Annotated in this window: 40 protein-coding genes and 5 tRNA genes; 13 read left to right on the forward strand and 32 right to left on the reverse strand. The window is 70.1% G+C overall.

Features of this window, described 5'->3' with window-relative positions:
• Positions 1-130 precede the first annotated feature (130 nt).
• The 3 genes from FGD71_RS07200 to nsdA all read right to left on the reverse strand — a co-directional run bounded on the left by FGD71_RS07200 (position 131) and on the right by nsdA (position 3534).
• A complete protein-coding gene (locus FGD71_RS07200; protein WP_119099559.1) occupies positions 131-469 on the reverse strand; it encodes a P-II family nitrogen regulator in 339 nt (112 codons plus the stop codon).
• Positions 466-1752 carry an ammonium transporter gene (locus FGD71_RS07205; protein WP_119099560.1) on the reverse strand — a complete coding sequence of 429 codons (1287 nt, stop codon included), beginning with the start codon at positions 1750-1752 and terminating at the stop codon, positions 466-468. Before FGD71_RS07205 ends, FGD71_RS07200 begins: the two co-directional genes overlap by 4 nt.
• Before the next feature lie 306 nt (positions 1753-2058).
• Positions 2059-3534, reverse strand: a complete 1476-nt coding sequence (gene nsdA, locus FGD71_RS07210; protein WP_119099561.1) for a transcriptional repressor NsdA — start codon at positions 3532-3534, stop codon at positions 2059-2061.
• A gap of 438 nt (positions 3535-3972) precedes the next feature.
• On the opposite strand from nsdA, the gene FGD71_RS07215 reads away from it, so the two are divergent.
• A complete protein-coding gene (locus tag FGD71_RS07215) occupies positions 3973-4635 on the forward strand; it encodes a bifunctional DNA primase/polymerase (RefSeq protein WP_119099562.1) in 663 nt (220 codons plus the stop codon).
• Positions 4636-4789: 154 nt separating this feature from the next.
• Here FGD71_RS07215 and ftsY read toward each other — a convergent pair whose 3' ends face one another.
• Positions 4790-5989: a signal recognition particle-docking protein FtsY gene (gene ftsY, locus FGD71_RS07220; protein ID WP_119099563.1), complete on the reverse strand. Its 1200-nt coding sequence runs from the start codon at positions 5987-5989 to the stop codon at positions 4790-4792.
• Positions 5990-6219: 230 nt separating this feature from the next.
• On the opposite strand from ftsY, the gene FGD71_RS07225 reads away from it, so the two are divergent.
• On the forward strand, positions 6220-7200 hold the full coding sequence (locus FGD71_RS07225; protein WP_119099564.1) for an LLM class flavin-dependent oxidoreductase: 981 nt from the start codon (positions 6220-6222) through the stop codon (positions 7198-7200).
• A gap of 138 nt (positions 7201-7338) precedes the next feature.
• Here the strand turns inward: FGD71_RS07225 and FGD71_RS07230 are convergent, their stop codons facing one another.
• The 4 genes from FGD71_RS07230 to FGD71_RS07245 form a co-directional block, all read right to left on the reverse strand.
• A complete protein-coding gene (locus FGD71_RS07230) occupies positions 7339-8757 on the reverse strand; it encodes a sugar porter family MFS transporter (RefSeq protein ID WP_119099565.1) in 1419 nt (472 codons plus the stop codon).
• Positions 8758-9010: 253 nt separating this feature from the next.
• Positions 9011-12652 carry an AAA family ATPase gene (locus FGD71_RS07235; protein WP_119099566.1) on the reverse strand — a complete coding sequence of 1214 codons (3642 nt, stop codon included), beginning with the start codon at positions 12650-12652 and terminating at the stop codon, positions 9011-9013.
• 219 nt (positions 12653-12871) lie between these two features.
• Entirely contained in the window at positions 12872-13075 is a 204-nt protein-coding gene (locus FGD71_RS07240; protein ID WP_119099567.1) for a hypothetical protein, read from the reverse strand.
• Positions 13076-13467: 392 nt separating this feature from the next.
• The gene (locus tag FGD71_RS07245) at positions 13468-13749 is read right to left on the reverse strand and encodes an acylphosphatase (protein WP_119099568.1); all 282 of its coding nucleotides are present in this window, start codon (positions 13747-13749) and stop codon (positions 13468-13470) included.
• A 110-nt stretch (positions 13750-13859) separates the two neighbouring features.
• Between FGD71_RS07245 and FGD71_RS07250 the strand changes: the two genes are divergently transcribed.
• Positions 13860-14996 carry a CAP domain-containing protein gene (locus tag FGD71_RS07250; protein WP_240436443.1) on the forward strand — a complete coding sequence of 379 codons (1137 nt, stop codon included), beginning with the start codon at positions 13860-13862 and terminating at the stop codon, positions 14994-14996.
• Between the two features lie 73 nt (positions 14997-15069).
• The gene (locus tag FGD71_RS07255) at positions 15070-15480 is read left to right on the forward strand and encodes a winged helix-turn-helix transcriptional regulator (protein WP_119099569.1); all 411 of its coding nucleotides are present in this window, start codon (positions 15070-15072) and stop codon (positions 15478-15480) included.
• Here the strand turns inward: FGD71_RS07255 and mutM are convergent.
• The 8 genes from mutM to FGD71_RS07295 all read right to left on the reverse strand — a co-directional run bounded on the left by mutM (position 15451) and on the right by FGD71_RS07295 (position 24094).
• On the reverse strand, positions 15451-16344 hold the full coding sequence (gene mutM / locus FGD71_RS07260) for a bifunctional DNA-formamidopyrimidine glycosylase/DNA-(apurinic or apyrimidinic site) lyase (protein WP_119099570.1): 894 nt from the start codon (positions 16342-16344) through the stop codon (positions 15451-15453). The genes FGD71_RS07255 and mutM overlap by 30 nt on opposite strands.
• Positions 16345-16486: 142 nt before the next feature.
• The gene (rnc, locus tag FGD71_RS07265; protein WP_119099571.1) at positions 16487-17389 is read right to left on the reverse strand and encodes a ribonuclease III; all 903 of its coding nucleotides are present in this window, start codon (positions 17387-17389) and stop codon (positions 16487-16489) included.
• Between the two features lie 19 nt (positions 17390-17408).
• The gene (gene rpmF, locus FGD71_RS07270) at positions 17409-17582 is read right to left on the reverse strand and encodes a 50S ribosomal protein L32 (RefSeq protein ID WP_028802425.1); all 174 of its coding nucleotides are present in this window, start codon (positions 17580-17582) and stop codon (positions 17409-17411) included.
• Between the two features lie 2 nt (positions 17583-17584).
• Positions 17585-18229 (reverse strand): YceD family protein, encoded by a 645-nt coding sequence (locus FGD71_RS07275; RefSeq protein ID WP_119099572.1) that lies wholly within the window; start codon positions 18227-18229, stop codon positions 17585-17587.
• A gap of 185 nt (positions 18230-18414) precedes the next feature.
• Complete coding sequence (locus FGD71_RS07280; RefSeq protein ID WP_119099573.1) at positions 18415-19515, reverse strand: DivIVA domain-containing protein; 1101 nt, start codon at positions 19513-19515, stop codon at positions 18415-18417.
• 122 nt (positions 19516-19637) lie between these two features.
• Positions 19638-20117 (reverse strand): pantetheine-phosphate adenylyltransferase, encoded by a 480-nt coding sequence (gene coaD, locus FGD71_RS07285; protein ID WP_181359138.1) that lies wholly within the window; start codon positions 20115-20117, stop codon positions 19638-19640.
• Positions 20118-20143: 26 nt separating this feature from the next.
• Positions 20144-20731 carry a 16S rRNA (guanine(966)-N(2))-methyltransferase RsmD gene (rsmD, locus tag FGD71_RS07290; RefSeq protein WP_119099575.1) on the reverse strand — a complete coding sequence of 196 codons (588 nt, stop codon included), beginning with the start codon at positions 20729-20731 and terminating at the stop codon, positions 20144-20146.
• Positions 20732-20866: 135 nt separating this feature from the next.
• Positions 20867-24094: a helicase-related protein gene (locus tag FGD71_RS07295; protein WP_119099576.1), complete on the reverse strand. Its 3228-nt coding sequence runs from the start codon at positions 24092-24094 to the stop codon at positions 20867-20869.
• A gap of 163 nt (positions 24095-24257) precedes the next feature.
• Between FGD71_RS07295 and FGD71_RS07300 the strand changes: the two genes are divergently transcribed.
• On the forward strand, positions 24258-26087 hold the full coding sequence (locus FGD71_RS07300) for an HSP90 family protein (protein ID WP_119099577.1): 1830 nt from the start codon (positions 24258-24260) through the stop codon (positions 26085-26087).
• Positions 26084-29125 carry a tetratricopeptide repeat protein gene (locus tag FGD71_RS07305; protein WP_181359137.1) on the forward strand — a complete coding sequence of 1014 codons (3042 nt, stop codon included), beginning with the start codon at positions 26084-26086 and terminating at the stop codon, positions 29123-29125. The genes FGD71_RS07300 and FGD71_RS07305 overlap by 4 nt, the downstream gene beginning before the upstream one ends.
• 58 nt (positions 29126-29183) lie before the next feature.
• Here FGD71_RS07305 and FGD71_RS07310 read toward each other — a convergent pair whose 3' ends face one another.
• A complete protein-coding gene (locus FGD71_RS07310) occupies positions 29184-30893 on the reverse strand; it encodes a DAK2 domain-containing protein (protein WP_119099578.1) in 1710 nt (569 codons plus the stop codon).
• Between the two features lie 246 nt (positions 30894-31139).
• On the opposite strand from FGD71_RS07310, the gene rpmB reads away from it, so the two are divergent.
• The gene (gene rpmB, locus FGD71_RS07315) at positions 31140-31325 is read left to right on the forward strand and encodes a 50S ribosomal protein L28 (protein ID WP_004924906.1); all 186 of its coding nucleotides are present in this window, start codon (positions 31140-31142) and stop codon (positions 31323-31325) included.
• A 144-nt stretch (positions 31326-31469) separates the two neighbouring features.
• Here rpmB and thiD read toward each other — a convergent pair whose 3' ends face one another.
• Both thiD and FGD71_RS07325 read right to left on the reverse strand, forming a co-directional pair.
• Positions 31470-32273, reverse strand: coding sequence for a bifunctional hydroxymethylpyrimidine kinase/phosphomethylpyrimidine kinase (gene thiD / locus FGD71_RS07320; protein WP_119099579.1), 804 nt, complete (start codon positions 32271-32273; stop codon positions 31470-31472).
• Positions 32270-33235, reverse strand: coding sequence for a thiamine-phosphate kinase (locus FGD71_RS07325; protein ID WP_119099580.1), 966 nt, complete (start codon positions 33233-33235; stop codon positions 32270-32272). Before FGD71_RS07325 ends, thiD begins: the two co-directional genes overlap by 4 nt.
• Before the next feature lie 206 nt (positions 33236-33441).
• Here FGD71_RS07325 and FGD71_RS07330 point away from each other — a divergent pair, with 206 nt between their 5' ends.
• Together FGD71_RS07330 and FGD71_RS07335 are read left to right on the forward strand one after the other, a co-directional pair.
• Complete coding sequence (locus tag FGD71_RS07330; protein WP_119099581.1) at positions 33442-33675, forward strand: Lrp/AsnC family transcriptional regulator; 234 nt, start codon at positions 33442-33444, stop codon at positions 33673-33675.
• A 20-nt stretch (positions 33676-33695) separates the two neighbouring features.
• Positions 33696-34196, forward strand: a complete 501-nt coding sequence (locus FGD71_RS07335) for a DUF3515 domain-containing protein (protein WP_119099582.1) — start codon at positions 33696-33698, stop codon at positions 34194-34196.
• 45 nt (positions 34197-34241) lie between these two features.
• Here FGD71_RS07335 and FGD71_RS07340 read toward each other — a convergent pair whose 3' ends face one another.
• The 3 genes from FGD71_RS07340 to FGD71_RS07350 all read right to left on the reverse strand — a co-directional run bounded on the left by FGD71_RS07340 (position 34242) and on the right by FGD71_RS07350 (position 37382).
• The gene (locus FGD71_RS07340; protein WP_119099583.1) at positions 34242-35399 is read right to left on the reverse strand and encodes a D-alanine--D-alanine ligase family protein; all 1158 of its coding nucleotides are present in this window, start codon (positions 35397-35399) and stop codon (positions 34242-34244) included.
• 112 nt (positions 35400-35511) lie between these two features.
• Positions 35512-36531: an NAD(P)H-dependent glycerol-3-phosphate dehydrogenase gene (locus tag FGD71_RS07345; RefSeq protein ID WP_119099584.1), complete on the reverse strand. Its 1020-nt coding sequence runs from the start codon at positions 36529-36531 to the stop codon at positions 35512-35514.
• Complete coding sequence (locus tag FGD71_RS07350) at positions 36528-37382, reverse strand: lysophospholipid acyltransferase family protein (protein WP_119099585.1); 855 nt, start codon at positions 37380-37382, stop codon at positions 36528-36530. The genes FGD71_RS07345 and FGD71_RS07350 overlap by 4 nt, the downstream gene beginning before the upstream one ends.
• Before the next feature lie 189 nt (positions 37383-37571).
• Between FGD71_RS07350 and cofC the strand changes: the two genes are divergently transcribed.
• The gene (gene cofC, locus FGD71_RS07355; RefSeq protein WP_119099586.1) at positions 37572-38204 is read left to right on the forward strand and encodes a 2-phospho-L-lactate guanylyltransferase; all 633 of its coding nucleotides are present in this window, start codon (positions 37572-37574) and stop codon (positions 38202-38204) included.
• A gap of 78 nt (positions 38205-38282) precedes the next feature.
• Positions 38283-38486, forward strand: a complete 204-nt coding sequence (locus FGD71_RS07360; protein WP_119099587.1) for a hypothetical protein — start codon at positions 38283-38285, stop codon at positions 38484-38486.
• A 95-nt stretch (positions 38487-38581) separates the two neighbouring features.
• On the opposite strand, the gene FGD71_RS07365 is transcribed toward FGD71_RS07360, so the two are convergent.
• The 4 genes from FGD71_RS07365 to leuC form a co-directional block, all read right to left on the reverse strand.
• Complete coding sequence (locus tag FGD71_RS07365; protein ID WP_119099588.1) at positions 38582-39205, reverse strand: HU family DNA-binding protein; 624 nt, start codon at positions 39203-39205, stop codon at positions 38582-38584.
• A gap of 137 nt (positions 39206-39342) precedes the next feature.
• The gene (locus FGD71_RS07370; RefSeq protein ID WP_119099589.1) at positions 39343-39573 is read right to left on the reverse strand and encodes an SCO5555 family protein; all 231 of its coding nucleotides are present in this window, start codon (positions 39571-39573) and stop codon (positions 39343-39345) included.
• A gap of 267 nt (positions 39574-39840) precedes the next feature.
• A complete protein-coding gene (leuD, locus tag FGD71_RS07375; protein WP_119099596.1) occupies positions 39841-40434 on the reverse strand; it encodes a 3-isopropylmalate dehydratase small subunit in 594 nt (197 codons plus the stop codon).
• An 11-nt stretch (positions 40435-40445) separates the two neighbouring features.
• The gene (leuC, locus tag FGD71_RS07380) at positions 40446-41879 is read right to left on the reverse strand and encodes a 3-isopropylmalate dehydratase large subunit (RefSeq protein WP_119099590.1); all 1434 of its coding nucleotides are present in this window, start codon (positions 41877-41879) and stop codon (positions 40446-40448) included.
• A 189-nt stretch (positions 41880-42068) separates the two neighbouring features.
• Between leuC and ndgR the strand changes: the two genes are divergently transcribed.
• Positions 42069-42785, forward strand: a complete 717-nt coding sequence (ndgR, locus tag FGD71_RS07385) for an IclR family transcriptional regulator NdgR (RefSeq protein ID WP_119099591.1) — start codon at positions 42069-42071, stop codon at positions 42783-42785.
• Between the two features lie 143 nt (positions 42786-42928).
• Complete coding sequence (locus FGD71_RS07390; RefSeq protein ID WP_119099592.1) at positions 42929-43177, forward strand: SCO4226 family nickel-binding protein; 249 nt, start codon at positions 42929-42931, stop codon at positions 43175-43177.
• An 84-nt stretch (positions 43178-43261) separates the two neighbouring features.
• Here FGD71_RS07390 and FGD71_RS07395 read toward each other — a convergent pair.
• The 6 genes from FGD71_RS07395 to FGD71_RS07420 form a co-directional block, all read right to left on the reverse strand.
• Positions 43262-43334, reverse strand: a tRNA-Glu gene (locus tag FGD71_RS07395).
• 28 nt (positions 43335-43362) lie between these two features.
• Positions 43363-43434, reverse strand: a tRNA-Gln gene (locus tag FGD71_RS07400).
• Between the two features lie 20 nt (positions 43435-43454).
• Positions 43455-43527: transfer RNA gene (locus FGD71_RS07405), tRNA-Glu, on the reverse strand.
• A 117-nt stretch (positions 43528-43644) separates the two neighbouring features.
• Positions 43645-43717: transfer RNA gene (locus FGD71_RS07410), tRNA-Glu, on the reverse strand.
• A gap of 21 nt (positions 43718-43738) precedes the next feature.
• Positions 43739-43810 (reverse strand) — tRNA-Gln (locus FGD71_RS07415).
• A gap of 89 nt (positions 43811-43899) precedes the next feature.
• Positions 43900-44667 (reverse strand): HAD family hydrolase, encoded by a 768-nt coding sequence (locus FGD71_RS07420; protein WP_119099593.1) that lies wholly within the window; start codon positions 44665-44667, stop codon positions 43900-43902.
• Positions 44668-44810: the final 143 nt, after the last annotated feature.

The following is a 44810-nucleotide window of genomic DNA, read 5'->3' on the forward strand; positions in this document are numbered from 1 at the left end:
GGCCCGGACCGCGCCTCCTCCTGGAGGAGGCGCAGCCGGGCCGCCGCATAGCCGCTGGGTCCCGAGTCTTCTGCTTCCTTGCGTACGTCCGTACTCGTCACCCAGCGACTCCTGTTCTTCTTCCCTGCCCTTAGAGCGCGTCGGGTCCGCGCTCGCCGGTCCGGACCCGGACGGCCGTCTCGACCGGGACGGACCAGACCTTGCCGTCTCCGATCTTGCCGGTACGGGCCGCCTTGACGATGACGTCGACGATCTGCTCGGCGTCGTCGTCCTCGGCCAGCACCTCGATGCGGATCTTGGGTACCAGGTCGACCGTGTACTCGGCGCCCCGGTACACCTCAGTGTGTCCCCGCTGCCGACCGTAGCCGCTGGCCTCGGTGACCGTCAGGCCGTGTACCCCGAAGGCCTGGAGAGCTTCCTTGATCTCGTCGAGCCGGTGGGGCTTCACGACGGCTGTGATGAGCTTCATGCCTCAACCTTCTTGGCAGCGTCGCTGCTCTTCGCGGGAGTGGTGGACGCGGTGGAACCGGACATGTGCGAACCCGCCGCGCCGCTGAAGTCGTATGCAGTCTCAGCGTGGAGCGCCTGGTCGATACCGCTGACCTCGTCGTCCTCGGTGGCCCGGAAGCCGATCGTCTTCTTGATGACGAGGGCGAGGATGTAGGTCACGACGAACGTGTAGCCCATGACCGAGAAGGCACCGATGGCCTGGGACAGGAACTGGCTGCCGCCGCCGACTCCGCCGATGGCCAGGAAGCCGACCATCAGGGTGCCGATGACACCGCCGACGAGGTGGACGCCCACGACGTCCAGCGAGTCGTCGTAGCCCAGCTTGTACTTGAGGCTGACGGCCCAGGAGCAGAGCGCACCGGCGACGACACCGATCAGCAGGGCGCCGAAGGCGTTGACGCTGCCGCCGGAGGGGGTGATCGCGACGAGACCGGCGACGGCACCGGAGCAGGCGCCCAGCGTGGTGAACGCACCGTGACGGATGCGCTCGTAGACCAGCCAGCCGATCATGGCGGCAGCGGTCGCGATCTGCGTGTTGAACGCCATCAGACCGGTGGTGCCGTCGACGCCGAGCTCGGAGCCGGCGTTGAATCCGAACCAGCCGAACCACAGCAGGCCGGTGCCGAGCAGGACCAGCGGAAGGTTGTGCGGCCGCATCGGGTCCTTCTTGAAGCCGACCCGCTTGCCCACGACGAGGACCGCCGCGAGAGCACCGATACCGGCGTTGATGTGCACCGCGGTACCACCGGCGAAGTCGATCACGGCCGGGTCGAGCTGGGAGAGCCAGCCACCGCCCCAGACCCAGTGGGCGACCGGGAAGTACACCACGGTGACCCAGGCGCCGATGAACACCATCCAGGAGCTGAACTTGACGCGGTCGGCGAGCGCACCGCTCATCAGCGCGGCGGTGATCACCGCGAAGAGCATCTGGAAGAGGGAGAAGGCGAAGAGTGAGATCTTCTCGCCCGCGAAGTTCTCCATCGTGCTGTCGGCGTTGACGCCCTTCAGCCCGATCATGTCCAGGTTCCCGATGAAGCCACCCGCGTCGCCGCTGAAGGCGAGGGAGTGGCCGTACAGGACCCACAGGACGCTGACGATGCCCAGCGAGATGAAGGACATCATCAGCATGTTCAGCACGCTCTTGGAGCGCACCATGCCGCCGTAAAAGAGGGCAAGGCCGGGCGTCATCAACATGACGAGCGCCGCGCTGATCAATACGAATCCGGTATCTGTGCCGTTCAAGGCCGGTATCTCCTCGTCGTCGGAACGGCCCGTGCGGATGCTCAAGCTGTGGGGAGGGCCGACTGTAGTGAGGAGACTGGCGCAAATCCGTTTCACGGGGCTCGCCGACATGTTGCACGGAGATGACGAAGACGCCAGTCGTGTTACGACTGGGTGAAGTGCCGTGTGGGGTGAGGACCGATCGTTATCCTGGCGCAACCTTCCCCCGAGGACAGCGAACCGGCCACGGCCGGCCATCCGGTGACCTGGCGTGAGGGAGCCGAGTCGGGCGGTTCGAGATGGCGGGCCGCGGCCGGAGTCCCGGGGTCAGACCGCGTCCGCGGTCTCGGGCAGATCCACGGCCAGTTGCTCGGTCAGATCCAGCACCTCGGCAGTGTCTCCGAAGTCGCGTACGGCCGTGTCGACGGTCTTTCGGATACGAGTGTTGACCCGCTCGGAGCGCACCTTCTTGGCGACCGCGAGGGCCTTTCTGGCCAGCACCGCGCTCTGCTCGGGCTCCCGCTGCAGCAGATGCACCGTGGCCATCCCGATGAGGTTGAGTGCGTACGAACGCTGATGCTCGGCGTCCTTCTCGAAGAGGTCGACGGCCTTCGCCATCGCGGGCTCGGCGAGTGAGGCGTATGTGGGGCTGCGGCCCGCCACATAGGCCAGGTCGCGGTAGGAGTGGGAGTTCTCCCCGTGCAGTTCCGCCTCGGAGAAGAAGCGGATCCAGTCGGGCTCGGGCTCGGTGGACTCCTCGGCGTCCTGGAAGCCGTCCTCGGCCATCCGGACGGCGCGCTTGCACTTGCCGGGCTGGCCCATATTGGCGTAGGCCCGGGCCTCCATCGCATACAGCATGGACTGCGTACGCGGGCTCGCGCAGTCGCGGCTCCCGTACTGCGCGAGGTGGATCAGCTCCAGGGCGTCGTCGGGCCGTCCGAGGTGGATCATCTGGCGGCTCATGCTGGAGAGAATGTACGAGCCCAGCGGCTTGTCGCCGGCTTCCTTCGCGGCGTGCAGCGCGAGGACGAAGTACTTCTGGGCGGTGGGCTGCAGCCCGACGTCGTAGCTCATCCAGCCGGCCAGCTCGGCGAGCTCGGCGGCGACCTTGAACAGGCGCTTGGAAGTGGCCCCGGGCTGCGGCTCCTGCAGGAGGTCCGTCACCTCGTGCAACTGGCCGACGACCGCCTTGCGGCGCAGGCCGCCACCGCACTGGGCGTCCCACTGCCGGAACATGGCCGTGGTGGACTCGAGGAGATCGAGCTCGGGCCTGGACAGCCGGCCGGCGCGGCGTGCGGCGGCGGGGGGCTCGGGCTCGTCGCGGTGCGCGGTGGGGCCGGGCACCAGCCAGCGCTGCATGGGCTCGATCAGCGCCGATCCGGCGGACAGCGCCAGCGACGTACCGAGGAAGCCGCGGCGGGCGAGCATCAGGTCGCTGCGCGAGAACTCGCTGATCAGCGCGACGGTCTGCGGGCCTGTCCAGGGAAGGTCGACGCCGGACACGGACGGTGACTGATGTGCGGCGTGCAGACCGAGGTCCTCGACGGCGACGACACAGCCGAAGCGCTCGGAGAACAGCTCGGACAGGATCCGCGGGATCGGCTCGCGCGGGTTCTCCCCGTCGAGCCAGCGGCGCACACGCGAGGTGTCCGTGGAGATGTGGTTGGCCCCCAGCTGGCGGGCCCGTCGGTTCACCTGGCGCGCCAGCTCGCCCTTGGACCAGCCGCTGCGCACGAACCACGAACCCAGCAGATCGTTGGGGCGCTTTTCAGCGTTGGTACCGCTTCCGCCGTTGCCGCCCACTGGAACGCCCCCATCCCTGAAACCACTTGCGCGTTGTGTGCGCCAAGCCCTACCAGATTGCCGGTAACCGCGGTCGCCCGTCCGGTGGTTCTCACCTCTCGAACGAGGAACCGACTTGCCTCCGGCATACCCACGAGTGCATGCGCCCCCAGGACCGTGCACCGACAGTAATCCTACGATCACCCGTCCAGCCACGGGGAACCCCGAAACGCCACCATTCGCCACCCCTTTGAATGAACTCCTGATCACCTCCACGCGATTCACTTGACACAAGACGGCAAGGGGTGGGCGGAGCGATGCACGATGGGGCGCGCGAAGCCGAACGCGCCACCCGGGACGCACCCGGGCGCCGCTTGGCTCCAGACACCGGTGGGAACGCAGAGTCACGTTCCGATTCCGTCGCGTAACCACCGGCGAGCTGAACCCGTTGGAGGGGGCATGGGCTTCACGATCGGCGGCAGCCGGGGGATTCGCGAAATCCGACCCGGCTCACGGCGCCGCGGCCGCTCGTCAGAGTGCACCGCCGTGGCCGAGTTCACCGGACTGTGGGGCTGGGACGTCGTGCCCGGCGCCCGAGCGGCCGCGGGGGCCTGCTCGTGCGGCAGCACCGACTGCCCGGCCCCGGGGTCCCATCCGCTGGGCTTCGCGCCGGTCATCCCGGCCGGTGCCACGCTCGACGAGGCGACCGAGGCCTGGAGCGAGTTCCCCGGCGCCGCGGTGATGCTGCCCGTGGGGCGCGCCTTCGACGTGATCGAGGTCGCCGAGGCGGCCGGGCGTCGCGCGCTGATCCGGCTCGAACGGATGGGCCTCCCACTGGGCCCCGTGACGGCGACCCCGGACGGCCGCGCTCACTTCTTCGTCGCCCCCGGCGCGGCGGCCGATCTGCCCGAGCTGCTCTACCGCATGGGCTGGGACGACGCGTCGCTCGACCTGCACGGCCTGGGCGTCGGCACGTACATCACGGCCCCTCCCTCCGACCGCGCCGGCCTCGGCCCGGTCCGCTGGCTGCGCTCCCCCGCCCTCGACACGGCGACGAAGCCGCCGGCCGCGAGGCTGTTGCTGGGAACTTTGGCCTACGTAACGCATCGCTCGCGCGTGTAGCCCGGACGGGCGGCGCTGACGACGGCGAGCGACCACATGCGCGAGAGCGGCGCCGGTTCAGGCGCAAAGAACGCAGGGCCCCACACCATCCGCACCATGGCGTGGGGCCCTGCCTCGGGTGTGTACCTGGTTCCGGGTACTCGCGTGCGCGCACTCAGTCGCCGATAAGAGCATCCACGAAGGCTTCCGGCTCGAACGGGGCCAGGTCGTCCGCGCCCTCGCCGAGACCGACGAGCTTGACGGGGACGCCCAGCTCGCGCTGGACGGCGACGACGATGCCGCCCTTGGCCGTGCCGTCGAGCTTGGTCAGGACGATGCCGGTGATGTCGACGACCTCGGCGAAGACACGGGCCTGCACCAGGCCGTTCTGACCGGTGGTGGCGTCCAGGACGAGCAGCACCTCGTCGAGCGGCGCGTGCTTCTCGACGACACGCTTGACCTTGCCGAGCTCGTCCATGAGGCCGGTCTTGGTGTGCAGCCGCCCGGCGGTGTCGATGAGGACGACGTCGGCGCCGATCTCCTTGCCTTCCTTGACCGCGTCGAAGGCTACGGAGGCGGGGTCGCCGGCCTCGGGGCCGCGCACGGTGTGTGCGCCGACCCGCTCGCCCCAGGTCTGCAGCTGATCGGCGGCTGCGGCACGGAAGGTGTCGGCGGCGCCGAGGACGACACTCCGGCCGTCGGCCACGAGGACACGGGCGAGCTTGCCGGTGGTGGTCGTCTTCCCGGTGCCGTTGACGCCGACGACCATCACGATGCCGGGCTTGCTCGCCTCCGGCTCGGTCCGGACGGTGCGGTCCAGGTCGGCGCCGACCAGCGTGAGCAGCTCCTCGCGCAGCAGGCCGCGCAGTTCGTCGGGCGTGCGGGTGCCGAGCACCTTCACACGCTCACGCAGCCGCTCGACCAGCTCCTGGGTGGGCTGCACCCCGACATCGGCGGTGAGCAGCGTGTCCTCGATCTCCTCCCAGGTGTCGTCGTCGAGGTGCTCGCGCGAGAGCAGCGTGAGCAGCCCCTTGCCGAGCGCGTTCTGTGAGCGGGAGAGCCGGGCGCGCAGACGCACCAGGCGCCCGGCGGTCGGCTCGGGGATCTCGATCTCGGGGGCGGCCGGGGGTTCCTCGACGGCAACGGCCCCCGAGGTGTCCGGAAGATCCACCTCCTCGATCGTGCGGCGCGGTTCTTCGCGCGGAGTCTCGGCCTCGTCGCCGACGTGCGGCTCGGCCGGAGGGGCGGTGATGTCGGGCGTCGTGGTGGGCGCCTGCGGGGGCAGCCGCTTCTTCTTGCGGCTGCCGACGACGAGCCCGCCGAGCGCGCCGATCACGACCACGGCGATGACTACAGCAAGGATGAGGATTTCCATAACTCCACCAGTATGGCGTGACCCCTCTGACGATCGTCCGTCCTCCTCGCGGGGACTTTCCTTCCCCGCGGGCCGGGCGGGTCCTTCGGCGCGGGCCGGACAGTCCTTCGGCGCGGGCCGGACGGGTCCGCCCCCGGGCCCACCGCGGCGTGCTGAGGTCGCCTCTCTAGCCGTCTGACGCCCCGTCAGCTACCGTCCCCCTTCTCCAGAACCCGTCGAAGGGGCCCGCCATGCCTGTCACGGTCATACGCTTCAACCTGGTCGAACCCGGCGCGACGAGCGAATCACTCAGCGCCCGCTACCAGGCCGCCCTGGAGATGGCCGCGTACGCCGACGACCGCGGGATGACCACCGTGCAGACCGAGGAGCACCACGGCGTCGCCAACAACTGGCTGCCCTCACCCTTCGCCTTCGCGGGCGCGGTCTTCGGAGCGACCCGGCGGATCGCGGTCACCATCTCGGCGATCATCGGCCCGCTGCACGATCCACTGCGGCTGGCCGAGGAGATCGCCGTACTGGACCTGCTCAGCGGCGGACGCCTGGTGACCGTAGCGGGGATCGGGTACCGGCCCGAGGAGTACGCGCTCTTCGACGTCGAGTGGAAGCGGCGTGGAAAGCTCCAGGACGAGCTGCTGGAGACGGTACTCAAGGCCTGGACCGGCGAGGAGTTCGAGTTCCGCGGCCGTACGGTCCGCATCACACCACGCCCGTTCACCCGGCCTCACCCGCTCCTGCTGGTCGGGGGCTCGTCGAAGGCCGCGGCCCGGCGTGCCGCCCGGCTCGGGCTGCCGTTCTTCCCGAGCGCGCATCTGCCGGAGCTGGAGGCGTACTACAAGGAGCGCCTGCTCGAATACGGCACGGAGGGGTGGACCATGATGCCCGCGGCCGTCACCCCGCTGCTGCACCTCGCCGAGGACCCGGACCGCGTATGGGCCAAGCACGGCGAGCACCTCCTGCACGAAGCGCGGACGTACGCCTCCTGGCAGTCCGGCGACATCCGTTCCGCGGTGAAGTCGCAGGCCACGACGGTCGACGAGCTGCGCGCCGAGGGCGTGTACCGGATCCTGACGCCGGACGAGTGCCTGGCCCAGGGCCTCGACAGCTACGTACTGCATCCGCTGTCCGGCGGGATGCCGGTCGACGAGGGCTGGCGCAGCATGCACCTGTTCTGCGAAAACGTACTGCCCCGGCTCAAGAACCTCGAGGGATGAGCCGGGGCGGTACGTCTTACGGGTACGGGGAGACGGCAGCGGGGACTGGACCCGTCTCCCCGAGCTTCGGGGAGCTGTCGCGGGCTTCCGGGAAGGTGTCGTGGGCTCTTCGGGAGCCCGCGAGGCCTGCGGGCCGGCCTAGCCCATCTCCTCCAGCGCCTTGCCCTTGGTCTCCGTCACGAACTTGAGTACGAAGGGGATGGAGAGGGCGGCGAAGACCGTGTAGATCACGTAGGTCACGGAGAGGTTCCACTCGGCCAGGGACGGGAAGCTCGCGGTGATGGCCCAGTTGGCGATCCACTGCGCGGAGGCGGCGACGCCGAGGGCGGCGGCGCGGATCTTGTTCGGGAACATCTCGCCGAGGAAGACCCAGACGACCACACCCCAGGAGAGGGCGAAGAACAGGACGAACAGGTGGGCGGCGATCAGTGCCACCCAGCCCTGGGTACTGGGCAGCTTGCCGTCGACGAGGTCGAAGGAGAAGGCCCAGGCCTCCAGCGCGAGACCGATCACCATGCCCACGGAACCGATGAGCGCGAGCGGCCTGCGGCCGATCCGGTCGACGAAGATCATGGCGATCACGGTGCCCACGATGTTGATGATCGACGTCGTGAACGAGTAGAAGAACGACTCCGTCGGGTCGACGCCGACCGACTGCCACAGCGTCGAGGAGTAGTAGAACGCGACGTTGATGCCCACGAACTGCTGGAAGACGGACAGGCCGATGCCGATCCAGACGATCGGCTTGAAGAAGAAGCTGCCACCGAGCAGGTCCTTGAAGACCGACCTGTGCTCGCTCTTCATGGCCTGCTCGATCTCCAGCACGCGGGCGTCCAGGTCGACGCCCTTGCCCTCGACCTCGGCGAGCACCTCACGGGCGCGCGCCTCCTTGCCGGCGGCGATGAGATAGCGCGGCGACTCGGGGATCGCGAAGGAGAGCAGGCCGTAGAGGACGGCCGGGACCACCATGACGCCGAGCATGACCTGCCAGGCCTCCAGGCCCATCACCTTGCCGCGCTGGTCGCCGTCCGCGATGTTCAGGATGCCCCAGTTGACCAGCTGCGAGACGGCGATGCCGATGACGATCGCGGCCTGCTGGAAGGAGGCGAGCCGTCCCCGGTAGGCGGCGGGAGCGACCTCGGCGATGTAGGCGGGGCCGATCACAGAGGCCATACCGATGGCGAAGCCGCCGACGACGCGCCAGAAGGCCAGGTCGTACAGCGCGAACGGCAGCGCGGAACCGACGGCGCTCACCGTGAACAGCACGGCCGCGATCTGCATACAACGGATGCGGCCGATGCGGTCGGCGATCCGGCCCGCCGTGGCGGCACCGATCGCACAGCCGATCAGTGCGATGGCGATGACCTGGGCCAGGGCTGCGGAGCCGATGTCGTAACGGTCCCGGATGGCTTCGACGGCGCCGTTGATCACGGCGCTGTCGTAGCCGAAGAGGAAACCGCCCATCGCGGCCGCGGCCGCGATGAAGATGACATGGGCGAGATGCTCGGGATGAGCCTCTCGGGCTCCTGACTTGAGTGCCTGCGCTGAGCTGGTCACATGTATCTCCTCGGGCCACCGGCCTCGCTGCCGGGGTGGGGGCGGACCTTGCCGGCGGCGCACAGCGTCCTGCCGCCCACCACCTGAAGGTAAATGCAATCTTTCCGAGGCTATGCCTTCAAGAATCGAAGTCAACAGGGGGGTGACGCTTGATTTACCGACACCACACCTGTGCAAGTGAAGGACTTGTGTTCAATGATTGAATGTAATGTGCCTCGCAGCACCCGCAGCCGCAGAGCTGCGGCCCGCACGGCTAACGAAGTCGCTGGCTGATGACCTTCGACACCCCGTCGCCCTGCATGGAGACGCCGTACAGCGCGTCGGCGACCTCCATCGTGCGCTTCTGGTGGGTGATCACGATCAGCTGCGAGGCCTCCTGCAGCTCCTGCATGATCCGGATGAGCCGTTGCAGGTTGGTGTCGTCGAGCGCCGCCTCGACCTCGTCCATCACATAGAACGGGCTCGGCCGCGCCTTGAAGATCGACACGAGCATCGCCACGGCGGTCAGCGAACGCTCACCACCGGACAGCAGGCTCAGGCGCTTGACCTTCTTCCCCGGAGGCCGGGCCTCCACATCCACGCCCGTGGTGAGCATGTTGTCGGGATCGGTCAGGATCAGTCGCCCATCACCGCCCGGGAACAGCCGGCTGAAGACACCTTCGAACTCCCGGGCCGTATCCCAAAAGGCCTCGGTGAAGACCTGCTCGACGCGCTCGTCGACCTCCTTCACCACCTGCAGAAGATCGGCGCGCGTCTTCTTGAGGTCTTCCAGCTGCTCACTGAGGAACTTGTGGCGTTCCTCCAGGGCCGCGAACTCCTCCAGGGCCAGCGGGTTGACCTTGCCGAGCTGCTGGTAGGCCCGCTCGGCCGACCTGAGCCGCTTCTCCTGCTCACCACGGACGAACGGCCGGGGCTGGTTGCGCGGGTGCTCGGGGTCCTCGGGCAGTTCCTCGCCCTCGGCGGGGGGCGAGGGCGGCACGAGCTGATCGGGGCCGTAGTCGGCCACGAGACCCGCCGGTTCCACACCGAGCTCCTCCAGCGCCTTCGACTCCAGCTGCTCGATCCGCAGCCGCTTCTCGGCGCCGAGTACCTCGCCGCGGTGCACTGAATCCGTGAGTTTGTCGAGCTCGGCCTTGAGGTCCCGCCCCTCGTTGCGAGCCACGACGAGATCCTGCTCCCTCAGCGCCTTGGCTCTCTCGGCGGCGGCACGCTCTTCGTCGGCCCTGCCCACCGAGACCTCGACATGCGCGAGGAGCTGCCGAGCGCCCGCGGCCACGGCCTCGGCGACGGCGGCCTCGTGCCTGAGCCGCGCCCTGCGCTGCTCGGCACGCGCGCGTGCCTCACGTTCGGCGCGGGCGGCCCGGTCCAGCGAATCGGCCCGCCCCGCAAGCCCCTTGACCCGCTCCTCGTGCGTACGCACCTGGAGCCGGGCCTCCATCTCGGTCTGCCGCGCATTGGCGCCGTCGGCGGCGAGCCGGTCCCTCACGGAGGTGTCGGGCTCCTCCTCGACCGGCATCTCCTCGGCCACGGCGAGCCGTTCGGCCAGCTCTTCCGCCTCCTGTACGGCCCTGTCGAGGGCTTCCTGCGCCCGCGTGGCCGCGGCGGTACTGCGCTCCGCCTCCCCGGCGGCCCCTCGCGCCTGCCCGGCCAGCCGTCCCAACTGCTGGGCGACGGCCGACCGCTCCCGCTCACCGGCCCGCCGTCGCTCCCCCAGCTCCTCGACCAGCGCCACACGTTCTCCGCGCTGTTCGGTGGCGAGATGCTGGGCCTCGGTCAACTCCTCGCATCGCACGGCGAGTTCTTCGAGCTCGGCAGCGGCTTCGTCGACGGATGCCTGCACTTCGAGCAGGCTCGGCGCCCCTGCCGACCCACCGTGCGCGAAGTGCGCCCCGAGCAGATCGCCTTCGGCGGTGACGGCGGTGAGATCGGGCCGCGCGTACACAAGGTCCTCGGCGTCCTCAAGGGTCCCCACCACCACGATGCCGCGCAGCAGACGGCGTACGGCGGGCATGAGCTCGGAGGGGCCCCGGACCAGATCGGCGGCGTACGGGTATCCGGGAGCGCCGCGCTCCGGCGGTACGCCGCCGGGGTCGCCGTAGGGCGGGGCGGCTGCGGGGCGAGTCCCCGCCGACTGTGCCGCGGCAAGGGCGCCCGCACTCGCCGCCGTCTCCTCGGGCGCCCCCGCCAGCAGCAGGGCCGCTCGTCCCGCGTCCCGCTTGCGGAGCAGGCGGATGGCTTCGGCGGCCGAGGACGGGGTCGTCACCGCGATGGCGTCCGCGGCTGCGCCGAAGGCGGCGGCGAGGGGGACCTCGTGGCCCGGGGTGACCGACAGCAGCTCGGCGGCGGGGCCGAGCAGTCCGGTGAGACGGTCCTGCGCCTCCAGCAGAGCGCCCGTGCCGTCCTTGCGGCGCAGGCCGAGGGCCAGCGCCTCGTGGCGGGCCTGGGTGGCCGCGCGCCTGCGCTCCGCGGACGTGGCCGCCTCGCGGGCCGTCGCGAGGGCGGTCTCGGCCTCGGCCAGCGCCGACTTGGCCGCCTCGTGCTGCTCGGCCAGATCCGCGTCGCCCGCGTCCAGACCGTCGACCTCGGCCTTGAGCGCCTCGTACTCCTCCTGCGCCGCGACAGCCCGCTCCTGGGCCTCGTCCCGCGCGGAGGCAAGGCGGTCGATCTCGGCCTGGGCGGAGGCGGCACGCGAACGGGCCGCGTTGACCTGGCCGTTCAGCCGGGCGAGCCCCTCACGGCGGTCGGCGATGGCGCGGGCCACATCCTTCAGGCGCCGCTCCTCCATCGCCAGTTCGCGCTCCAGTTCGGCGCGATGGGCGACCGTGTCCTCCAAGGCCCGCTCGGCCGCCTCCAGGGCCGCCTCCAGCTCGGCCTCCTGCTCACGGATCCGAGCGGCCTCGCGCTCCATGTCCTCGGGGTCGCGTCCGCGCCGCTCCTCGGGAGGCTGGGTGGTGGCGCTCTTGACGCGCGCGTCGGCCAGCGAGATCGTCCCGCGCACCCGCTCGGCCAGCTGCGACAGCTCGTGCCAGGTCTGCTGGGCCCGCTGGAGCCGTGGCGTGAGGCGCCGCACCTCGTCCTCGAGCTGCGCCTCCCGCTGGAGTGCCTTCTTCAACTCGGCCTCGGCGGCGTCCTTGCGTTCCTTGAGCGCCGCCTCGTCGGCGACCTCGGCCTGGAGCGCCTGGCGGAGTCGTACGAGATCGTCGGCGAGCAGACGCAGGCGGGCGTCGCGGAGGTCCGCCTGGATCACCGCTGCCCGGCGCGCGACCGCCGCCTGCCGGCCCAGTGGCTTGAGCTGACGCCTCAGCTCGTCCGTCAGGTCCTGCACGCGCGCGAGGTTCGCCTGCATCGCGTCCAGCTTCCGCAGCGCCTTCTCCTTGCGCTTGCGGTGCTTGAGGACGCCCGCGGCCTCCTCGATGAAGGCGCGGCGGCCCATCGGATCGGCGTGCAGGACGGAGTCGAGCTGGCCCTGACCGACGATGACGTGCATCTCCCGGCCGATGCCGGAGTCGGAGAGCAGTTCCTGGATGTCCAGGAGACGGCAGGTGTCGCCGTTGATCTGGTACTCGCTGCCGCCGTTGCGGAACATGATCCGCGTGATGGTGACCTCGGCGTACTCGATGGGCAGCGCACCGTCGGAGTTGTCGATGGTCAGGGACACCTCGGCGCGGCCGAGCGGCGGCCGCCCGGTGGTGCCGGCGAAGATGACGTCCTCCATCTTGCCGCCGCGCAGCGACTTGGCCCCCTGCTCGCCCATGACCCAGCTGAGCGCGTCCACGACATTGGACTTGCCCGAACCGTTGGGGCCCACGACACACGTGATGCCCGGCTCGAACCGCAGCGTGGTCGCCGAGGCGAACGATTTGAACCCGCGGAGGGTCAGGGCCTTGAGGTGCACGCCGCTGGACTCTACCTCGCACCTCTGTCTCACTCCATGAACCCGCGGTTTCGCCCATGAACGTGCAGGGCACACCAGACGTTAAAGAGAGTGAAAGAGTGCGCGGGACAGAGTACGCGGGGCCAAGAAAGAAGGGACGCCGAAGCGTCCCTTGCAAACACTGGTTGAGCGGCTGACACGGACAGCTGATCACTGATCGCGTCGTAGCGGTGCTTGTGATCAGGTGAGCGCAGGCTCCGCCTGGGGTACGTCGATGCTCTCCATAAGCTCGTCGTGAGAAGCGGCAGCCGAGAGCGCGTCGTTCTCCGCCTGGATCCGTACGAGCTCGGATTCCAGGTCCTGTACGCGCTGCTGGAGCCGTCGCATCTCGGCGAGGAGTCGCGGGTCGGAGCCGCCGACGTAACCGAGAAGCGCCTTTGCCATGATGGATGGTCCTCCACACTGAGTGACCGACCGGAACGGTGTGGGTCGTGAGGGAATCGCACCCTTGATGCTTGGCACTGTTGAGTTTTTGCTGCCGTTCTTACATGCCAAACAGCTAAGGTGCGCGGGGCTTTCAGCGTCTCACCAAAAAGTTTGACGGTCAACACGATCACGCCCCGTATCGGCGGGCAGCCCCGGGCGCGCGGCCTGAAAACTGGCGGCGCGGCCTCTCCTCGGGGGCCCTTAGGGCGTGGCGATCATCCTTCCTTGCGGAGCCTGCCACGGCAAGCGGTTCTTGGCAACCACCAGGCGGTTTCTGCCTGGGGCAGGTGCCTCGGGCCTGTCCGAGCGCTCGGCCTGGGGTGTTCCGACCGGTCGAACAGCGAGGGATCTCAGCGGATGGCGAAGCCGTCGTAGCCGCCCCGGGGCGTGTCCCAAATCTCAGTCACACCCTCGACGAGGCCGGGCGTGTCGTCGCCCTGGAGCCAGTCGAGCAGCCCCTGGCATCCGGACCGCGGGCCCTCCGCCACCACCTGGACCCGTCCGTCCGGCAGATTGAGAGCAAAGCCACTCAAGCCGCCGATCTCCAGCACCTTGGCACGCGTGAACCAGCGAAAACCGACACCTTGTACCCTTCCGCGCACCCAGGCCACCAGCCGCACATCTTCATTCATGGCTGCACGCTAACCAAGCAATTGCTCCGGGAGCGCTTCCTCCCCCTGCGCCATGCGGTACCGTCCCCACCCAATGAACCTCACCCGTTCGAGTGAGGAACGTTGACCGTATGGATGAGGAAGGCCAGGAGATGGGACGCCACCGACGCTCCGCCGCCGGGCGCGCCGCCACAGGCCGCGCCACGGGGGTCACGCAAACGCACGGAACCTACACGGGCGGCTACTCGACGGCCGACGCGGGTGACTACGCGACTGACCCCTTCTCCACGGTCAGCGCCGGCGGCCATGGCATGAGCGACCGTTACGCGCCGGGTGACACCTACCAGAGCAGCGACGCCTACCTCTACGCGACGGGCGACGTCGACGCGTACGCCACCACGGCGTACGCGGCCTCGCCGTACTCCCGCTCGCCGTACTCCGGCTCGCCCGGCTTCACGCCTCTCGACGGCCCTCGGCGCGGTGGCTCGCGCCGCCGCAAGAAGGCCGCGACGCCCGTACGCACAGGTCTGCTCGGCGTCTCCGCCGCCGTCGCGATGGGTGCCGTCGCGGTCGCCTCCGGGCTGCTGCCCGGCGGTGACTCGAACGGCGACAACAACGCGGGCAACGTGCAGACCGCGGACTCACCGACCGGGCTTCAGACGCAGGGCGGCACCGACGGCTCCCCGGACGACCGCGGCGACTCGGGCACGAGTCGTGACGCCGACCGCTCCCCCTCACCGTCGGCGACGCCCACGAAGGCGACGGACGAGCCCACGAAGAAGCCTTCCGCGAAGCCGACCACGAAGGCGCCGGAGAAGTCGACGAAGCCGACTCCCACGCGTACGGCCACGAAGGTGCCCAAGCCCATCCCGCCGAAGGCGGTGTCCCCGGAGACCGCGGCCGAGGCAGCGGTGCTCTCGCTGGTGAACAAGGAGCGGAAGAAGGTGGGTTGCAGCCCCGTGACGTCGTCCAGGGCACTGGCCGCGCTGGCCGAGGCCTTCAGCGAGGACATGGCGGACCGGAACTTCTTCGACCACACCGACCCGAGCGGCGCCACGCCCTGGGACCGCGCGGAGAAGGCGGGCATAACGAACCTCGGCGGCGAGAACATAGCCCGCGGGCAGGCCGACGCCGCAGCGGTGATGGCGGCCTGGATGGACAGCCCCGGCCACCGCGCGAACATACTGAACTGCGACTTCAAGACCCTGGGCGTCGGCGTGCACTTCGGCTCCGGCGGCCCTTGGTGGACGCAGAACTTCGGCTACTGAGACAACGAACAGGGCGGTAACCATTGGTTAGCGCCATCTGTGGGTTAGCGCTGCGTCGGAGTACGCTGAGGGTATGGACCTCACGGAGCGACCGGATCTGCCGTTCGACGTGTTCTCCAAGGCCTGTCCCTCCCGGGGCACCCTGGAGCACGTCACGGGGCGCTGGGGCGGGCTCACCCTCGGGGCGTTGTACGAGGGCTCGCTCCGCTTCAACGAGCTGCGTCGGCGCGTGGACGGCGTGAGCGAGAAGATGCTGTCCCAGACGCTGCACGCCCTGGAGCGTGACGGCCTCGTGCACCGCGAGGCACAGCCCACGAACCCACCGCGCGTGGACTACGAACTGACTGCGCTGGGCCGCGGCGTCGCCGAGCGACTGCTGCCCCTCGTCCACTTCGTGGAGGGGAACATGGCCGAGATCCTGGCGGCGCGGGAGCGCTACGACGCGATGCGCGCGTCAGGTGGGGCGCGCGGAGCGCTCGGCTGAGGACGGCGGTGAGAGACGGGCGGGACGCTGGCAGCGCGGGCAGAAGTAGCTGGACCGGTTCATCCAGGGCCGCCGCCGGATCAGCGTGCCGCAGCGTCGGCACGGCTCGCCCTCTCGTCCGTACGCGTCGAGGGACCGGTCGAAGTAGCCCGACTCGCCGTTCACGTTCACGTACAGGCTGTCGAAGCTGGTGCCGCCGGCGGTGAGGGCGTCGTCCATCACGTCCCGTATGTGGCCGAGGAGTTCGGCGGTGCGCGGGCGCGTGAAACCGGTGGTCGGGCGCTCGAAGTGCAGTCGCGCGCGCCACAGCGCCTCGTCCGCGTAGATGTTGCCGACGCCGCTGATCAGCGACTGGTCGAGCAGAGCGCGCTTGATGGTCGTACGCCGGCGCCGCAGCGCCTCGTGGAAGGCCGCGTCGTCGAACAGCGGGTCCAGCGGATCGCGGGCGATGTGCGCGATGACGTCGGGCAGTCCGTCGGCCGTGGTGGCGTGCAACGAGAGCCCACCGAAGGTGCGTTGGTCGACGAAGCGGAGTTCGGTGTTCAAGGCGTCGGCGAAGCGGACGCGGATGCGCAGGTGCTTCTCGTCGGGTGCGCCCTCCGGCTGGACGAGGAGCTGGCCGCTCATGCCGAGGTGCGCGAGGACGGCGCTCTCGGAGTCGGCGAGCGGCAGCCACAGGTACTTGCCGCGGCGCTGGGCGAGCCCGATCCGGTGGCCCTTGAGCCGGGCTCCGAAGTCGTCGCCGCCCGCGATGTGACGGCGTACCGCACGCGGGTGCAGCACTTCCGCGTCGGCGACGACCCGCCCGCTGACCCAGCGCTCCAGTCCACGCCGTACGACCTCGACCTCAGGAAGTTCGGGCACGGGGCTCCTCGGAGGCACGGGGGTGACGACGGATGTCGGCAGCGTATCGCGTCGGGCAGGGCACTGATCGGCCCGGTTCCCGGGAAGCGAAATCCCCCGTCGGGCCGAGGCCCGGCGGGGGTTCGAGAGGAGGGCGGTGACGTCAGGCCGGTGTGGCGTCCGATGCCGGGGCCGAAGGGCTGCCGGCGGTCCCGTGCGTCTCGGCCGCCTCCGCTTCGGCTGCCTCCGCTTCGGCCGAAGCTGCTTCAGCCGCCTTGGCCGCCTCGGCTTCCTCGGCTTCGGCCTTGGCGCGAGCCGTCGCGATCCGCTCGTCCGCGGCGGAGCGGATCTCACGCCAGGCGGACTCCGCCGCCTGCTGCTCCGCCTCCTTCTTGCTGCGGCCGGTGCCGGTGCCGTACGAGACGCCTCCGACGCGGGCGGCAGCAGTAAAGGTCTTCTCGTGATCCGGGCCGGTCTCGCTGACCAGGTACTCGGGCACACCGAGCCCCTCGGTCGCCGTGAGCTCCTGGAGACTGGTCTTCCAGTCCAGGCCCGCGCCCAGATTCGAGGACTTCTCGATCAGCGGGTCGAAGAGCCGGTGGACGAGCTCGCCCGCCGCATCGAGACCCTGGTCGAGATAGACAGCGCCGATCACCGCTTCGAGGGTGTCGGCGAGGATGGACGCCTTGTCCCTGCCGCCCGTGCCCTCTTCGCCCCGGCCCAGCCGGATGAAGGAGCCCAGGTCGAGCCCGCGGCCCACCTCCGCCAGCGCACGCGAGTTGACCACCGCGGCCCGCAACTTGGCCAGCTGGCCTTCGGGCAGGTCGGGGTGGGTGCGGTACAGCGTGTCCGTGACCACGAGACCGAGGACGGAGTCCCCGAGGAACTCCAGACGCTCGTTGGTCGGCAGACCGCCGTTCTCGTACGCGTACGAACGGTGGGTCAGCGCACGCACCAGAAGGGCGGACTCGAGCTTGTACCCGAGCCGCCCTTCCAGAAGCGTGTGGGACGAGGCTGTGTTGTCCGCCTTTTTCTTGGCGTTCGAATCCGCCTTGGCGTCAGACATGAAGCCTCTCACCAGCCGCTCAGACCTCGAGGACCTGGCGCTTGTTGTAGGTGCCGCAAGCGGGGCAGGCGATGTGCTGCTGCTTGGGCTCGTGGCAGCGCTCGCACGCAACCAGGGTGGGGACCGCAGCCTTCCACTGCGACCGGCGGTGGCGCGTGTTGCTGCGCGACATCTTCCGCTTCGGAACAGCCACGGCTACTTCTCCTGCTTCTCGTCGACGCCCGCTTCGGCGCCGCTCATCTCGTCCTTCTCGCCATCTTCGAGTGAACCGGCGAGTCCCTGCAGTGCCGCCCAACGGATGTCGACGGCGTCATGGTGGTGGTCCGGGTCGTCAGCGAGCCGCGCTCCACACTCGGAGCACAGACCCGGGCAGTCGTCCTGGCACACCGGCTGCATCGGCAGTGCGAGCACCACCGCGTCACGCAGCACGGACTCGAGGTCGAACAAACCGTCCTCGAGGAAGAGCCTGTCCTCGTCGTCCTCGGCGTCGTCGCCCGGTTCCGCGATCACGCGGCCCCGGTCGTCGGCGTCAGGGTACGAGAACATCTCCTGGAAATCCGCTTCGCTTTCCAGCGTGAGCGGCTCCAGACACCTTACGCACTCTCCCTCGGCCTGCGCACGGGCGGTGCCTGTAACGAGCACACCTTCCATGACCGACTCGAGTCGGAGTTCGAGCTCCACCGGGGCGCCTTCCGGCACTCCGATCACACCCTGGATACCGAGATCCTTGGGAGCGTCGACCGTACGGGTCAGGCGCTGCAGCGCACCAGGACGTCGCCCCAGCTCATGTGTGTCGAACACGAGAGGGTTGCGATGGTCGAGGCGGGCGTTCAGGGCCATTCCTGCTTTCGATCTTGAAGCTCAGGGGTGCCGCACCGGATGTTCCCGGGCAGCGTGGATCGCGGACGTACGCGCGACCGAAGAGCCAGGATACTGGACCTTGCGCTCTCGGCCCAATCCGGTGCGAGCCCGCAGCCCCGGGCGCCGGTGTGCGCCCTCGCCTCGGCCTCCCGCCGGACAAGGGCCTAGCTTCCGCCGCGCTCCTGCTCGTACTGGCGCAGCTGTTCGGCGCTGATCATGCCCGTGTCGAAGAGGCTGGTCTCGTCGAGGACCTGCGGCTGCTGCTGCGGCTGCTGCTGTGACTGCTGCGGCTGCTGTTGCCCGTACGCCTGTTGCTGATCCTGGCCTGGGTCGTACGCGGCCTGCTGACCGTATCCCTGCTGCTGCGGATAGGCGGCGTACGGATCGGCCTGCTGCTGGTACCCGTACGGGTCCTGCTGGGCGTACTGCTGCTGATAGCCGTACGCGTCTGTCTGCTGCTGGTAGGCGTACTGCTGCTGGTCCTGCCCGCCGTACGGCTGCTGGGCGGGCACGTCCGGGGCCTGTTCGGCGGGCCGTCCGGGAGTGGCCACGGGGGCCGCGAGGCCGTCCAGGTACTCGGCGTCAGTGGTGTGCTGCACGGGAGCCCCGTCGTCCGTGAGCGAGCCCAGGTCGTCGGTGGCGATGCGGCCGTGGAGCTTCTGGCGCCCGCGGCCGACCGCCTCCAGGGTCTTGGCCAGGACGGCCTCGAAGGCGCCGAGCTTGACGTCGACGTATTCGTCCGCGTTGCGGCGCAGGGTCTCGGGGTCGTGGCTGCGCTCGGGGGCGTCCTCGTCCTCGTATCCGCGCTCGTCGACGCCGGGTCCGGTGCCCAGGAGCTTCTCGCGTCCACGGCCGACGGAGCCGAGGGTCTTGGTGAGGACGACCTCGAAGTTGGCGAGCTTGGAGTCGACGTAGTCGTCGGCCTCCGCGCGGATCTCCTCGGCCTCCTGGCGGGCCTCGGAGAGGATGCGGTCGGCCTCGTTCTGGGAGCGGCGGGCGACCTCGGTGCCGGAGATCAGCGAGCCGCGCTCCGCGTGCGCGGACTCGATGATCCGCTCGGCCTCCTGGCGGGCCTGCTCGACCATCTGCTCGCGGCCGCCGATGAGCTCCTGGGCCTGGGCGAGGGAGCCCGGCAGGGCCTGGCGCACCTCTTCGAGCAGGGAGAGCAGCTCGGCGCGGTTGACCACGCACGAGGCCGACATGGGCATGGAACGGGCGCTGCCGACCGCCGCGACGATCTCATCGAGCTTCTTCTGCACGTCCACCGTGTGCTCGCCACTCTCTACAGCTGTGATGGAGACGGACGGATCGACTGTACGACCCCTCCCGCACCATCCGACACCGGGTGACGGGTTGTCAGGTCCGTACGGTCGGGCCGGCGAGCGTCTCAGTCTTCTCTGTGGCGCTTGTTCAGGGCTTCCAGGACCAGCGGCGGCACCAGATGCGAGACGTCGCCGCCCCAGGCCGCGACCTCCTTGACCAGCGACGAGGAGAGGAAGCTGTAGGTGGGATTGGTCGGGACGAAGAGGGTCTCGACTCCGGACAGGCCGTTGTTCATCTGGGCCATCTGCAGCTCGTAGTCGAAGTCGCTGACCGCGCGCAGACCCTTGACGATCGCGGGGATGTCGCGCTCCTTGCAGAAGTCGACGAGGAGGCCGTGGAAGGACTCCACCTCGACGTTGCCGTACTCGGCGGTGACCTGGCGGAGCAGCTCGAGGCGCTCCTCGACCGTGAAAAGGCCCTTCTTCGACTGATTGATCATCACGACGACATGCACCACGTCGTACAGCTTGGAGGCGCGGGCGATGATGTCGAGATGTCCATTGGTCACGGGGTCGTACGACCCGGGACAGACGGCGCGGCGCAACTTGGGTCCCTCGCTCTCCAGTCCGTTCATCGTGCTTCTTCGCACGCAGAGGCGGCGCGACCGTACCAAAACGTTCCCTCGCCGTAGCGACGGGAGCGCAATGCCTCGAAGCCGTCGGGCCACCGGAATTCGCCGCCTCTAGTACTGCGTTCAACGGTGACGAGCGCTTCGCCCGCGAGCCAGCCCCGGGTGCGGAGTGTGAGCAGAATCTCGCCAAGATCGTCGTCCGCGACGGCGTACGGGGGGTCGAGGAAGGCGAGATCGTACGGGGCGGTCGGGTCCCCGGTGCGAATGATCTGTTCCGCCTTGCCGGACCTGACCTCGGCGCCGGGCAGGCCGAGCGACGACACGTTCTCCCGGAGGATGCGCGCCGCGCGGGCGTCGGCCTCGACGAGCAGGGCGTGACCGGCGCCGCGCGACAGGGCTTCCAGTCCTACGGCTCCCGAGCCCGCGTACAGGTCGAGGACGCGCTCCCCTTCCAAGGGGCCACCGAGCAGGGACTGCCAGGTGGAGAAGAGGCCCTCGCGCGCTCGGTCGGAGGTGGGGCGGGTGCCGGTGCCCGGCGGGACGGCCAGGCGGCGTCCACCGGCCCGGCCGGCGATCACGCGGGTCATCTCTGTCTGTCCTTGTTGAGGTGCGGTCGGTGCGGTCGGTGTGATGGGTCCAGTGTCTCAGTCCTCGTCCCGGGACCGCGCGCCGTGTGGCCTTGTGGCCGTGTGGGCCTGTGGTCCCACGGCATGGCTCTGTGGTCAGCCCTTGTCCAGGTACTGCTCGCGCTCCTCGTCCAGCAGGGCGTCCAGGGCGGTGCGCAGGCCGGGGAGATGCTCGAGGCCGGGGTCGGCGGCGACGACCGCGGCCGCCTCCTCGCGGGCCTCGGCGATGATCTCCTCGTCGTCGATGACGGTGAGCATGCGCAGCGAGGAGCGCACGCCGGACTGGGCCTGGCCCAGAACATCGCCCTCCCGGCGCTGTTCGAGGTCGATGCGGGAGAGCTCGAAGCCGTCGAGCGTGGCCGCCACGGCGTTCAGCCGGGCGCGGGCCGCGCTGGCCTCCGGCATCTCGGTGACCAGGAGGCAGAGCCCGGCGGCGGATCCCCGGCCGACGCGGCCGCGCAGCTGGTGCAGCTGGGAGACGCCGAACCGGTCGGCATCCATGATCACCATGGCCGTGGCGTTCGGGACGTTCACCCCGACCTCGATGACCGTCGTGGCGACCAGGACGTCCGTCTCGCCCGCGGCGAAGCGGCGCATCACGGCGTCCTTGTCGTCGGGCTGCATGCGGCCGTGCAGGACCTCGACCCTGAGGCCCTGGAGCGGGCCGCCGGCGAGCTGGTCGGCGACTTCGAGGACGGCAAGGGGCGGGCGCTTCTCGGCCTCGTCCTCGGGGGACGCCTGCTTGCCCTTGCCCGGGGTGTCCTCCTCGTCGCCGATGCGCGGGCAGACCACGTACGCCTGGTGGCCGCCCTCGACCTCCTCGCGTACGCGCTGCCACGCGCGCGCGAGGAAGTGCGGCTTGTCGGCGGCCGGGACGACATGGCTGGCGATGGGCGAACGCCCGGCGGGGAGCTGGTCGAGGACGGACGTCTCCAGATCGCCGAAGACCGTCATCGCGACCGTGCGCGGAATGGGCGTGGCCGTCATGACCAGCAGATGCGGTGGCTGCTTGCCCTTGCCGCGGAGGGCGTCACGCTGCTCGACCCCGAAGCGGTGCTGCTCGTCGACCACCACCAGGCCCAGGTCGTGGAACTGCACCTTGTCCTCGATCAGCGCGTGCGTCCCGATGACGATCCCGGCCTCGCCCGTGACGAGGTCGAGCAGCGCCTGGCGGCGCGCGGCGGCGCCCATGGAGCCGGTCAGCAGCACCACCTTGGTGGCGTGCTCGGAGCCGCCGAGCATCCCTCCCTCGGCCAACTCCCCCATCATGTCCGTGATGGACCGGTGGTGCTGCTGGGCGAGTACTTCGGTGGGCGCGAGCATGGCCGCCTGCCCGCCCGCGTCGACGACGGCGAGCATGGCGCGCAGGGCGACCATGGTGTTGTGGGTGACCGTGAAATGGTCGGTGACGTAGGCGTGGCTCGGGTGGGCCACGCTGATGCACTGGACAGGCTTACGTCCCACACGCTCCACGGCGCGAATTCCGCGTCGAAATGTGTTGTATTTCGGCCGTGGGCGCATGCGTCCGGCCTTGCGAGACAGTCGGAAGGGCGCGTACTCATCGGGCAGCGCCACAGACACCTCGAATGCGGCCCTCTTCGGCAGCACCCTCGCCCGTCCGCCAAGCGAGCGCACAAGCCACGCAACGTCCCCTGCGAGCCTGAGCGAGGCCGAGCAGAAGGAAACGCTCAATCCGTTCGACTGAACCGTGCCGTCCGTGTCCATGAGCCCTTGCAGGAGAGCAAGACGATTCTTGATCGAAGTGTTCTTGAACTCGTCAGGGATGAATTTGTCGTGAGAGGTCAATCCCCACAGGTTCAGGTCGCGCAGGACTTGGATGACCGGATTCCGCACACCACCGGCGCGGTTGGTGAGCTGGATCGTGTAGTCACAACGGGAACCAGCAACGGGAACCAGCCCACAGTCCGGCGCCACGGACAGCGCCACGGCGTCAAGGATCTCGTCATCGACAGTGGACAGTCGCAGGTTGTGGCGGAACGAACCGTCGCCCAACAGCAGGCCGAACAGGTAGGGGTCGAGCGGTAGCTCGGCGTCGCTTCCCAGATCAACGGGAGTCGCCACAGGGATGTACCACTTCGACGATCCGTTCGCCTTGAACATGTCGAGGCGGATTTCGCGTGTGGTCATCAGCCTGGGTCGCTGGCCTCGGTGCCACCCGCAGCTCGTACCGACGATCCAGAGATGCTCGTCATCGCACTCCACGGAACTTCCGTCGGAGAGAACGATGCGCCACACATCGCGCTCTCCCTGCGGAAAGACCCCGTCGACCAGGGCGACCTCTCCGGCGGGCACGACCACCTCATCCCCTACCCGCAAGTCGCCCATCCGTCGGAAACCCGTCGGCGTCAGCACCAGTGAGTCCAGAGGCTGAGCCTTCCCAGAGCCCACTTCCCCTTGCAACAGCCGGTGCATCGGATGCTCGGTGGCCAGGTCGTCGAAGATCTCTTTGGAGACCTTTCGCTGGCCTTCGGTGAGGGTGAAGGGGAGCCTGGCGTCGAAGGCGGTGAGGAGGCCGTCGGGGGCCGGTCTGCGGGAGACGGCCGGGAGTTGGGCGTCCGCGTGGCGGCGGCGGGCCAGGGCCACCTGGAGGACGAAGGCCTCGTCCCACTTGAGGCGGTCGCGGGCGCTCTGGAAGTCCGCTTGGGTGCGCGGCTGGTGGATCTTCAGGAGGGCTTCGGGGAGGGGGAGGAGACCGCGGCCCTCCCTGAGCGAGTCCGGCAGCGGGTCGGCGGCCTCCTGGACGCTCGGAAGCACCGTCTGGATGGACTTGCCGATCTTCCAGGACTCCAGCTTGGCGGTGGCCGGGTAGATCGGGATGAGCGATCCGGCCCAGCTGTCGACGGCCTCGGCCGCCCGGTCGCCGTCGCCGCGCAGCAACTCGTAGGCGGGATGGGCGAGTTGGAGTCGGCGGTTGAAGACGGAGACCTTGCCGGCGAACATCGCGCGTGTGCCGGGCAGAAGCTCCTTGTGCGGTTTGTGGGCGCCCTTGCCGAAGAAGACGAGTTGGAGACGCCCGCTGCCGTCCGTGATGGTCACCTCGAGGCGCTGGCCCTTGCCGCGAGGGGCCTTGGGCGACGAGAAGGTGAGCAGACGCGCGTCGGCGACCTGGGCGACCACCGTCACATGCTCGTCCATCGGCAGGTCGGCGAGGTGGGTGAGCTGCCCCCGCTCCTCGTACCTGCGCGGATAGTGGTGCAGCAGGTCGCCGACCGTGTGCAGGCCCAGGTGCTCGGCCATCACCTTCGCGGTGGCGGGGCCGAGCACTTTCCTCAGTGGTTCATCCAACGCGTGCACGAGATCCATTGCACACCACACCACTGACAATGCCGCACAACGTCCCGGAAATCGCTGGTCAGACCGGTCGTTTCGGGCCTAGGATGGCGCGCTCCGGCCTTGTTCGCGGTCACCCACTCGTGGGACCGCCCGACCCCGCGCCGTCGCCCGTCCCCCCACCGGCGCTGCGACGATGGACTCTCAGACTTCCCAGGCACCTCAGTCACCTCATACGTTCCAGGTCGACCTGCGCGGACTCGTGGACCTGCTCTCCCATCACCTCTACTCCAGCCCCAAGGTCTATCTGCGCGAGCTGTTGCAGAACGCCGTGGACGCCATCACCGCCCGGCGCGCCGAGCAGCCCGACGCGCCCGCCCAGGTGCGGCTGTACGCGGAGGCCGGCGCCCTGCGCGTGGAGGACTCCGGGGTCGGGCTCACCGAAGCGGACGTGCACAGCCTCCTGGCGACCATCGGCCGCAGTTCCAAGCGGGCGGAGGGCCTGGAGTCGGCGCGTTCGGACTTTCTCGGGCAGTTCGGCATCGGGCTGCTGGCCTGCTTCGTGGTCGCCGAGCGCATCCGCGTCGTCAGCCGCAGCGCGCGTACGCCCGACGCTCCGCCCGTCGAGTGGACGGCGACGGACGACGGCTCGTACACGGTGCGCACGCTGCCCGACGAGGCCCGCCTCGAACCGGGCACCACCGTGCACCTGGTGGCCCGTCCGGGCGCCGCCGACTGGCTGGCCACCGAGCGCGTGCTGTCGCTGGCCCGGGACTTCGGCTCGCTGCTGCCGTACGACGTCCGCGTGGGCGACGAGGCGGTCACCGACCTCCCGGCGCCCTGGGACCGTGCGCACCCGAGCCCCGCCGCCCGAAGGGTGGCGCTGGCGCGGCACTGCCACGACCAGTTCGGCTTCACGCCGCTGGATTCGATCGAGCTGGACGTGCCGCTGGCCGGGATCCGCGGTGTGGCCTACGTGCTGCCGTCCGCGGTCAGCCCGGCCCAGCGCGCCGCCCATCGCGTGCACCTGAAGGGCATGCTGCTCACCGAGCGGGCCGAACAGCTGCTGCCCGACTGGGCGTTCTTCGTGCGCTGTGTCCTCGACACGGACAGCCTGCGGCCCACCGCGTCGCGCGAGTCGCTGTACGAGGACGAGACCCTCTCCGCCGTACGGGAGGCGCTGGGCGAGCGGATCAGGTCCTGGCTGACCGGGCTCGCCGCGGGTGATCCGGAGCGGCTGGCGGCCTTCCTGTCGGTGCACCACCTCGGTGTGAAGTCACTGGCCCGGCACGACAGCGAGATGCTGCGCACGATGCTGCCGTGGCTGCCCTTCGAGACGACGGACGGGCGGTTGTCCCTGGAGGAGTTCGCGCAGCGGCACCCGGTGGTGCACTTCACGCGGACCGTGGAGGAGTACCGGCAGGTCGCGCCGATCGCGTCCGCGCAGGGCGTCGGGGTGATCAACGGCGGCTACACGTACGACGCCGAGCTCGTGGAGGCGCTGCCCACCGTGCGTCCCGGCACCGTGGTCACGGAGCTGGACGCCGACACCGTCACCGCTCATCTGGACTCCGTCGCCCCGGCCGAGGAACTGGCGCTGTCGGCCTTCCTGGGCGCTGCCCGCGCCACACTCGACCCCCTGGGCTGCGATGTGGTCCTGCGCGCCTTCCACCCGCTGTCCGTGCCCGCGCTGCACCTGGACGACCGTGCGGCCCGCCACGAACAGGCGCGTGCTGACGCCGAGGAACAGGCCGACGACCTGTGGGCGGGCATTCTCGGCTCGCTGCGCGGCAGCGCCCCACGCGCGCGGCTGGTACTCAACCACCTCAACCCGCTGATCCGGAGGATCAGTTCACTCGACGCCCCGGAGCTGATCGGAACGGCCACGGAGTCCCTCTACGGGCAGGCGCTGCTGATGGCGCAGCGGCCGCTGCGGCCGGCGGACTCCGCGCTCCTCAACCGTGCGTTCATCGGCCTCCTGGAGTGGGCCACGCACAGCGACTCCCCCAAGGACGGGCATCGATGAGCCAGACCATGGACTTCGACGCGCTGCGCCGGGCGATGGCGGAGAACCATGAACAGCCGGAGGGGCCCGCCCGCAACGCGCGCGCGGAGCACCTGCTCTCGGAGGCCGAGAAGCTGGACATCCCGCTCGCGGTGATCGAGGCGCTCGGACACCAGCTGAAGGTCTACAACTACAGCTCCGAGAAGGACAAGATGTTCGTCCCCTTCGCGCGTCTGCTGCGCATGTGGGACGAACGCCCCGAGGACTTCGACGAGTACGAGACCCACTCGCTGCACTGGGTCTTCAAGTGGATGTCGTCCGGCATGCTGGGCCAGCCGCACATTCCACTCGCCTCCATCGAGAAGTGGCTCGGCGAGATGGAGCACCGTTACCGGCTCGCCGGTCACTCCGAACGGGCCGTGCGCAGCGCCGAGTTCAGCGTGGCCGCCCATGTCGGGGACCTGGCTCGCGCCGAGCGGGCGTATGCCGCGTGGCTGGCCGCCGACCGGGACAGCATGGCCGACTGCCACGCCTGTGAGCTGCACGGCCAGGGCTGGTGGCGGGCGCTGAGGCACGAGGACGCCCAGGCGCTGGAGCTGTGGCGGCCGGTCCTGGAGGGCGAGCACGCGTGCGCCCACGAGCCGCACACCACGCTGGCGTCCTCACTGGTCCCGCTGCTGCGGCTGGGCCGCCTCGACGAGGCGCGCGTCCACCATCTGCGGGGCTTCAGGCTGGTGCGGCACATGGAGAGCATGCGGGGCGCGTACGCCGACCATGTGGAGTTCTGCGCGCTCACCGGCAACGAGGCGCGCGCCCTGGAGCTGCTGGCGGAGCGTCCGGCGTACTTCACGGACTCCGGGGAGCCGCGCAGCCTGATGGATTTCCTGGCCGTGGTGGCCCTGCTGATGGGCCGGCTGACCTCCCTGGGGCTCGGCTCGCAGACCGTTCCCGGGCCGGTCGGCCGCACCTGGACCGCCGGCGAACTCGCCGCCCACGCGCGCGGGGAGGCCCTTTTGCTCGCCGCGCGCTTCGACGAGCGCAACGGCACGTCGTACGTGAGCGGGCAGGTCCGGGAGCGCATGGAGGGGCAGCCCTTGGCCGAGCGGCTGCCGCTGGGTGTGCGTGCGGCGCGGACCGTGGTGGCGGCGCGGCCGCCCGCTCCCGCCACGCGGGCACCCGTCGGAGAGCCGGACCTGGCCACGCTGCTCGCCGAGGCCCGCCGGCTCTCGGAAGCGCTGCATCCCGACTCGGTGGCGGCGTGGGCCGCGGTCGCGCGGGCGGCCGGGGAGGAGGAGGGGGAACTGGACGTCCGGGACCGCGCGGAGATCGCCGACCACGAGGCCATGGGCCTGGGGCCGGACGGCGTGGAGCTGTTCGAGCGGGCCGCCGAGCTGTACGCGGAGGCGGGCGACCCGGGCGAGGCACTGGCGGCACGCGCGCGTGGGGCGTATGTGCTGGGCCTGACCGGGCGCTCGGACGAGGCGCTGGCGGCGGTCGCCGAGCCGTACGAGCGCGTGGGGGCCCTCTTCTCGGAGGGCCGGACGGGGGTCTGGCAGACGGCGTCCGTGTGCGTGGGGCGCGCGCGGATCCTGTTGCAGCGGGTCCATGAGGTGGATGACGGCGAGGACGCCGAGGGCGCCGGGGTGGAGGGGGCGGCCGATGCGCTGCCGGGGGAAGGCCCCGGGACGCGGGCGCGTGAGGCCTTCGCCGCCGCCGAGGCCGCGGCACGCGAGCTGCTGGACCTCGCCGGCCCGCACACCGCGGACGTACGGCTGGCCTCGCGGGCCGCGGAGGCGCAGGCCATGCTCGGGGAGCTCGCGGCGCACGCCGGGGACGCCGAGGCGGCAGCGGAGCTCCTGACGCGGGCCACCGAGGCGTTCGTCGCGGCCGGGCTGCCGTGGTTCGCGGTGGAGTACGAGGCCCGCCTCACCGGGATCGCGCGTCACCTGGGTGATGCCGAGGGGGCCGAGCGGGCGGCCCGGGCGGCGCTGGAGCACGGAGGGCCGTACCTGGAGGCCCCGGGCCGCGCCCAGCTGCACCTCCAGCTGGCCGAAGTCCTCGGCTCCACCGGGCAGTTCGGGCCGGCGGCCGAGCAGGCTCTGGAAGCGGCGCACTGGGCCGACGAGGCCGGTGAGGGGGCCACGCTCGGCGCCTGGGCACGGCATCAGCTCGGCGGCTTCCTGGTACGCCGGGGACGGTGGGCGGAGGCGGCCGAGGTACTGGAGTCGGCGCTGCCCGAGTTGACCGTACCCATGCACGGCGACGGTGCGATCGTGCAGACCTTGTGGTGGCTCGGCGACTGTCTCGCCGAGCTCGGGGAGCACCGGGAGGCCGCCGAACGCCGGCTCCAGGCCGCCGAGATCGCCCGGCACTGGCCGGAGCAGCGCGACCACGCGATGCTCGCGCACCTCGCCGCGGAGGCCCTCGGGCACGCCGGGCTGCCCGCCGAGGCGGAGCGGGCCTACGAACGCGCGGGTGACCTCTGGCGGTCCCTCGGCAACGTCCACGGGCTGGTCCGCTCCCTGCGGGCACGCGCGTGGATCGCGGTGAGCGAGGAGGGTGCGGGGCTCGACGCCGCACGGCAGTTGATGGCGACGGCGGCCCTGGAGTGCGACACCGCCCTGCCCGAGGCCGAGGACGATGACGGGCGCCTGCAGCTTGCCGCCGAACTCGCCCATACGCACCGGCAGTTCGGCGACCTGATCGCACGGCAAACGACCGACGACACTGACGGCGACTCGATGCGCGCCGGGTACGAGGAGGCCCTCGCGCACGTCACCCGAGCCGTCACGGGTTTCGCCTCGCTCGGCGACGCCGGTCTGCACAGCCGCACCGGCGCCGAACTCGCCGCAGGCTGGCTGGAGGCCGACCTGGGGCGCACCGACGCAGCCGCGGCACGCGCGCGCGGGGTTCTCGCGGCGTACGCGGAGACCGACGACGACCCGAACGGGACGGACGGGACCGACGAGACGGACGGGACAGACGGGACAGACGGGACCGCGGTGTCCCGGCGGGCGGAGGCGCAGAGCTTGCTGCGGGTGACGGCGGCGGAGGGCTAGGTGTTGCTAGTGACGGCGGCGGAGGGCCAGGTGTGCTGTCCGGCGGGCCTGGGCGGGCCTACTCCACGCCGATCAGCAGCAGCGCGCCCTGCCGCCCGCCCCTGTACACCACGGTGTCGACCGCCAGGTAGGACTCGCGTACCCGGGTTTCGAGGTGGGCGGCGATCGTGTCGGGAGTGTCGTCGCCCAGGACCAGGGTGACCATCTCGCCGCCCGCCGAGAGCATGCGGTCGAGCACGGTTTCGGCGGTGGCCGTGATGTCGGAGCCGATCACCGCGACGTCGCCTTCGATGAGGCCGAGGATGTCGCCGGCCTGGCAGATGCCGGCCATGGTCCAGGACTCGCGTTCAGCGACGGCGACCTCTGCGTACCGGGTCGCTCCGGCCGCCGAGGTCATGGCGACGACGTCCTCGTCGAAGCGCCGCTCCGGCTCGTGCACGGCGAGCGCGGCGATCCCCTGGACCGCGGAACGCGTGGGGATCAGCGCGACCCGGACGCCGTCCGCGCGCACCTGCTCGGCCGCCGCGGCGGCGGTGTGGCGCAGCTCGGCGTCGTTGGGCAGCAGCACCACCTCGCGCGCGTGCGCCCGTCGTATCGCCTCGAGGAGCTCCCCGCTCGCGGGCGGCTCACCAGGGCGCGCGAGGACGGTGGTCGCGCCGGCCTCGGCGTACAGCCCGGCGAGGCCTTCCCCGGGTACCACGGCCACGACCGCGCGCTGCGCCTGCTCACGGACCGGCCGCCCGGCGGCGCCCGCCGTGTGCGCGTCATCGAGCCCGAAGTGCGTGATCCGGATCCGGTACGGCCGCCCTGCCTCCACGCCCGCCTCCACGGCGGCACCCGCGTCGTCGACGTGTACGTGGACGTTCCACAGCCCGTCCCCGCCGACCACGACGAGCGAGTCGCCGAGCCCGTCGAGCCGTTCCCGCAGCCGGTCCACGGCGGCGTCCTCCGCCTCCAGGAGATAGATCACCTCGAACTCGGGCCCGCCCCCCTCCACGGCGACGGCTCCGTCCGCGCAGTCCTGCGCATCCGCGAGCGACTGCCCGGCGGGAGCCTCCACGCGCGCGTGCTGCGCGAGAACCGGCACCGCCCCGGCGGCGGGCGCCTCACCCGTGAACGTCTCCACCAGCGCCGCCAGCACGGCCACGAGCCCCCGCCCGCCCGCGTCCACCACACCGGCCCGCTCCAGGGCGGCCAGCTGCCCCGGAGTGGCCGCGAGCGCCGCCCGCGCCCCCTCGTACGCCGCCCGCGCCACGGCACCGCAGTCGCCCTCGGCCCCGGAGGCCGCGTCGGCGGCGGCCGAGGCAACGGTGAGAACCGTCCCCTCGACGGGGTGCGCGACCGCCTGCCGGGCCGAGTCGGCCGCCTGCCGGAGAGCCAGCCGCAGGCCTTTCCCGTCGGTGTGGGCGGTCTCGCTGGCGGCGGCAAGCACCTGCGCCATGCCCCGCAGGAGCTGCGCGAGGATCGTCCCGGAGTTCCCCCGGGCCCCGATGAGCGCGCCGTGCGCCATCGCGTGGACCGCGTCGGCGAGCGTCGGCCGGCCGGCCGCCCCGCTTCCGGAGGCGGCGGCGTGCGCCGCGAAGACCGCCTCGACCGCACCGGCCGCCGCCTCCACGGTCAGGTAAAGATTGGTGCCGGTGTCCCCGTCCGCGACCGGATAGACATTGATCGCGTCGATCTCCTCGCGCGACCGGCCGAGGGCCTCCAGCGCGAGTCCGCACCAGGCCCTCACCGCGAGGGCATCCAGTGTGTGCGGCACCTGCGGCACCTGCGCCTCCTTGATCAGCGAATGTGGGACGCAGCGTAGACCCAGGTCAGGTTTCCGCCGGAGGAGGCCCGGAGCAGGGCCCCGGCCAGCCATGGTAGTTTCGTTGTACGGAAGCAGTCGTTGTATGCTGCTCCGGTTGCCCGATCCACATCGGGCCTTCCCCTGGCACCGCCACTCAGATCCTAGATCCTGATCCCGGCATGCCGGGATCAACCGTAAGAGCATCTGAAGTCTTTGGAGTGACCCGTGGCTGCCAACTGCGACGTCTGCGGCAAGGGGCCGGGCTTCGGCAACAACATCTCGCACTCTCACCGCCGTACGCCCCGTCGCTGGAACCCGAACATCCAGCGCGTCCGTACCGTGGTGGGCGGGACGCCGAAGCGCGTGAACGCTTGCACCTCGTGCATCAAGGCCGGCAAGGTCTCGCGCTGACGCAACGCTAGCGCGCGGCCACCGCTCGGTCCGCTGCATGGCCGACCCACCTCAGGTGGGTCGGCCTTTTGCTGTGCTCGTTCTCTGCCTCTTACTGGGTTCGTTCTCTGCCGTGCGGGCCGCTCGTTGCGCCGTGCGGGCCGCTCACGCCCTCGCCCTGAACCGCCACCCATGATCCACGGGCCCGATCCCGTCCCCCAGCGCGAACCCCTCGGCGATCGCCCCGGTCACGTACTCCTTGGCCGCCGCAACCGCCTCCGGCACCGCCTCCCCCTTCGCCAGCTGGGAGGCGATCGCGCTCCCGAGGGTGCAGCCCGTGCCGTGGGTGTGCCGGTTGTCCAGACGGACGGCGCGCAGCCAGTGTTCGTCGGAGCCGTCCGTGAGCAGGTCGACGGCTTCGCCGCTGAGGTGGCCGCCCTTGATCAGCGCCCATTTCGGGCCGTACGACAGCACCGCCGCCGCGGCCCGCCGCATGTCGTCCTCCGACTCGACGCGCACGCCTGTGAGTTGGGCGACCTCGTCGAGGTTCGGCGTGGCCACGGTGGCGACGGGCAGCAGCTTCGTCCGTACGGAATCCAGGGCGGACGCGGCCAGCAACGGGTCTCCGTGCTTGGAGACGCCGACCGGATCGACGACGGCGGGCGCGTCCGTGCCCCCGATCAACTCGGCGACGGCCTCGACGAGTTCGGCCGAGGCGAGCATGCCCGTCTTGACCGCCTGGACGCCGATGTCGTCGACGACGCTGCGGTACTGGGCTCGCACGGCCTCCACCGGTAGTTCCCAAGCGCCTTGTACGCCGAGCGAGTTCTGGGCCGTGACGGCGGTGAGCACGCTCATACCGTGCACACCGAGCGCGAGCATCGTCTTCAGGTCGGCCTGGATCCCCGCCCCGCCGCCGGAGTCGGAACCGGCGACCGTCAGCACACGTGGCGGAGCACCCGGCGTCATGACTCTATGTCCGAGAAGTGGTCCCAGCCGCCCTTACTGGTCCACGGCGCCCCGTCGACCGTCACCTGCGGCAGCGCCGACGGGTTGAGGACTTCGCCGATCACCTTCCAGCGTGCGGGCAGCTTCACGTCCGACGGGAAGGTCGCGACGATCGCGTGGTCCTCGCCGCCGGTGAGCACCCACTGGAGCGGGTCGACGCCGACCGCCTGCCCGATGTCGTTCATCTGGGAGGGGATGTCGACGGCACCGGAGCGGATGTCGATGCGCACCTTGCTGGCCTCGGCGATGTGCCCGAGGTCGGCGATCAGCCCGTCGCTGACGTCCGTCATCGAGGTCGCGCCGAGGCCGGCGGCCGCGGGACCCGCGTGGTACGGCGGTTCGGGGCGCCGGTGGGCCTCGACGAACGCGCGCGGCGAGCGGAAGCCGCGGGAGAGCACCGCGTGCCCGGCCGCGGACCAGCCCAGCCAGCCTGTCACGGCGACGACGTCGCCGGGCTGGGCCCCGGCGCGGGTGACCGGCTCGTGGTTGCGCAGATCGCCGAGCGCGGTGATCGACACGGTGATGGTGTCGCCGCGTACGACATCGCCGCCGACCACGGCCGCGCCCGCCACCTGGCACTCGTCGCGCAGGCCGTCCATCAGCTCGGAGGGCCAGGTGGCCGGGAGCTCGGCCGGGACGACCAGGCCGAGCAGCAGCGCGGTCGGTACGGCGCCCATGGCGGCGATGTCCGCGAGGTTCTGCGCGGCCGCCTTGCGTCCGACGTCGTACGCCGTCGACCAGTCGCGGCGGAAGTGCCGCCCCTCCAGGAGGATGTCGGTGCTCGCCACGACCCTGCGGTCGGGGGCGGCCACCACGGCAGCGTCGTCGCCCGGCCCGACGCGTACCGCCGGGGTGGTGGTGAGCCGTGAGGTGAGCTCCTTGATGAGCCCGAACTCCCCCAACTCGCCCACGGTGCCCTTCATCGTCGTACTTCTCCTTCTGTTACTGCCACTGCACGGTCGCGAGCCGTCACTGACCTGGATACGGTCGTGTCGACCGTCAACTTGTGTCGTACGAGCACCCCGGCGCGCAAGCCCCGGCCTCCGCGGGTCTCCCCGCAGCGAGCAACGACGCGATACCGTGGCGTTCCTTTTCCCCACATGATCCTCGTGGCCGCCCTGGAGGTTCCGTGGTACAGGCGTACATCCTGATCCAGACGGAGGTCGGCAAAGCGTCGACCGTCGCCGAGACGATCAGCAAGATTCCTGGGGTCATCCAGGCCGAGGACGTGACGGGACCGTACGACGTCATCGTGCGGGCCCAAGCCGACACTGTGGATGAGCTCGGCCGCATGGTGGTCGCGAGTGTCCAGCAAGTGGACGGCATCACGCGTACCCTGACCTGCCCGGTCGTGCACCTGTAGCCCCCGTCTACCCTTGGCCGGTGAGCTTCTTCCGTCACCGGCTTCTCGGTCTTCCCGCCCTTGCCCTGCTGATCGCCGCCATGGGCTGCTCCTCAGCAGACGACAGCGCCTCGACCGTGGTTCCCAGCCCGGACGCGAAGGTCACGAAGCTGTGCCAGAACCTGGACGAGCGGCTGCCGCAGAAGGTGGACGGCCTCGGTCGGAAGGATCCCGAGCCCCGGTCCACACTGACCGCGGGCTGGGGAAGCCCGGCGATCATACTGCGCTGCGGGGTCGAACGGCCTCCGAAGATGATCGACCCGAAGGTGGCCAAGGGCGCCGACCCGAAGGCGGTCCCCGGCTTCGTGAACGGCGTCGGCTGGCTGATGGAGAAGCAGGACGAGGGGGCGACCCGCTTCACCACCGCACAGCGCCTCGCGTACGTCGAGGTGACCGTGCCCGAGGGGCGGGACACCTCCGGCATGCTCGTCGACCTGGCCCCGGCCATCAAGAAGGCGATCCCCAAGGGGATCGCCGACTAGGGCCTGTCCAGGCCGGACAGGCCCTGGATCATCGAGGAGAACGCACTACCGCAGTCCGGTCGAGCGCCTCAGCGCCGCCTGTACCAGGCGGTCCACCAGCTCCGGGTAGGGAATGCCGCTGGCCTCCCACATCTGCGGGTACATGGAGATGGGCGTGAAGCCGGGCATCGTGTTGATCTCGTTGATCACGAAGTTCCCGTCCTCGGTCAGGAAGAAGTCCGCGCGGACCAGGCCTTCGCAGGACGCGGCCTCGAAGGCCTCGACCGCGAGCCGCCGGACCTCGTCGGTCTGCTCGGGAGTCAGCGGGGCGGGCACGATGCCGGGCGTCGAGTCGATGTACTTCGCCTCGAAATCGTAGTACGCGTGCGACTGCACCGGCGGGATCTCGGCCGGGACAGAGGCGCGCGGCCCGTCCTCGAACTCCAGGACCCCGCACTCGATCTCGCGACCGCGCAGCAGCGCCTCCACGATGATCTTCGGGTCGTGCTGCTGGGCCGCCTCGATCGCCTCGTCGAGGCCGCCCAGGTCGTCGACCTTGGTGATGCCGATCGACGAACCCGCGCGCGCGGGCTTCACGAAGAGCGGCCATCCGTGCTCGCCGGCGAAGTCGACGATCTTCTTGCGGGCCGCGGACTCGTCGAGCTGCCACTCGCGGGGGCGGATCACCATGTACGGGCCGACGGGCAGCCCGAAGGAGGTGAACACCCGCTTCATGTACTCCTTGTCCTGGCCGACGGCCGAGGCGAGCACACCCGAGCCGACGTACGGGACGCCGGACAGCTCCAGGAGGCCCTGGAGGGTGCCGTCCTCGCCGTACGGGCCGTGCAGCATGGGGAAGACGACGTCGACCTCCCCGAGCACTTTGGGGACCGAACCGGGCTCGCTGTAGACGACTTCGCGGTTGGCCGGGTCGACCGGCAGAATCACGCCGCCCTCGTCCGATTCCGCGAGCTGCTCGACGTTCGGCGGCCGCCGGTCGACGATCGCCATCCGCTCCGGCTCGTCGGCGGTGAGCGCCCAACGGCCGTCCTGGGTGATGCCGATCGGCAGCACGTCGTACTTCGTCCGGTCGATGGCACGCAGCACAGCCCCGGCGGTGACCACGGAGATCCCGTGTTCGGAGCTGCGGCCGCCGAACACGACGGCTACACGCGGCTTGCGAGGCGGCTGCTCAGGGCTCTGGGGGAGGTTCTCGGTGCTCATATCGCGTTGAGAGTACCCGTTGGTAGTGCGGTGAGTCAGCGCCCCGTGGCGGAGGTTGCTGAGTGTCGTTTCGGCCGTCGCTCAGCGTTGGTGATCATTGACGTCGTCGGCGTCAGTGGCGTTCCCGCTTGGCGCTGCGCGCCATCAGCTCCTTGAGGGCGACGACCGGCGGCTTGCCCTCATGGACGATGCCGACGACCGTCTCCGTGATCGGCATGTCGACGCCGTGGCGGCGGGCCAGATCCAGCACGGACTCACAGGACTTGACTCCCTCGGCGGTCTGTTTGGTGACCGCGATGGTCTCCTCCAGGGTCATGCCCTTGCCGAGGTTGGTGCCGAAGGTGTGGTTGCGCGAGAGCGGCGAGGAGCAGGTGGCCACGAGGTCGCCCAGGCCCGCGAGTCCGGAGAACGTCAGCGGGTCGGCGCCCATGGCGAGTCCGAGCCGGGTGGTCTCCGCCAACCCGCGCGTGATGAGCGAGCCCTTGGCGTTGTCGCCGAGTCCCATGCCGTCCGCGATGCCGACGGCGAGACCGATCACGTTCTTGACGGCACCGCCGAGTTCGCAGCCGACCACGTCGGTGTTGGTGTACGGGCGGAAGTACGGCGTGTGGCTGGCGGCCTGGAGGCGCTGGGCCACCGTCTCGTCGCTGCACGCGACCACGGCGGCGGCCGGCATGCGGGCGGCGATCTCCCGTGCGAGATTGGGTCCGGTGACCACGGCGATGCGGTCCGCGCCGACCTTGGCGACGTCCGCGATGACCTCGCTCATCCGCATGGCCGAGCCGAGTTCGACGCCCTTCATGAGGGATACGAGGACGGTGCCGGGAGCGAGCAGCGGCGCCCACTCGGCGAGGTTCCCGCGCAGCGTCTGCGAGGGGACCGCGAGCACCGTGAAGTCGGCGTCACGCGCCGCCTCGGCCGCGTCCGTGGTGGCCCGCAGGTTCTCGGGAAGTTCGATGCCCGGCAGGTAGTCGGGGTTCGTATGCGTGGAGTTGACCGCTTCGGCGAGTTCGGCCCGCCGCCCCCACAGGGTCACGTCGCACCCGGCGTCAGCGAGCACCATGCCGAAGGCCGTGCCCCATGATCCGGTCCCGAAGACGGCCGCCTTGACGGGCGCACCGGATGTCGTCACTTGCCGTGCCCCTCTTCCTGTTCTGCCTTCTGTTCCACGCGCTGTTCCGCGTGCCGTTCCACGTACTGTTCCGCGTGCTGTTCCGCGTGCTGTTCCGCGTGCTGTTCCGCCTTGCCCTGCACGCGCGTCCTGCGCCGCTGCTCGATGCGCACCTGACGCGGGTCGAACGGCGTCGTCGGCGCCTTCTCGCCGCGGATCACCTCCAGCTGCGCGGTGATCGCGGCCATGATGACCTCGGTCGCCTCCTTCAGGAGCTCCGGGGTCATCTCCTTGTCGTAGAAGCGCGACAGGTCGACCGGCGGGCCCGCCAGCACGTGGTGCGTCTTTCGCGGAAGAAGGTCGGGCTTCTTGGCGTACGGCGGCAGCAACAGGTTGGCGCCCCACTGAGCGACCGGAATCACCGGGCACTTGGTCTGCAGCGCCACGCGCGCGGCACCCGTCTTGCCCGTCATCGGCCACAGGCCGGGGTCACGGGTGAGGGTGGCCTCGGGATAGAACGCGACGCACTCCCCGCGCTCCACGGCGTCGATCGCGGCCCGGTAGGCGCTCAGCGCGTCCGTGCTCTCGCGATAGACGGGGATCTGCCCGGTGCCGCGCATGGCGGCGCCCACGAAGCCCTTCTTGAAAAGCCCGCTCTTGGCCAGGAATCGCGGAACGCGGCCTGTGTTGTACTGAAAGTGCGCGTACGCGAACGGATCCACATGGGAATTGTGGTTCACCGCGGTGATAAATCCACCCTCAGCAGGAATGTTCTCCATTCCGCGCCAGTCCCGCTTGATCAGAACCACCAGCGGCGGTTTGCAGAGGACCGCTGCGAAGCGGTACCAGAAGCCGATTCTGCGGCGGGGCACGCCGACACCTTCCTTCCAGGGCCTGGGGGGCCGCACAAGTGTCGCGCCAGGCCGCCTGTCTGTCGAGGACACCGTACGCCCGCCCCTCTCGCACGGTCGTGTTCGCCGGGAGCCGGCCCCTCCCCCGGCGAAGTCACCGTCACCGTCCCCAGGTGACAATGGGCGCGACAAGGGAGGGACGGAGCGCTCGTGCAGTGGACCTTGGTCATACCCCTGAAAGCCCTGGCGCGGGCGAAGAGCAGGCTCTCGGACACCGCCGACGACGGTCTGCGCCCCGGGCTCGCCCTCGCCTTCGCCCAGGACACCGTGGCCGCCGCGCTCACCTGCGCCGCGGTCCGCGATGTGGCAGTCGTCACGGACGACGGGCTGGCCGGGCGCGAGCTGGCCGCGCTGGGCGCCCGGATCGTGCCGGACGAACCGGCAGGCGGCCTGAACGCCGCTCTGGCGCACGCGGCGTCGGTCGTACGCACCAAAAGCCCCGAAAGCCCCCTGGCGGCCCTGAACGCCGATCTGCCCGCGCTGCGCCCCCTGGAATTGACCCGCGTCCTCGATGCGGCCGCCGCATTCCCCCGGGCTTTTCTCCCGGACGCCGCCGGAACCGGCACGACTCTGCTGGCCGCGGCCGCGGGCCGGGAATTGCTCCCCGCATTCGGCACCGATTCCCGCATCCGGCACCGCGCCTCGGGGGCCGTGGAGATCGCCCTCGACGGGGTGGATTCCGTACGCCAGGACGTGGACACCGGCGATGATCTGCGGGCGGCGCTCACCCTCGGTGTGGGCCCGCGCACCGCAGCGGCGGTCGCGGCCCTGAAGGCCGCTTGAGCACGTCGTACCGAACGCGGGAAACGCCTTCGGGCACCTTGTGCAGCGGGCTTCGACCGCAGGATCTACGCTTCCCCCATGCAGGCGACCGCGTACACATACGACTCCGACACCCGTAGCGGGCAGGTGCTGCTCGACGACGGCACTCCGGTGCCCTTCGACGCCCCGGCGTTCGACGCGGGCGGGCTCAGGCTGCTGCGCCCGGGGCAGCGGGTGCGGATCGAGACGGAGGGCGAGGGCGACGCGCGCCGCATCACCCTGGTGACGCTGCATACCCTCTGATACACGGGCGGAAAACACCGCTGAGCACACCGCGGGCCGGGCTCCCAGGAAGGAGCCCGGCCCGGCGCGTGAATTCCCTTGCCCAGCGACCCTGCTCAGCCGCGGGCGGTGGTCTTCTTGGCGGTGGTCTTGCGCCCCGTCGACTTCTTGGCCGGGGCCTTCTTCGCGGGGGCCTTCTTGGCCGCCGCCTTCTTGGTGGTGGTCTTCTTGGCCGCGGCCTTCTTCGCGGCCGCCGTCGTCTTCTTGGCGGGCGCCTTCTTCGCCGTGGTCTTCTTGGCGGTGACCTTCTTCGCGGTGACCTTCTTGGCGGGCGCCTTCTTCGCCGCCGCCTTCTTCGCCGTCGTCTTCTTGGCCGCGGCCTTCCTGACCGTGGCGGCAGCACCGCCGGTCAGGCTGCCCTTGGGCGCCTTCTTGACGGCCACCTCGCCACCGCGGGGGAGCCTCTTCGAGCCGCTCACCAGGTCCTTGAAGCCCTGACCGGCACGGAACCGCGGCACGGAGGTCTTCTTTACCCGAACACGTTCGCCGGTCTGCGGGTTGCGGGCGTAACGGGCCGGACGGTCCACCTTCTCGAAGGAACCGAAGCCGGTGACCGAGACCCTCTCCCCGCCGACAACTGCACGGACGATCGCGTCCAGTACGGCGTCAACCGCGTCCGCGGCCTGCTGACGCCCGCCGACCTTGTCGGCAATCGTTTCTACGAGCTGCGCCTTGTTCACGTCTTCCCCTTCGGAGACATTGCCCGAACGAATGCGTTCAAGCTTTTTCGCACGTTAGGCAGATATATACCGCAAATCAAACACGAAACGGGCTAATCACCCTTGTGCCGCAACGAACTCGGACTGTCGCGGAGTTCTCAGAGGTCCTCTTCAGGGAATCGCCCCTCGTCGAGGTCCGCGGTGAACCGCTCCAGACGCCTTGTCGCATCGGCGAGATCGTGCTTGGCCACGGCCGTAATGACCAGCAGCTTCCGGGTCAGCGCCATCCGTACGCCCTCCGGGACTTGCAGTGCGCGCACCCTTGCGTGCGCTTCCTTGAGTTGGGACGCGACTGCCGTATAGAGCGCGAGTTGGCCGTCGTGTTCCATGCACAGATTGTGCCATCTGGGGCGAGTTGTCGCCTGCGCAGGGGGTAACTACCACCTCCCAGGCGCCTCTCGCCCACCTCCGCACCGGACTGTGCCAAGGCTCGACTACCCCAACAAGCACCCTTGAAACAAGGGTAGTTGAAGCCAATTATGGGGACCCGCCCAGAGCGTCCGGAGGCGCACACAGAAGTACCCCCAACCGTCCACGATTGGGGGTACTGAGGCCTGTTGCGATGGCTGGAATCAGCCTTGCGTGGCTCGCGCCGTTCAGGTCTGAAGCGTCCGCGGCTTGAAGACGGGCCGCGTGGACTCGTACGCGGCGATGTCCGGCTCGTTCTGCAGCGTGATGCTGATGTCGTCGAGGCCGTTCAGCAGCCGCCAGCGGGAGTTCTCGTCGAGCTCGAAGGAGGCCGTGATGCCCTCGGCGCGCACCTCACGGGCCTCAAGGTCAACAGTGACCTCAGCCTGCGCGTCCTTCTCCGTGAGCTCCCACAGCGCGTCCACGATCTTCTGCTCCAGAACCACCGTGAGCAGGCCGTTCTTGAGCGAGTTGCCGCGGAAGATATCCGCGAAACGGGACGAGATGACGGCCTTGAAGCCGAAGTTCTGCAGCGCCCACACGGCGTGCTCGCGCGAGGAGCCCGTACCGAAGTCGGGACCCGCGACGAGGACCGTGGCCCCCTGCCGCTCGGGCTGGTTGAGGATGAAGGACGAGTCCTTGCGCCAGGCCTCGAACAGCCCGTCCTCGAAACCGTCCCGGGTGACCTTCTTGAGCCAGTGGGCGGGGATGATCTGGTCGGTGTCGACGTTGCTGCGGCGCAGCGGGACGGCCCGTCCGGTGTGCGTGGTGAATGCTTCCATGGCCATGGTTCTCAGACTCCAGCGGGCGTACGGGCGGCAGGCGCGTCGGACAGATCGGCCGGCGAAGCCAGGTGGCCGAGCACGGCGGTGGCGGCGGCGACCTGCGGCGAGACCAGGTGCGTACGCCCGCCCTTGCCCTGCCTGCCTTCGAAGTTGCGGTTGGAGGTGGACGCGGAGCGCTCACCGGGGGCCAGCTGGTCGGGGTTCATGCCCAGACACATCGAGCAGCCCGCGTGCCGCCATTCGGCGCCGGCCTGCTTGAAGACGACGTCCAGGCCCTCCTCCACGGCCTGCAGCCCCACACGCGCGGAGCCGGGAACGACCAGCATCCGTACGCCGTCGGCGACTTTGCGGCCCTCGACGATCGCGGCGGCGGCCCGCAGGTCCTCGATACGGCCGTTGGTGCAGGAACCTACGAAGACGGTGTCCACCTTGATGTCGCGCAGCGGCTGTCCGGCGGTCAACCCCATGTATTCCAGGGCCTTTTCGGCGGCGAAGCGCTCCGAAGCGTCCTCGTACGAAGCCGGATCGGGGACGGACGCCGAAAGCGGCGCGCCCTGGCCGGGGTTGGTGCCCCAGGTGACGAACGGCGCGAGGGTGGCGCCGTCGATGACGACCTCGGCGTCGAAGGCCGCGTCCTCATCCGTCCTCAGCGTCTTCCAGTACGCGACGGCGGCGTCCCAGTCCTCGCCCTGCGGGGCGTGGGCACGGCCCTTGATGTACTCGAAGGTGGTCTCATCGGGGGCGATCATGCCCGCGCGGGCACCGGCCTCGATGGACATGTTGCAGATGGTCATCCGGGCCTCCATCGAGAGCTTCTCGATGGCCGGGCCACGGTATTCCAGGATGTAGCCCTGGCCGCCGCCGGTGCCGATCTTGGCGATGATCGCGAGGATCAGGTCCTTCGCCGTGACGCCTTCCGCCAGTTCGCCCTCGACCGTGATCGCCATGGTCTTCGGGCGGGCCAGCGGCAGCGTCTGGGTGGCCAGCACGTGCTCGACCTGCGAGGTGCCGATACCGAACGCCAGCGCGCCGAAGGCGCCGTGCGTGGAGGTGTGCGAGTCGCCGCAGACCACGGTCATACCGGGCTGCGTCAGGCCCAGCTGCGGCCCCACGACGTGGACGACGCCCTGCTCGACGTCGCCGAGCGGGTGCAGACGTACGCCGAAGTCGGCGCAGTTCTTGCGCAGCGTCTCCAGCTGGGCGCGCGAGACCGGGTCGGCGATGGGCTTGTCGATGTCGAGGGTCGGGGTGTTGTGGTCCTCGGTCGCGATGGTGAGGTCGAGGCGGCGCACGGGGCGCCCCGCCTGGCGAAGGCCGTCGAAGGCCTGCGGGCTGGTCACCTCGTGCAGCAGGTGCAGATCGATGAAGAGAAGGTCGGGCTCGCCCTCCGCGCGCCGGACGACATGGTCGTCCCAGACCTTCTCCGCGAGTGTCCTACCCATCGCTTTCCCTCCGGCCGGCCTGTCCGGCGCCGGCCCAACTAGAGATTTCGGGATGGCCACGTCCGTTCCCCCTCGTACCGGACGTCTGCCGCCGGGCCCGATGGTCTGCGGGCCGTTGTACGTACAGGGTGGCGCGTTCCACGGAAAATTGAACTTGCGTTTCACAGAGTGAGACGCGAGTATCGTTGCATGGACAACAGTAGTGGCGTCGGCGTTCTGGACAAGGCAGCCCTTGTCCTGAGCGCTCTGGAGTCCGGTCCGGCCACCCTCGCGGGCCTGGTCGCGGCGACCGGACTGGCACGGCCCACGGCGCACCGTCTCGCCGTGGCACTCGAGCACCACCGCATGGTGGCGCGGGACATGCAGGGCCGCTTCATCCTGGGCCCGCGCCTGGCAGAGCTGGCCGCGGCGGCGGGTGAGGACCGGCTGCTCGCCACGGCGGGTCCGGTGCTCACGCATCTGCGGGACGTCACGGGCGAGAGCGCGCAGCTCTACCGCCGCCAGGGAGACATGCGCATCTGTGTCGCCGCGGCCGAGCGGCTGTCCGGTCTGCGTGACACGGTGCCGGTGGGCTCGACGCTCACGATGAAGGCGGGCTCCTCGGCCCAGATCCTGATGGCCTGGGAGGAGCCCGAGCGGCTGCACCGCGGCCTCCAGGGCGCCCGCTTCACGGCGACGGCACTTTCGGGTGTACGCCGCCGGGGCTGGGCCCAGTCGATCGGCGAGCGCGAGCCGGGCGTCGCGTCGGTCTCCGCGCCCGTACGCGGCCCGTCGAACCGCGTGGTGGCCGCCGTCTCGGTCTCCGGACCGATCGAGCGCCTCACGCGGCACCCGGGCCGGATGCACGCACAGGCCGTGATCGACGCCGCCACGCGGCTGTCCGAAGCCCTGCGCCGCACCAGCTGACCGCTCGGCCCGTCCCCGCCCGGCCTTACCGCCATCCAGCCGACCGCTCAGAGCGACGGACCAATGACGCCACGTCGCTCATGAGGTGGGCCTCCGCCGCAGGGTGCAGCATGGAAGTACCGGCGATCAGGAGGTGCGTGATCATGGCTGAGTTCATGGACGTCCACCATGGGATGAAGGGGATCACCAACGAGCAGCTGCGGGAATCGCACCGCGCGGACCTGGCCATCGAGGCCGAGGAGCAGGTGCACTTCAAGCAGGCTTGGGCAGATCCGGAGTCCGGCGAGGTCTACTGCCTGTCGGAGGCGCCTTCGGCCGAGGCGGTGCGACGCATTCACGAGCGCGCCGGCCATCCGGCGGACGAGATCCACCCGGTGCCGCTCACGGCCTGACGCCGCTCCGGCGCACAGATGCGCTGCGCGGTTCCCCATACGCCGAAGGGGCCCTCCTTGTACGGAGGGCCCCTTCGCATCGCGTACCCCCGACCGGATTCGAACCGGCGCTACCGCCTTGAGAGGGCGGCGTGCTAGGCCGCTACACAACGGGGGCGAGGATCTTGCGTTTCCGCAGATCCAAGCTGGTCTACCAGGACTCGAACCTAGACTAACTGAACCAGAATCAGTCGTGCTGCCAATTACACCATAGACCAATGTGGTTGAGACCAGCTCGTACCCCCGACCGGATTCGAACCGGCGCTACCGCCTTGAGAGGGCGGCGTGCTAGGCCGCTACACAACGGGGGCCCTAGCGATCCTGCATGAGAGTCAGTGGGTGCGACCCGGACTGTCCCCCTGGGAAGGATCTGNTCCTGCATGAGAGTCAGTGGGTGCGACCCGGACTGTCCCCCTGGGAAGGATCTGTACCCCCGACCGGATTCGAACCGGCGCTACTGCCTTGAGAGGGCAGCGTGCTAGGCCGCTACACAACGGGGGCTTTGCAGATGAGCTCTGCGAGCTGGCCTACCAGGACTCGAACCTAGACTAACTGAACCAGAATCAGTCGTGCTGCCAATTACACCATAGGCCACTGGAACGCAAGCCCCCTGAGGGGTTTTGTTCTAGCTTGCGCCTCCGGCTCCGGCCTTTCGGCCCGCTTCCGGCGGCGCAGGAAGAACATTACCCGAAGGTGGACGGCGCTCCAAAACGGGTATCGGCCCGGAGGATCGCGGGGAGTTCGGCCAGCGAGGCGATACGGCGCAGGCCGGCGGGCGGATCGGGGACGGCCTCCACGTCCGCGTCTGTGCCCGCGTCCGCGTCCGTGTCTGCGCCCGCGCGGTCGATCCAGACCGACAGGAGCCCGGCGTCGGCCGCGCCCTGTCCGTCGATCTCCGGGTGATCACCGACGTACGCGACCTGGTGCGGGGACAGCTCCAGGGCGTCGCAGGCCGCGTGGAAGGCCTGGGCGTCCGGCTTCGAGACGCCGAGCTCGACGGCGCACAGGACCGCCTCGAAGCGGTCGCGTACACCGAGGACGCGGAGTTTGCGGTCCTGGACGTGGAGGCTGGAGTTGGACAGCACGGCGTGGCGGTGGCTGGCGGCGAGGGTGTCGAGCGCGGGCAGCACGTCCGGGAAGAGCCCCCAAGCGCCCTCGTAGTGGTCCAGGTACCGCCTGAACCACGTGTCGGCCTCCACGTCGGTCAGCGCCTCCCCCAGGAAGACCCGTACCCGGTCCCGTCGCTGCCCCTCGAAGTCGGTCTCTCCCTGCGCGAACCTGGCCCATTGCAGTTCGGTGACCTCCCGCCACCGCACGAGGGCCCGCTCCACGGTCCCGTACCGGTCGAGCAACCCCTCGGCCACGAGATGCTCCCGCATTCCGGCCCGGTCCGCCGCCGTGTAATCGAAGATCGTGTCGTCCACGTCCCAGACCACGGCTCGGATGCTCATGATCCGAAGGTAACGCCCGTCCGGCGACCGCGTCTGCCGTATCGCGACACGTCGACGCGACGTCCACCGCCCTGGTCGACGAGGACGACACCTGATGGCCGGCGCGCGGCGCGTACGAAAGGGGCGGCACCCGCAATCGGGTG

The sequence above is a fragment of the Streptomyces sporangiiformans genome, from assembly GCF_005768555.2.
Classification (GTDB): domain Bacteria; phylum Actinomycetota; class Actinomycetes; order Streptomycetales; family Streptomycetaceae; genus Streptomyces; species Streptomyces sporangiiformans.

Coding starts and splice junctions, on each gene's coding strand:
- FGD71_RS07200 (WP_119099559.1), bottom strand. CDS start 469: ATGAAGCTCATCACAGCCGTCGTGAAGCCCCACCGGCTCGACGAGATC.
- FGD71_RS07215 (WP_119099562.1), top strand. CDS start 3,973: ATGGGCTTCACGATCGGCGGCAGCCGGGGGATTCGCGAAATCCGACCC.
- ftsY (WP_119099563.1), bottom strand. CDS start 5,989: ATGGAAATCCTCATCCTTGCTGTAGTCATCGCCGTGGTCGTGATCGGC.
- FGD71_RS07225 (WP_119099564.1), top strand. CDS start 6,220: ATGCCTGTCACGGTCATACGCTTCAACCTGGTCGAACCCGGCGCGACG.
- FGD71_RS07240 (WP_119099567.1), bottom strand. CDS start 13,075: ATGGCAAAGGCGCTTCTCGGTTACGTCGGCGGCTCCGACCCGCGACTC.
- FGD71_RS07245 (WP_119099568.1), bottom strand. CDS start 13,749: ATGAATGAAGATGTGCGGCTGGTGGCCTGGGTGCGCGGAAGGGTACAA.
- FGD71_RS07250 (WP_240436443.1), top strand. CDS start 13,860: ATGGATGAGGAAGGCCAGGAGATGGGACGCCACCGACGCTCCGCCGCC.
- FGD71_RS07255 (WP_119099569.1), top strand. CDS start 15,070: ATGGACCTCACGGAGCGACCGGATCTGCCGTTCGACGTGTTCTCCAAG.
- rnc (WP_119099571.1), bottom strand. CDS start 17,389: ATGTCTGACGCCAAGGCGGATTCGAACGCCAAGAAAAAGGCGGACAAC.
- FGD71_RS07275 (WP_119099572.1), bottom strand. CDS start 18,229: ATGGCCCTGAACGCCCGCCTCGACCATCGCAACCCTCTCGTGTTCGAC.
- rsmD (WP_119099575.1), bottom strand. CDS start 20,731: ATGACCCGCGTGATCGCCGGCCGGGCCGGTGGACGCCGCCTGGCCGTC.
- FGD71_RS07295 (WP_119099576.1), bottom strand. CDS start 24,094: ATGGATCTCGTGCACGCGTTGGATGAACCACTGAGGAAAGTGCTCGGC.
- FGD71_RS07300 (WP_119099577.1), top strand. CDS start 24,258: ATGGACTCTCAGACTTCCCAGGCACCTCAGTCACCTCATACGTTCCAG.
- FGD71_RS07305 (WP_181359137.1), top strand. CDS start 26,084: ATGAGCCAGACCATGGACTTCGACGCGCTGCGCCGGGCGATGGCGGAG.
- thiD (WP_119099579.1), bottom strand. CDS start 32,273: ATGACGCCGGGTGCTCCGCCACGTGTGCTGACGGTCGCCGGTTCCGAC.
- FGD71_RS07325 (WP_119099580.1), bottom strand. CDS start 33,235: ATGAAGGGCACCGTGGGCGAGTTGGGGGAGTTCGGGCTCATCAAGGAG.
- FGD71_RS07340 (WP_119099583.1), bottom strand. CDS start 35,399: ATGAGCACCGAGAACCTCCCCCAGAGCCCTGAGCAGCCGCCTCGCAAG.
- FGD71_RS07360 (WP_119099587.1), top strand. CDS start 38,283: ATGCAGGCGACCGCGTACACATACGACTCCGACACCCGTAGCGGGCAG.
- FGD71_RS07370 (WP_119099589.1), bottom strand. CDS start 39,573: ATGGAACACGACGGCCAACTCGCGCTCTATACGGCAGTCGCGTCCCAA.
- leuD (WP_119099596.1), bottom strand. CDS start 40,434: ATGGAAGCATTCACCACGCACACCGGACGGGCCGTCCCGCTGCGCCGC.
- leuC (WP_119099590.1), bottom strand. CDS start 41,879: ATGGGTAGGACACTCGCGGAGAAGGTCTGGGACGACCATGTCGTCCGG.
- ndgR (WP_119099591.1), top strand. CDS start 42,069: ATGGACAACAGTAGTGGCGTCGGCGTTCTGGACAAGGCAGCCCTTGTC.
- FGD71_RS07390 (WP_119099592.1), top strand. CDS start 42,929: ATGGCTGAGTTCATGGACGTCCACCATGGGATGAAGGGGATCACCAAC.
- FGD71_RS07420 (WP_119099593.1), bottom strand. CDS start 44,667: ATGAGCATCCGAGCCGTGGTCTGGGACGTGGACGACACGATCTTCGAT.